Annotated in this window: 52 protein-coding genes and 1 pseudogene (1 of these 53 running past the window's edge); 47 read left to right on the top strand and 6 right to left on the bottom strand. The window is 47.3% G+C overall.

Annotated features, from left to right (window positions below; all coding sequences use genetic code 11):
* Together BQ9856_RS15345 and BQ9856_RS15340 are read right to left on the bottom strand one after the other, a co-directional pair.
* The coding region annotated (locus BQ9856_RS15345; RefSeq protein WP_139348791.1) for a pyridoxal-phosphate dependent enzyme crosses the window boundary (this coding region is incomplete at its 3' end): on the bottom strand, nucleotides 1-156 show 156 of its 407 nt. 251 nt of the annotated region lie to the left of the window's left edge.
* A 72-nt stretch (nucleotides 157-228) separates the two neighbouring features.
* Complete coding sequence (locus BQ9856_RS15340) at nucleotides 229-876, bottom strand: helix-turn-helix transcriptional regulator (protein WP_077611812.1); 648 nt, start codon at nucleotides 874-876, stop codon at nucleotides 229-231.
* A 328-nt stretch (nucleotides 877-1204) separates the two neighbouring features.
* Here BQ9856_RS15340 and ssnA (BQ9856_RS15335) point away from each other — a divergent pair, with 328 nt between their 5' ends.
* The gene (gene ssnA, locus BQ9856_RS15335; RefSeq protein ID WP_077611811.1) at nucleotides 1205-2539 is read left to right on the top strand and encodes a putative aminohydrolase SsnA; all 1335 of its coding nucleotides are present in this window, start codon (nucleotides 1205-1207) and stop codon (nucleotides 2537-2539) included.
* Nucleotides 2540-2877: 338 nt separating this feature from the next.
* Here ssnA (BQ9856_RS15335) and BQ9856_RS15325 read toward each other — a convergent pair.
* Both BQ9856_RS15325 and BQ9856_RS15320 read right to left on the bottom strand, forming a co-directional pair.
* Nucleotides 2878-3261 (bottom strand): annotated as a pseudogene (locus tag BQ9856_RS15325) (diaminopropionate ammonia-lyase); the annotation flags it as partial.
* Between the two features lie 72 nt (nucleotides 3262-3333).
* Nucleotides 3334-3981, bottom strand: coding sequence for a helix-turn-helix transcriptional regulator (locus BQ9856_RS15320; protein ID WP_077611812.1), 648 nt, complete (start codon nucleotides 3979-3981; stop codon nucleotides 3334-3336).
* A 328-nt stretch (nucleotides 3982-4309) separates the two neighbouring features.
* Between BQ9856_RS15320 and ssnA (BQ9856_RS15315) the strand changes: the two genes are divergently transcribed.
* From ssnA (BQ9856_RS15315) to nhaC, 17 genes are all read left to right on the top strand, one after another.
* Nucleotides 4310-5644 (top strand): putative aminohydrolase SsnA, encoded by a 1335-nt coding sequence (gene ssnA / locus BQ9856_RS15315; protein ID WP_077611811.1) that lies wholly within the window; start codon nucleotides 4310-4312, stop codon nucleotides 5642-5644.
* Nucleotides 5645-5746: 102 nt separating this feature from the next.
* The gene (ygfK, locus tag BQ9856_RS15310) at nucleotides 5747-8737 is read left to right on the top strand and encodes a putative selenate reductase subunit YgfK (protein WP_077611810.1); all 2991 of its coding nucleotides are present in this window, start codon (nucleotides 5747-5749) and stop codon (nucleotides 8735-8737) included.
* Nucleotides 8738-8753: 16 nt separating this feature from the next.
* Entirely contained in the window at nucleotides 8754-11321 is a 2568-nt protein-coding gene (xdh, locus tag BQ9856_RS15305; protein WP_077611809.1) for a selenium-dependent xanthine dehydrogenase, read from the top strand.
* 144 nt (nucleotides 11322-11465) lie between these two features.
* On the top strand, nucleotides 11466-12845 hold the full coding sequence (gene hydA, locus BQ9856_RS15300) for a dihydropyrimidinase (protein WP_077611808.1): 1380 nt from the start codon (nucleotides 11466-11468) through the stop codon (nucleotides 12843-12845).
* Nucleotides 12842-13639, top strand: coding sequence for a selenium cofactor biosynthesis protein YqeC (gene yqeC, locus BQ9856_RS15295; protein ID WP_235839221.1), 798 nt, complete (start codon nucleotides 12842-12844; stop codon nucleotides 13637-13639). Before hydA ends, yqeC begins: the two co-directional genes overlap by 4 nt.
* Before the next feature lie 25 nt (nucleotides 13640-13664).
* A complete protein-coding gene (locus BQ9856_RS15290) occupies nucleotides 13665-14012 on the top strand; it encodes a winged helix-turn-helix domain-containing protein (RefSeq protein ID WP_077611807.1) in 348 nt (115 codons plus the stop codon).
* A 103-nt stretch (nucleotides 14013-14115) separates the two neighbouring features.
* Nucleotides 14116-15150 (top strand): molybdopterin-binding protein, encoded by a 1035-nt coding sequence (locus tag BQ9856_RS15285; RefSeq protein WP_077611806.1) that lies wholly within the window; start codon nucleotides 14116-14118, stop codon nucleotides 15148-15150.
* A 6-nt stretch (nucleotides 15151-15156) separates the two neighbouring features.
* On the top strand, nucleotides 15157-15657 hold the full coding sequence (moaC, locus tag BQ9856_RS15280; RefSeq protein ID WP_077611805.1) for a cyclic pyranopterin monophosphate synthase MoaC: 501 nt from the start codon (nucleotides 15157-15159) through the stop codon (nucleotides 15655-15657).
* Nucleotides 15654-16622, top strand: coding sequence for a GTP 3',8-cyclase MoaA (gene moaA, locus BQ9856_RS15275; protein ID WP_077611804.1), 969 nt, complete (start codon nucleotides 15654-15656; stop codon nucleotides 16620-16622). The genes moaC and moaA overlap by 4 nt, the downstream gene beginning before the upstream one ends.
* A gap of 4 nt (nucleotides 16623-16626) precedes the next feature.
* Entirely contained in the window at nucleotides 16627-17070 is a 444-nt protein-coding gene (locus BQ9856_RS15270; RefSeq protein ID WP_077611803.1) for an MOSC domain-containing protein, read from the top strand.
* A complete protein-coding gene (locus BQ9856_RS15265; RefSeq protein WP_077611802.1) occupies nucleotides 17049-17540 on the top strand; it encodes a MogA/MoaB family molybdenum cofactor biosynthesis protein in 492 nt (163 codons plus the stop codon). The genes BQ9856_RS15270 and BQ9856_RS15265 overlap by 22 nt, the downstream gene beginning before the upstream one ends.
* Before the next feature lie 22 nt (nucleotides 17541-17562).
* Nucleotides 17563-18363, top strand: a complete 801-nt coding sequence (gene yqeB, locus BQ9856_RS15260) for a selenium-dependent molybdenum cofactor biosynthesis protein YqeB (protein ID WP_077613391.1) — start codon at nucleotides 17563-17565, stop codon at nucleotides 18361-18363.
* Nucleotides 18360-19226, top strand: coding sequence for a molybdate ABC transporter substrate-binding protein (gene modA, locus BQ9856_RS15255; RefSeq protein ID WP_077611801.1), 867 nt, complete (start codon nucleotides 18360-18362; stop codon nucleotides 19224-19226). The genes yqeB and modA overlap by 4 nt, the downstream gene beginning before the upstream one ends.
* A gap of 22 nt (nucleotides 19227-19248) precedes the next feature.
* A complete protein-coding gene (gene modB / locus BQ9856_RS15250; RefSeq protein ID WP_077611800.1) occupies nucleotides 19249-19917 on the top strand; it encodes a molybdate ABC transporter permease subunit in 669 nt (222 codons plus the stop codon).
* The gene (locus tag BQ9856_RS15245; RefSeq protein ID WP_077611799.1) at nucleotides 19914-20960 is read left to right on the top strand and encodes a sulfate/molybdate ABC transporter ATP-binding protein; all 1047 of its coding nucleotides are present in this window, start codon (nucleotides 19914-19916) and stop codon (nucleotides 20958-20960) included. The genes modB and BQ9856_RS15245 overlap by 4 nt, the downstream gene beginning before the upstream one ends.
* Nucleotides 20961-20986: 26 nt before the next feature.
* A complete protein-coding gene (locus BQ9856_RS15240) occupies nucleotides 20987-21562 on the top strand; it encodes a nucleotidyltransferase family protein (protein ID WP_077611798.1) in 576 nt (191 codons plus the stop codon).
* A gap of 87 nt (nucleotides 21563-21649) precedes the next feature.
* On the top strand, nucleotides 21650-23044 hold the full coding sequence (gene nhaC, locus BQ9856_RS15235) for a Na+/H+ antiporter NhaC (protein ID WP_077611797.1): 1395 nt from the start codon (nucleotides 21650-21652) through the stop codon (nucleotides 23042-23044).
* Between the two features lie 57 nt (nucleotides 23045-23101).
* Here the strand turns inward: nhaC and BQ9856_RS15230 are convergent, their stop codons facing one another.
* Complete coding sequence (locus BQ9856_RS15230; protein WP_077611796.1) at nucleotides 23102-23755, bottom strand: Crp/Fnr family transcriptional regulator; 654 nt, start codon at nucleotides 23753-23755, stop codon at nucleotides 23102-23104.
* A gap of 177 nt (nucleotides 23756-23932) precedes the next feature.
* Here BQ9856_RS15230 and BQ9856_RS15225 point away from each other — a divergent pair, with 177 nt between their 5' ends.
* From BQ9856_RS15225 to BQ9856_RS15170, 12 genes are all read left to right on the top strand, one after another.
* Nucleotides 23933-25816: an aryl-sulfate sulfotransferase gene (locus BQ9856_RS15225; RefSeq protein WP_442855592.1), complete on the top strand. Its 1884-nt coding sequence runs from the start codon at nucleotides 23933-23935 to the stop codon at nucleotides 25814-25816.
* A gap of 56 nt (nucleotides 25817-25872) precedes the next feature.
* Nucleotides 25873-26724, top strand: a complete 852-nt coding sequence (locus tag BQ9856_RS15220) for a YitT family protein (protein WP_077611794.1) — start codon at nucleotides 25873-25875, stop codon at nucleotides 26722-26724.
* 142 nt (nucleotides 26725-26866) lie between these two features.
* Entirely contained in the window at nucleotides 26867-27565 is a 699-nt protein-coding gene (locus BQ9856_RS15215; protein WP_077611793.1) for a GntR family transcriptional regulator, read from the top strand.
* A 485-nt stretch (nucleotides 27566-28050) separates the two neighbouring features.
* Nucleotides 28051-28821: an acyl-CoA dehydratase activase gene (locus BQ9856_RS15210; protein WP_077611792.1), complete on the top strand. Its 771-nt coding sequence runs from the start codon at nucleotides 28051-28053 to the stop codon at nucleotides 28819-28821.
* 16 nt (nucleotides 28822-28837) lie between these two features.
* Nucleotides 28838-30076: a 2-hydroxyacyl-CoA dehydratase subunit D gene (locus tag BQ9856_RS15205; RefSeq protein WP_077611791.1), complete on the top strand. Its 1239-nt coding sequence runs from the start codon at nucleotides 28838-28840 to the stop codon at nucleotides 30074-30076.
* Nucleotides 30073-31194, top strand: a complete 1122-nt coding sequence (locus BQ9856_RS15200; RefSeq protein ID WP_442855535.1) for a 2-hydroxyacyl-CoA dehydratase subunit D — start codon at nucleotides 30073-30075, stop codon at nucleotides 31192-31194. The genes BQ9856_RS15205 and BQ9856_RS15200 overlap by 4 nt, the downstream gene beginning before the upstream one ends.
* A gap of 15 nt (nucleotides 31195-31209) precedes the next feature.
* Nucleotides 31210-32343 carry a YkvI family membrane protein gene (locus BQ9856_RS15195; protein WP_077611790.1) on the top strand — a complete coding sequence of 378 codons (1134 nt, stop codon included), beginning with the start codon at nucleotides 31210-31212 and terminating at the stop codon, nucleotides 32341-32343.
* 33 nt (nucleotides 32344-32376) lie between these two features.
* Nucleotides 32377-33960 (top strand): AMP-binding protein, encoded by a 1584-nt coding sequence (locus BQ9856_RS15190; RefSeq protein ID WP_159442011.1) that lies wholly within the window; start codon nucleotides 32377-32379, stop codon nucleotides 33958-33960.
* Between the two features lie 12 nt (nucleotides 33961-33972).
* Nucleotides 33973-35115 carry an acyl-CoA dehydrogenase family protein gene (locus BQ9856_RS15185; protein WP_077611788.1) on the top strand — a complete coding sequence of 381 codons (1143 nt, stop codon included), beginning with the start codon at nucleotides 33973-33975 and terminating at the stop codon, nucleotides 35113-35115.
* 28 nt (nucleotides 35116-35143) lie between these two features.
* On the top strand, nucleotides 35144-35929 hold the full coding sequence (gene etfB, locus BQ9856_RS15180; protein WP_077611787.1) for an electron transfer flavoprotein subunit beta: 786 nt from the start codon (nucleotides 35144-35146) through the stop codon (nucleotides 35927-35929).
* Between the two features lie 26 nt (nucleotides 35930-35955).
* Nucleotides 35956-37137, top strand: a complete 1182-nt coding sequence (locus BQ9856_RS15175; protein ID WP_077611786.1) for an electron transfer flavoprotein subunit alpha/FixB family protein — start codon at nucleotides 35956-35958, stop codon at nucleotides 37135-37137.
* 14 nt (nucleotides 37138-37151) lie between these two features.
* Nucleotides 37152-38396, top strand: a complete 1245-nt coding sequence (locus BQ9856_RS15170) for a CaiB/BaiF CoA transferase family protein (RefSeq protein ID WP_077611785.1) — start codon at nucleotides 37152-37154, stop codon at nucleotides 38394-38396.
* A gap of 69 nt (nucleotides 38397-38465) precedes the next feature.
* Here BQ9856_RS15170 and BQ9856_RS15165 read toward each other — a convergent pair whose 3' ends face one another.
* Nucleotides 38466-39671 carry a helix-turn-helix domain-containing protein gene (locus BQ9856_RS15165; protein WP_159442010.1) on the bottom strand — a complete coding sequence of 402 codons (1206 nt, stop codon included), beginning with the start codon at nucleotides 39669-39671 and terminating at the stop codon, nucleotides 38466-38468.
* 108 nt (nucleotides 39672-39779) lie between these two features.
* On the opposite strand from BQ9856_RS15165, the gene BQ9856_RS15160 reads away from it, so the two are divergent.
* From BQ9856_RS15160 to BQ9856_RS15075, 17 genes are all read left to right on the top strand, one after another.
* Entirely contained in the window at nucleotides 39780-40949 is a 1170-nt protein-coding gene (locus tag BQ9856_RS15160; RefSeq protein ID WP_077611783.1) for a glycoside hydrolase family 5 protein, read from the top strand.
* A gap of 31 nt (nucleotides 40950-40980) precedes the next feature.
* On the top strand, nucleotides 40981-42372 hold the full coding sequence (locus tag BQ9856_RS15155) for an MFS transporter (protein ID WP_159442009.1): 1392 nt from the start codon (nucleotides 40981-40983) through the stop codon (nucleotides 42370-42372).
* Between the two features lie 21 nt (nucleotides 42373-42393).
* Nucleotides 42394-44400 carry a beta-galactosidase gene (locus tag BQ9856_RS15150; protein WP_077611781.1) on the top strand — a complete coding sequence of 669 codons (2007 nt, stop codon included), beginning with the start codon at nucleotides 42394-42396 and terminating at the stop codon, nucleotides 44398-44400.
* Nucleotides 44401-44416: 16 nt separating this feature from the next.
* On the top strand, nucleotides 44417-46060 hold the full coding sequence (locus BQ9856_RS15145; RefSeq protein WP_077611780.1) for a glycoside hydrolase family 43 protein: 1644 nt from the start codon (nucleotides 44417-44419) through the stop codon (nucleotides 46058-46060).
* A 420-nt stretch (nucleotides 46061-46480) separates the two neighbouring features.
* Nucleotides 46481-46810, top strand: a complete 330-nt coding sequence (locus tag BQ9856_RS15140) for a DUF4280 domain-containing protein (protein WP_077611779.1) — start codon at nucleotides 46481-46483, stop codon at nucleotides 46808-46810.
* Between the two features lie 20 nt (nucleotides 46811-46830).
* Nucleotides 46831-48231, top strand: a complete 1401-nt coding sequence (locus BQ9856_RS15135; RefSeq protein WP_077611778.1) for a contractile injection system protein, VgrG/Pvc8 family — start codon at nucleotides 46831-46833, stop codon at nucleotides 48229-48231.
* Between the two features lie 15 nt (nucleotides 48232-48246).
* Complete coding sequence (locus BQ9856_RS15130; protein WP_077611777.1) at nucleotides 48247-48774, top strand: hypothetical protein; 528 nt, start codon at nucleotides 48247-48249, stop codon at nucleotides 48772-48774.
* The gene (locus BQ9856_RS15125; RefSeq protein ID WP_139348714.1) at nucleotides 48755-50110 is read left to right on the top strand and encodes a hypothetical protein; all 1356 of its coding nucleotides are present in this window, start codon (nucleotides 48755-48757) and stop codon (nucleotides 50108-50110) included. Before BQ9856_RS15130 ends, BQ9856_RS15125 begins: the two co-directional genes overlap by 20 nt.
* Before the next feature lie 8 nt (nucleotides 50111-50118).
* Nucleotides 50119-50733, top strand: a complete 615-nt coding sequence (locus BQ9856_RS15120) for a hypothetical protein (RefSeq protein WP_139348713.1) — start codon at nucleotides 50119-50121, stop codon at nucleotides 50731-50733.
* A gap of 26 nt (nucleotides 50734-50759) precedes the next feature.
* Complete coding sequence (locus tag BQ9856_RS15115; protein WP_077611774.1) at nucleotides 50760-51023, top strand: zinc-ribbon domain-containing protein; 264 nt, start codon at nucleotides 50760-50762, stop codon at nucleotides 51021-51023.
* Between the two features lie 12 nt (nucleotides 51024-51035).
* Complete coding sequence (locus tag BQ9856_RS15110; protein ID WP_077611773.1) at nucleotides 51036-52154, top strand: pentapeptide repeat-containing protein; 1119 nt, start codon at nucleotides 51036-51038, stop codon at nucleotides 52152-52154.
* 18 nt (nucleotides 52155-52172) lie between these two features.
* The gene (locus BQ9856_RS15105; protein WP_077611772.1) at nucleotides 52173-53801 is read left to right on the top strand and encodes a hypothetical protein; all 1629 of its coding nucleotides are present in this window, start codon (nucleotides 52173-52175) and stop codon (nucleotides 53799-53801) included.
* Between the two features lie 10 nt (nucleotides 53802-53811).
* On the top strand, nucleotides 53812-54321 hold the full coding sequence (locus tag BQ9856_RS15100; protein ID WP_077611771.1) for a DUF2247 family protein: 510 nt from the start codon (nucleotides 53812-53814) through the stop codon (nucleotides 54319-54321).
* Nucleotides 54322-54634: 313 nt separating this feature from the next.
* Nucleotides 54635-54982, top strand: a complete 348-nt coding sequence (locus BQ9856_RS15095) for a hypothetical protein (protein WP_077611770.1) — start codon at nucleotides 54635-54637, stop codon at nucleotides 54980-54982.
* A gap of 290 nt (nucleotides 54983-55272) precedes the next feature.
* Nucleotides 55273-56499: an IS110 family transposase gene (locus BQ9856_RS15085; protein ID WP_077611768.1), complete on the top strand. Its 1227-nt coding sequence runs from the start codon at nucleotides 55273-55275 to the stop codon at nucleotides 56497-56499.
* A 30-nt stretch (nucleotides 56500-56529) separates the two neighbouring features.
* Nucleotides 56530-56922: a TreTu family toxin gene (locus tag BQ9856_RS15080; protein ID WP_442855591.1), complete on the top strand. Its 393-nt coding sequence runs from the start codon at nucleotides 56530-56532 to the stop codon at nucleotides 56920-56922.
* Nucleotides 56923-56925: 3 nt separating this feature from the next.
* Nucleotides 56926-57495, top strand: coding sequence for a hypothetical protein (locus tag BQ9856_RS15075; RefSeq protein ID WP_077611766.1), 570 nt, complete (start codon nucleotides 56926-56928; stop codon nucleotides 57493-57495).
* Nucleotides 57496-57671 lie beyond the last annotated feature (176 nt).

The following is a 57671-nucleotide window of genomic DNA, read 5'->3' as shown; positions in this document are numbered from 1 at the left end:
TGCCATGTGATCCAGTTTTGCAAGGGGAGTCCTGCTGTACTGCGGGAAGCTTTCGTGAAAGCTTCTCGCTTTCCTGATTTCATCCAGGGCCATGACCGGCAAGTTCTTATCATCGGTCTTTGGCATGGTGTTTACAACCCATTCAATTGGTTTCATAATTACGCATTCTCCTTTTTTAATTTTAATTAGGAAGTCCGATTAGACCTCCGCCTGCCTTCATGAAGGAAATCATGCCTTTTCTTTATTCGCATCCATATAGCTGTACAGAGTGAATTTGGATATGCCGAAATAATTGGATACCTTGTCGCCTGATTTGGTGATCAGGAACGCTCCGGCATCGTTTAAATACTGGATCGCAGTGACTTTGTCGTCTTTGCTCATGAGAGCAACCGGCTTTCCGACCAAAGCCACAGACTGTTCGATCAGCGTATCAAGCAGATCGTTAACATTATGGGTGATTTTCTTTGGCTGTTTATCCCCGCCCGCTGTTTCTGCGGTAGTGAGAAGGGACTTTAATGCGTTATCAATGGTAAGCAGTCCTGTGATGTCGTAGTTAAGTGCCAGAATGTAGTCAACGGTATTATCCTTTCCTCTTATATACATGGTGCTGGATTTTAAAATCCTTCCGTCATCGGTCCTTGTCAGATAGGAAAGACGGTCTTTTAAAAGGTCCGGGTTCTTCTTTAATGTTTCCAGAACGATTTCAGAGGGGCCGTCCCCCAGCTTCCGGTTGCTTACCTGGCCATTTTCGATAAAGACGATGGAACTCTCGATATCTTCTTTTCTCAAATCATGGATCACTACCTCACAATTGTTTCCGAAATGAGCAGCGACTCCTTGCGCAATCTGTATCAGTAATTCAAGCTTTGAATCCATGTGGTACTTTCCCCCTTGTCTGAACTTCTTATATTCCCATCATAGCATAAAAAATTTAAATTTCAAGAGTTTTTCTAAAAATTTTTTAGGCTCACTAATTTTTTTTGTATTTTTTGCTTGCATTTCTTTATATGAAATGATACACTGTACCTATCAAGAGATTTATGGTGTAATCTGTATAAAAAAACGTGGAATAAGAGAGTAAGTATAAGCAGATTGCAAAAATAAAGTGCAGGCATGGGGGAAGGGTTTCTGTGCGGTTTGTATACTGAAAAATTTTAAGAATTTACTTAATAATATTAGAAAATCAAAAAAAGGAGATAAAAACATGCTGATTATCGGGAATGGAAGAATGATTACAAGAGACCCTCAGAATCCGTTTTTTGAGAACGGAGCAGTTGCAATAGAAGAGGGGACGATCCGTAAGGCAGGGACCACAGAAGAGATAAAAAAGGCATATCCGGATGCAGAATATATTGATGCCAGAGGCGGGGTCATCATGCCGGCCTTTATCAATGCCCATGAACACATTTACAGCGCTTTTGCCAGAGGTTTAAGCATCAATGGTTATGACCCTCACGGTTTTCTGGAAATCTTAGACGGTATGTGGTGGACCATAGACCGGAACCTCACACTGGAGGAGACCCGGTTGAGCGCCATGGCAACGTTCATTGATTCCATTAAAAACGGCGTGACAACGGCCTTTGACCACCATGCCAGTTTCGGGCATATTACCGGTTCCCTGTTTCAGATCGAAGAGGCTGCCAGAGAGACCGGCGTCCGTTCCTGTTTGTGTTATGAAGTTTCCGACCGGGACGGAAAGGATAAGGCCAGAGAGGCGGTTCTGGAGAACGAGGCATTTATTAAGCACGCGCTGGCCGATGACAGCGGTATGACCGCGGGAATGATGGGAATGCATGCCCAGTTCACGATTTCCGATGAGACCATGGAGCTTGCGGCCTCCCATAAGCCGGACGGTGTGGGATACCACATTCATGTGGCGGAGGGGATCGAAGATCTCCATGACTGCCTGAAAAAATACGGCAAACGGATCGTGGACCGCCTGATGGACTGCGGCATATTAGGTGAGAAGACCCTGCTCGGCCACTGTATCTATATCAATCCCCATGAAATGCAGCTTATTAAGGATACCGATACCATGGTGGTCCATAATCCGGAGTCCAACATGGGCAATGCCTGCGGCTGTCCGCCGACCATGGAGCTGGTTCACAGAGGGGTATTGACCGGCCTTGGAACCGATGGTTATACTCATGATATGACGGAATCCTACAAAGCAGCCAACATTCTTCACAAGCACCATCTGTGCGATCCCAATGCGGCATGGGGCGAGGTTCCTGAAATGCTGTTTGAAGGAAACGCAAGGATTGCCGGCCGTTATTTTAATAAGCCTCTGGGGATCTTAAAAGAGGGGGCGGCGGCAGATGTCATTGTTACCGATTATATTCCGTTAACGCCTATGAATGCCGGTAACTGCAACAGCCACATCCTTTTCGGAATGACAGGGCGCAGTGTGGTGACCACGGTATGCAACGGGAAGGTTTTGATGAAAGACCGTATCCTCACCTGCATTGACGAAGAAAAGGTGATGGCAGACTGCAGGCAGGCAGCCGGCGCGCTGGCAAAACGGATCAATTCCAGATAGTATTAATAAAAATAGTCAAAACGCAGAACCTACAAATATAGAATATTCACTGCGGGCTGCCTGGGGTTTTAAGAAGCGGACAGCCCGCTGCAGGAGGTAAAAATGGGAGATAGAATGACACCAATGCCATTTGAGCAGTTAATGGACTGGATTATAAGGGAGTATGAGAAAAGGGAGACTGTTTTTGGGGTTTACAGACCATATAAAGCTGACGGGAGAAATAACCGTAAAATATTCGGGCGTACCTTGGAAACGCCCATCGGACCGGCAGCCGGTCCTCACACCCAGCTGGCTCAGAACATTGTGGCTGCTTACTATGCGGGAAGCCGTTTCTTNACGCCGCGTCCGTGGTTGCCGTCGGTAGCCGTAAAGAAGGTGGCCTGGCCGAATTCTTCTCTTAAAGCGTCAGAAGTGAGGACGCTGTAAGGAAGCTCTGATACATCCCTGCCGATCTGTTTTGCGATATACTTTGCGATCGCAAAGGAACCGCCCAGCACCTTAAAGGCATTTAAGCCGAACCGGTAAGATTCGTCTTTCACATAAACCTGGCCAAGGCCCAGATGATCTGCCATGTGATCCAGTTTTGCAAGGGGAGTCCTGCTGTACTGCGGGAAGCTTTCGTGAAAGCTTCTCGCTTTCCTGATTTCATCCAGGGCCATGACCGGCAAGTTCTTATCATCGGTCTTTGGCATGGTGTTTACAACCCATTCAATTGGTTTCATAATTACGCATTCTCCTTTTTTAATTTTAATTAGGAAGTCCGATTAGACCTCCGCCTGCCTTCATGAAGGAAATCATGCCTTTTCTTTATTCGCATCCATATAGCTGTACAGAGTGAATTTGGATATGCCGAAATAATTGGATACCTTGTCGCCTGATTTGGTGATCAGGAACGCTCCGGCATCGTTTAAATACTGGATCGCAGTGACTTTGTCGTCTTTGCTCATGAGAGCAACCGGCTTTCCGACCAAAGCCACAGACTGTTCGATCAGCGTATCAAGCAGATCGTTAACATTATGGGTGATTTTCTTTGGCTGTTTATCCCCGCCCGCTGTTTCTGCGGTAGTGAGAAGGGACTTTAATGCGTTATCAATGGTAAGCAGTCCTGTGATGTCGTAGTTAAGTGCCAGAATGTAGTCAACGGTATTATCCTTTCCTCTTATATACATGGTGCTGGATTTTAAAATCCTTCCGTCATCGGTCCTTGTCAGATAGGAAAGACGGTCTTTTAAAAGGTCCGGGTTCTTCTTTAATGTTTCCAGAACGATTTCAGAGGGGCCGTCCCCCAGCTTCCGGTTGCTTACCTGGCCATTTTCGATAAAGACGATGGAACTCTCGATATCTTCTTTTCTCAAATCATGGATCACTACCTCACAATTGTTTCCGAAATGAGCAGCGACTCCTTGCGCAATCTGTATCAGTAATTCAAGCTTTGAATCCATGTGGTACTTTCCCCCTTGTCTGAACTTCTTATATTCCCATCATAGCATAAAAAATTTAAATTTCAAGAGTTTTTCTAAAAATTTTTTAGGCTCACTAATTTTTTTTGTATTTTTTGCTTGCATTTCTTTATATGAAATGATACACTGTACCTATCAAGAGATTTATGGTGTAATCTGTATAAAAAAACGTGGAATAAGAGAGTAAGTATAAGCAGATTGCAAAAATAAAGTGCAGGCATGGGGGAAGGGTTTCTGTGCGGTTTGTATACTGAAAAATTTTAAGAATTTACTTAATAATATTAGAAAATCAAAAAAAGGAGATAAAAACATGCTGATTATCGGGAATGGAAGAATGATTACAAGAGACCCTCAGAATCCGTTTTTTGAGAACGGAGCAGTTGCAATAGAAGAGGGGACGATCCGTAAGGCAGGGACCACAGAAGAGATAAAAAAGGCATATCCGGATGCAGAATATATTGATGCCAGAGGCGGGGTCATCATGCCGGCCTTTATCAATGCCCATGAACACATTTACAGCGCTTTTGCCAGAGGTTTAAGCATCAATGGTTATGACCCTCACGGTTTTCTGGAAATCTTAGACGGTATGTGGTGGACCATAGACCGGAACCTCACACTGGAGGAGACCCGGTTGAGCGCCATGGCAACGTTCATTGATTCCATTAAAAACGGCGTGACAACGGCCTTTGACCACCATGCCAGTTTCGGGCATATTACCGGTTCCCTGTTTCAGATCGAAGAGGCTGCCAGAGAGACCGGCGTCCGTTCCTGTTTGTGTTATGAAGTTTCCGACCGGGACGGAAAGGATAAGGCCAGAGAGGCGGTTCTGGAGAACGAGGCATTTATTAAGCACGCGCTGGCCGATGACAGCGGTATGACCGCGGGAATGATGGGAATGCATGCCCAGTTCACGATTTCCGATGAGACCATGGAGCTTGCGGCCTCCCATAAGCCGGACGGTGTGGGATACCACATTCATGTGGCGGAGGGGATCGAAGATCTCCATGACTGCCTGAAAAAATACGGCAAACGGATCGTGGACCGCCTGATGGACTGCGGCATATTAGGTGAGAAGACCCTGCTCGGCCACTGTATCTATATCAATCCCCATGAAATGCAGCTTATTAAGGATACCGATACCATGGTGGTCCATAATCCGGAGTCCAACATGGGCAATGCCTGCGGCTGTCCGCCGACCATGGAGCTGGTTCACAGAGGGGTATTGACCGGCCTTGGAACCGATGGTTATACTCATGATATGACGGAATCCTACAAAGCAGCCAACATTCTTCACAAGCACCATCTGTGCGATCCCAATGCGGCATGGGGCGAGGTTCCTGAAATGCTGTTTGAAGGAAACGCAAGGATTGCCGGCCGTTATTTTAATAAGCCTCTGGGGATCTTAAAAGAGGGGGCGGCGGCAGATGTCATTGTTACCGATTATATTCCGTTAACGCCTATGAATGCCGGTAACTGCAACAGCCACATCCTTTTCGGAATGACAGGGCGCAGTGTGGTGACCACGGTATGCAACGGGAAGGTTTTGATGAAAGACCGTATCCTCACCTGCATTGACGAAGAAAAGGTGATGGCAGACTGCAGGCAGGCAGCCGGCGCGCTGGCAAAACGGATCAATTCCAGATAGTATTAATAAAAATAGTCAAAACGCAGAACCTACAAATATAGAATATTCACTGCGGGCTGCCTGGGGTTTTAAGAAGCGGACAGCCCGCTGCAGGAGGTAAAAATGGGAGATAGAATGACACCAATGCCATTTGAGCAGTTAATGGACTGGATTATAAGGGAGTATGAGAAAAGGGAGACTGTTTTTGGGGTTTACAGACCATATAAAGCTGACGGGAGAAATAACCGTAAAATATTCGGGCGTACCTTGGAAACGCCCATCGGACCGGCAGCCGGTCCTCACACCCAGCTGGCTCAGAACATTGTGGCTGCTTACTATGCGGGAAGCCGTTTCTTTGAACTGAAGACCGTCCAGATTTTAGACGGTGAGGACCTGCCCGTGAGCAAGCCGTGCATCAGGGCAGATGACGAATGCTATAATTGTGAATGGTCCACGGAGCTCTATGTTTTGCAGGCGCAGGAAGAATATATCAAGGCATGGTTCCTGCTTCACATCATTGCCAGGGAATACGGCCTTGGGGCTATGGATGGCTTTCAGTTCAATATGAGTGTGGGATATGACCTGGAAGGAATCAAGTCCCCGAAGGTGAATTCATTTATTAACTCCATGAAGGATGCTAAAAATACGGAAGTCTTTAAGGCCTGCAGGAAATATCTTTTGGACCACAGGGACCGGTTCCGGAACATGACAAGAGAGGACATTGAGAATATCCCTTCCGGAATCTGCAATTCCGTGACCCTTTCCACCCTGCATGGCTGCCCGCCTCAGGAGATCCGGAGAATCGCTGCTTATTTAATAGAAGAGAAAGGCCTGAATACTTTCGTTAAATGCAACCCGACTCTCCTGGGATATGAATTTGCAAGAAAGACCATGGATGAAATGGGATACGATTACGTGGCATTCGGGGATTTCCATTTCCTCGATGACCTGCAATATAAGGATGCAGTCCCCATGTTAGAGAGCCTCATGGCTCTGGCTGAGGAAAAGCATCTGGAATTTGGCGTAAAGATCACGAATACCTTCCCGGTGGATGTAAAGAACAATGAGCTTCCCAGCGAAGAAATGTATATGTCCGGAAAATCCTTATATCCCCTTTCCATCACGCTGGCTGCCAGGCTTGCCGGGGAGTTTGCCGGAAAGCTGCGGATATCTTTCTCCGGCGGTGCGGATTATCACAACATCAAGGCCATTGTGGACGCAGGAGTCTGGCCGGTTACCGTGGCGACCACACTGTTAAAGCCGGGCGGCTATCAGAGGCTTCTGCAGATGGCAGAGAAGCTGGAGGAAGGCCCTGTGGAATTTACAGGAGTCGATCCGGAAAAGACAGCGAAGCTGGCAGAGGATTCCGTTTACGACCCGCGCCACAGAAAGGCGGTAAAGCCGCTTCCTTCCAGAAAGATGGCGAAGTCCGTTCCGCTGATCGACTGCTATGTGGCTCCCTGTAAGGAAGGCTGTCCGATCCATCAGGATATTACCACCTATCTGCAGCTGTCCGGTGCAGGCAGATACGAAGAGGCCATGAAGGTGATCGCAGAGAAGAATCCGCTTCCTTTCATTACCGGAACCATCTGCGCCCATAACTGCATGAGCAAGTGCAACCGGAATTATTATGAAGATCCGGTCAATATCCGGGGAGTCAAGCTGGTGTGCGCGGAGGGCGGATACGATGCACTCATGAAGGAAATCAAAGCAGGTAAACTGACCGGCAAAAAGACCGCAATCGTGGGCGGAGGACCGGCTGGGCTTGCAGCGGCATATTTCCTGACAAAGAACGGGATGCCTGCAACCATTTTTGAAAAGAGCGGCAGTCTCGGAGGCGTGGTAAAACACGTGATTCCGGCTTTTCGTATCCCGGATGAGGCCATTGATAAGGATGTGGCCCTGTCCTTAGCCTATGGGGCAGAGGTCAGGTTAAACACCGAGGTAACAAGCCTTGAAGAATTAAAAAAGGAAGGCTTTGACTATATCATCCTTGCCGCAGGCGCATCAAAGCCCGGCGTTCTGGAGCTTAAGGCCGGGAATGCCATGAATGCACTGGATTTCCTGGCTCAATTTAAGGAAAAGGCTGGAAAAGTTAATATCGGAAAAAACGTAGCCGTGATCGGCGGCGGCAATACGGCCATGGATACGGCAAGAGCGGTGAAGAGAACGGAAGGCGTGGAACATTCCTATCTGGTTTACCGGAGAACCAAACGCTATATGCCGGCGGATGAGGAAGAACTGGTCATGGCCCTGGAAGACGGTGTGGAATTTATGGAACTGCTGTCCCCGGTGGAGTTTAAAGAAGGGAAGCTTCTCTGTAAATTGATGAAGCTTTCCGATACCGATGCTGCCGGAAGACGCGGAATTGTTGAAACCGGGGAAACCGTGGAGATTCCGGCCGATACGGTCATCGCTGCGGTAGGCGAACAGGTTCCTGCGGAATTTTACGAAGCAAACGGCATTCCTGTAAACAGCCGCGGCAGAGTCCTTGTAAATGAGGAAACCCTGGAAACCGGCGTGACCGGTGTGTACGCCATAGGTGACGGACTCTATGGGCCGGGGACTGTGGTTGAGGCCATGAGGGATGCCCGCATGGCGGCGGAAGCCATCCTGGGAAAGAAAGCTGCCGTTGATTTTGACGATACCGCAGAGGATTTATGCGGGCTTTATGACAGGCGCGGAATATTAGAGGGAACCAGAGAATATAAGGAAGAGGGCTCCAGATGCCTGGGCTGCTCCAACATCTGCGAAAACTGTGCGGAGGTCTGCCCCAACCGTGCCAATCTGGCGCTCCGCATTCCGGGCTTATCCATGCATCAGATTGTCCATGTGGATTCTATGTGCAATGAGTGCGGAAACTGTAAGAGCTTCTGTCCGTATGACAGCGCTCCCTATCTGGATAAGCTTACTTTATTTGCCAATGAGGCTGATATGGAAAACAGCAAAAACCAGGGATTTGTTGTATTGGATAAGGAAACAGCTGCCTGCAAGGTGCGTTACCTGGGAAATCTATATACATGGAAAGCCGGAGAACCGGGCAGTGTGATCCCGAAAGATCTTGGCAAGATCATGGAAACCGTCTGCAGAGACTACGATTACCTCTTAGGATAGGAAAGCAGGTGAAACAATGGTTAGCTTTATAGTAAACGGAAAAACGGTGACTGTCCCGGAGGACAGGAAGCTTATGGATATTCTGAGAATGGATCTGGGACTGAAGTCCGTGAAAGACGGATGCAGCGAAGGTGCCTGCGGAACCTGTACGGTACTGATTGACGGAAAGGCCGTCAAAGCCTGCGTCCAGAAGGCCGCAAAGCTGGAAGGAAAAACCATACTGACCGTAGAGGGCCTTTCAGACCGGGAAAAAGAAGTGTATGTTTATGCTTTTGGCGAGGCAGGAGCCGTTCAGTGCGGCTTCTGTATCCCGGGCATGGTGATGTGTGCCAAGGCGCTTATTGATGAGAATCCGGATCCAGCCAGGGATGAAGCAGCCTTTGCGATCCGTAACAATATCTGCCGCTGCACCGGATATAAAAAGATCATTGATGCGATATTACTGGCGGCAAAGCTGTTCCGCGAGGATATAAGAGATTTAAAAGCCCCGAAGGTAAAACATGTGGGGCAGCGTGCCCACCGGCTGGACGTTCCGGAAAAGGTTCTGGGATATGGAGAATACGCGGACGATATGGAAATAGACGGAATGATCTGCGGAAGTGCCATCCGCACCCGGTATCCAAGGGCAAGGGTTTTATCCATCGATACAGCGGAAGCAAAGGCCCTGCCGGGAGTCCGCGCTGTCTTAACGGCCGATGATGTTCCGGGAAAGAATAAAGTAGGCCATTTGAAGAAGGACTGGGACACCATGATCCCGATAGGAGAGATCACCCGCTACGTGGGAGATGCGGTTTGTCTTGTGGCGGCGGATACGCCGGAAATTCTGGAAGAGGCCAAAAAATTGGTTCGGATTGAATATAAGGAGCTGCCGGGCGTATTTTCCCCTCAGGAAGCCCTAAAGCCGGATGCTCCTCTGGTTCACGAGACCGGCAATATTCTGGCTCACGAACACCTCATCAGGGGAGATGCGAAAAAGGCCATTGAAAGTTCTGCCCATGTGGTGACAAAGCAGTATTTCACCCCATTTACGGAACACGCTTTTCTGGAACCGGAGTGCGCCATTGCCATTGTGGACAGAGAAAAGGAAGAGGCGGTCATCTATTCCTCTGACCAGGGAACCTACGATACCCAGAAGGAATGCTCCGGCATGCTGGGCTGGGAGCTGAGCAAGGTCCATGTCATCAACAAGCTGGTAGGCGGCGGTTTCGGAGGCAAGGAGGACATGTCCGTACAGCATCATGCGCTTTTGCTGGCATATCATACCGGAAAGCCTGTAAAGGTAAAGCTGACCCGGAAGGAAAGCATTATGGTCCATCCGAAGCGGCACCCGGCCTATATGGAATTTACAACAGCCTGTGATGAAAACGGATATTTGACCGGAATGACGGCGAAGGTCATTACGGATACGGGGGCTTATGCGTCCCTTGGAGGCCCGGTGCTTCAACGGCTCTGCACCCATGCGGCGGGCCCTTATAATTATCAGAATATCGACATTGAGGGAACCGCAGTGTATACCAATAACCCTCCGGCAGGCGCTTTCCGCGGCTTTGGAGTGACCCAGAGCTGCTTTGCCACCGAGTGCAATATCAATCTCCTGGCGGAGAAAGTGGGGATCAGTCCATGGGAAATCCGATACCGCAATGCCATCCGGCCGGGTCAGGAACTGCCGAACGGCCAGATCGCCGCGCCTGGAACAGCCCTGGTGGAGACCCTTGAGGCGGTGAAAGAAATCTATAAAACCCATCCATATGCAGGAATCGCCTGTGCCATGAAAAATGCTGGAGTAGGCGTAGGGCTCCCGGACTGGGGACGCTGCAGGCTTACCGTAGAAGGCGGAAAGATCCATATCCGGTCCGGCGCCTCCTGCATCGGCCAGGGATTGGGAACGGTTCTGGAGCAGGTGGTATGCGAGGCTCTTGGAATCACAGGAGATCAAGTGGTTTACGTTCCGGCTGAGACCAATCTGGCACCGGATTCCGGCACCACATCCGGTTCCCGCCAGACCCTGGTAACAGGCGAAGCGGCAAGAAGGGCATGTCAGGGCATTTTAGAAGACTTAAAGGGCGGAAAGTCCCTTTCCGGTTTGAACGGAAAAGAATATTACGGAGAATATCTGGCAGCCACCGATCCCATGGGAAGCGAAAAGAAGAATCCCGTATCCCATGTGGCTTATGGATTTGCGACCCAGGTGGTATGCTTAAACGAAGACGGTACCGTGGAAAAGATCGTGGCGGCCCATGACGTGGGAAAGGCCATCAATCCCTTATCCGTGGAAGGCCAGATCGAGGGAGGCGTTATCATGTCCTTGGGATATGCACTGACAGAGGATTTCCCCTTAGACCATGGAAACCCTCTCGCCAGGTTCGGGACCCTTGGGCTGTTCCGCGCGGATAAGACGCCTGATGTGGAAAGCATCATTGTGGAACAGAATCAGGACCCGCTGGCTTTCGGAGCGGTGGGAATCGGTGAGATTACCTCGATCCCGACGGCTCCGGCCGTTCAGGGAGCCTACTACAAGCTGGATGGGCAGTTCCGCACATCCCTGCCTATGGAAGATACGGCTTATAGAAAAAAGAAAAAATAGCTGTTTTAAAAATGGATCGGCGCAGGCGGAGAAAAGGATTTCTCCCTGCGCCTTTCGGGGTTGACAGCAGCAAATAGCCGGGAAAGATAAAACGGGCCGGACAGACCGGCCCGGAACCTGTATAAGAAAGGAAGTAGATATTCTATGAAGACGCTATTAAAAGGCGGAACCGTGGTGTCGGGAAGCGGCGTAACCGCGGCAGATGTCCTTATGGAGAATGGAAAGATCAAAGCCGTGGAAGCCGGGATCCGGGATAGGGAAGCGGAGGTTATCGATGTGTCAGGCAAGCTTCTGTTCCCCGGTTTCATTGATGCACATACTCATTTTGACCTTCATGTGGCAGGGACCGTGACCGCGGATAATTTTGAGACGGGGACAAGGGCTGCGCTGGCAGGCGGAACTACCATGATCATTGATTTTGCCACCCAGTATCAGGGAGAGAGCTTAGGCAAAGCCCTGGAGAACTGGCATAAAAAGGCAGATGGCAACGCATCCTGTGACTATGGCTTTCATTTGGCAATATCGGACTGGAATCCTTCCGTCAGCGAAGAACTTAAAAAAATCGTGGATGGCGGTGTTACCTCCTTTAAGCTTTACATGACCTACGATGAGATGTATTTAAATGATAAGAAAATATACCAGGTGCTAAAGCGCTTAAAGGAAGTGGGCGGAATTGCAGGCGTCCATTGTGAAAATATGGGGATCATCGAGGCTCTGGTGGAAGAAGAAAAGGCAAAAGAGAATCTGGGTGTAAACGCCCATAAAAAGACCAGGCCTGCCGCAGTGGAGGCGGAGGCCGTCAGCAGGCTCTTAAAAATCGCGGACCTTGCGGACGCTCCGGTGATCGTAGTCCATTTAAGCTCCGGAGCGGGATATCAGGAAGTGAAATATGCCAGAGAACGGGGCCAGGAGGTTTATGTGGAAACCTGCCCTCAGTACCTGATTCTCGATGAAAGCGTCTATGACCTGCCTGGCTTTGAGGGAAGTAAATATGTAATTTCACCGACCATCAAGAAAGAAACGGACAGCAACAGGCTGTGGCATGCCCTCCGCAAGGGCAATATCCAGACTGTATCCACCGATCACTGCAGCTTTACCACCGGTCAGAAGGCAGCGGGGAAAGAGGACTTCACGAAGATTCCCAACGGCATGCCGGGAGTGGAAGCGCGCCCGGCTCTGATGTACAGCTTTGGGACAGCGGACCATGATTTAAAGCTGGAACAGATTTGTAAGCTGCTTTCTGAGAATCCGGCAAAGCTTTACGGTGTTTATCCTCAGAAAGGGGCCATTGCTCCGGGAAGCGATGGGGATATCGTGGTGTGGAATCCGGATATCCGGTGGACCATGTCCGCAGAAAATCAGGTGGCAAATGTGGACTATTGCCCCTTTGAAGGAACAGAGGTAAAGGGAAAAGCGGAACTTGTGTTCTTAAAGGGCCGTCTGGCGGCAGAGGATGGCCGGGTGGTTCTGGAAAAAACAGGTTCTTATGTTCCGAGAAAAAGGCATATGGAGCTGAACGGATGAGGGCAAAGAACATTTATACCTGGGAAGACCGCAAGGCCGGACAGGTGATGGCAGGGAGGGACTCCCTGTGGGATGCTCTTGGTCTTTCCTGGCGGGAGCACATGGTGATCTCCTTTACCGGAGGCGGCGGAAAGACGAGCGCCATGTTTTCCCTGGCCGATGAACTGGCGGATCGGGGAAAACATGTGATCGTCACCACCAGTACGCATATCTTCTTCCCGCAAAACAGAAGAGTCGTGCCTGCAGACCGGGCTGAAACAGTAAAAAAATTTATAAAAGACCATGCAGAATGGTTTTCCTCCGGCACAGGCCGGGTCCTGGTAACAGGCTGCCCCGGGCCGGAAGGCAAGTTAAAGGGCATGCCCCTTTCGGAAATGGAAAAGCTTGCAGGCTGCGGGGATATACTTCTCGTGGAGGCGGATGGAGCGAAGCGGCTGCCGATCAAGATTCCCAGGGAAGGGGAACCGGTTCTTTTAAAAAATACCCATGCGGTGATCGGATGTGCCGGTCTGGACTCCATCGGCCGGCCCTGGGAAGAGAAATGTTTCCGGTGGGAGCTTGCAGAAAAGGTATTTGGCTGGCAGACGGAAAAAAAGCTTATCACACCTGCCCAGGTAGCGCAGCTCCTGGTAAGCGGCCAGGGAACCAGAAAGGGAGCAGAATCCATGGAGTACCGGATTCTCTTAAATAAGGCGGACGATGAATCCAGGCTGTCCGATGCGGCCAAAGTGCTGGAATCAATGGAAGCAGAATGGAAACGGCGCTGTGTAGTAACCAGCTTTTTTACAATATAAGTAAGGACGGTATATAGAAGAAACGATGAAAGACGAAAGAAAGCTTAATTATCATATAAGAATCCGTGTTTTTTACGAGGAAAGGAATTTCGGACCCGGGGTTGCGGGGTTAATGAAGCTTGTGAGGGAGCGGGGTTCCCTTGCCGCTGCCTGCCAGGAAATGCACATGGCATATTCCAAGGCCTGGAAGATCATCAATAAGGCGGAGGCGGATCTGGGCTTTTCCCTGATGGAAGGAAGAAGGGGAGGGGAAAACGGTGGAACCACCGTTCTGACTGCGGAAGGGGAAGATTTTCTGGACCGGTATCTGGCCTTTACAGAACAAATGGAAGCATTTGCAGAAAAAATATTTCACAAATATTTCCCAAAATGATAAGAACGTGATAAGATAAGAAGGAATAGGAGCCCTCCTTGTTAAGAGGGATATTCTCACTTGAGAATAACGGTACCCATAGGGAACGAAAGGACAGGCAAAAATGAAGGAAATCAGAACAGTCGATTCGGCAGGGCAGGTTCTCTGCCATGATATGACTCAGATCATACCGGGGGTAATGAAAGACGCGAAATTCAGAAAGGGACATGTGGTGACGGACGAGGACATACCGGTGCTGCTGTCCATGGGCAAGGAGCACATTTATGTATGGGAAAAAAATGAATCCCTGTATCATGAAAATGAGGCCGCCGAGATCCTGTGTGAGCTGTGCTTCAATGACCATATGGAACGCAGTGAAGTAAAAGAAGGAAAAATTGAATTGCGGTCAACGGTTCGCGGGCTTTTAAAAATAGATACCGGACTTATGGATAAAATAAACGGCATGGGCCATATGATGATCGCTTCCAGGCATCCCAACACTCCGGTGGAGCCGGGAGACAAGCTGTGCGGAACGAGGATCATTCCCCTTGTCATTGAAAAGGAAAAAATGGAAGAGGTCAGAAATATCTGCGGCGGAAAGAAAATATTTACCATATTGCCCTTTCAGGAGAAAAAGGTGGGAATTGTAACCACGGGAAGCGAGGTATTCCATGGAAGAATAAAGGATGCCTTTGGACCTGCTTTGACGGAAAAGCTAAAAGAGTATGACGCCAGAATCCTGGGGCAGACCATTACCGATGACCGGCCGGAACACACCACAAAAGCGATTCTGGATTTTATAGAACAGGGTGCTGACATGGTGCTCGTCAGCGGCGGCATGAGCGTGGATCCGGATGATAAAACCCCGCTCGCGATCCGCAGCACAGGGGCTTCGGTGGTATCCTACGGTGCTCCGGTCCTTCCGGGAGCCATGTTCTTACTTTCCTATTACCAAAAAGACGGTAAGAATATTCCCATAGCCGGTCTTCCTGGATGCGTCATGTATGCCAAAAGGACAGTGTTCGACCTGGTCCTTCCAAAGCTCATGGCAGATGATCCGGTGACAAAGGAAGAGCTTGATAAGCTGGGAAGAGGAGGGCTCTGCCTCTCCTGTGAGGTATGCCATTATCCAAACTGCGGATTCGGAAAGGGATGGTAGGGAAATATGAACGGACTGACACATTTTGATGAACAGGGGAATGCCCGCATGGTGGATGTGGGAGGTAAGGCGGAAACGGAACGGACCGCCACAGCCCACGGCTTTATCCATGTCAATGAGACGGTTTTCCATACCATTGCAGGCGGGACTGCGAAAAAAGGGGATGTGCTGGGAGTTGCCAGGGTGGCCGGGATCATGGGAGCGAAAAAGACATCTGAACTGATCCCATTGTGCCACGTGCTGATGCTGACAAAATGCGAGGTAGATTTTGTGCTTCATGAAGAGAAACAGGCAATGGAAGCCATATGCACCGTGAAAACCCATGGAAAGACCGGAGTGGAAATGGAGGCTTTGACCGGGGTGAATGTGGCATTATTAACCATATATGATATGTGCAAGGCCATGGACCGCGGGATGACCATTCATGATATCTGTCTTTTGAAAAAAGATGGCGGAAAAAGCGGGCTATATGAAAAAGGCACGGACAGCCGGGGGAGCGGCCTATGATGGACCGTTTTAACAGAACCATTGATTATATCAGGATATCTGTCACGGACCGCTGCAATCTCCGGTGCCGCTACTGCATGCCCGAGGAAGGGGTCGAACCCATGCGCCATGAGGACATCCTTACCTATCAGGAAATAATAAGGATCTGCCGGGCAGGTGCCCGCCTTGGAATCCGCAAGGCAAAGGTAACAGGCGGGGAGCCCCTGGTAAGAAAGGACGTTGAGGTCCTGATCCGGGGGCTTCTGGATATTCCGGAAATTGAGGATGTGACCATGACAACCAACGGATGCCTGTTAAAGGAAAAGGCAGCCGCTCTTAAGGCAGCGGGCTTATCCTCGGTAAATGTGAGCCTGGATACCCTGGATCCGAAGCGGTTTGCCGGGATTACAAGAAGAGACTGCTTTGAATCTGTGATGGAAGGGATCGAAAGCGCCGTATCAGCCGGGCTGAACGTAAAAGTGAACTGTGCGGTCATGGAGGAATTAAAAAAGGAAGAGATTCTGGCATTTGCCCGGTTTTCCATGGACCGCCGGATACCGGTCCGCTTTATCGAGATGATGCCCATTGGCCAGGGAAAAAATTACAAAGCCATGAAAAATGATGAGCTGGCAGGGATTTTATCGGAAGCTTACGGGGACCTTCGGGAAACCGGACAGGGAAAAGGCAATGGCCCTGCCGTCTATTATACGTGGGGAGATGGCAGCGGCTGCATTGGATTCATCAGTGCCGTCAACCACAAATTCTGCCGCGCCTGCAACCGGGTAAGGCTGACCTCAGACGGTTTTTTGAAGCTTTGCCTGGACAGCCCTGCCGGTGTGGATTTGAAGGGGCCTTTACGCGCAGGGATTTCTGACGACGGTCTTTTCGATTTGATGAGGCAGAGCATCCGGAGCAAACCGGAGAGCCACCATTTTGAAGGAAGCCATGAGAAAGCGGGCTTAAATATGAACCAGATAGGAGGATGAGCAGATGGGAAAGATTATGGCTGTCTGTATCAGCGAAAGAAAAGGAACCCAGAAGGCCAGAATAGACGAAGGATATTTTATAGAAGAATACGGAATCCAGGGGGATGCCCATGCAGGCAAATGGCACCGGCAGGTAAGCCTTTTGTCCTTTGATACCATAGAGGCCTTTAAGGCCAGGGGCGCAGAAATCGGAGACGGTGCCTTTGGGGAAAATGTCATTGTCCGGGGCGTTGATTTGACCCATCTTCCCATCGGCACCAGGTTAAAGTGCAGGGACATCCTTCTGGAAGTGACACAGATCGGGAAGGAATGTCACAGCCACTGCGAAATATACAAAAAAATGGGAGAATGCATTATGCCATCCAATGGAATCTTTACGAGGGTCCTGCATGGAGGGATCATGAAGGAAGGGGATGAAATTACAGTATGTACCGGGCTGGAATCGTAACTTTAAGTGACAGGGGAGCAGCCGGAAAGCGGGAAGATATAAGCGGACCGGTCATAAGGGAGATATTGGAAAATGCGGGCTTTTTCGTGGTCAGCTATAAGCTTTTGGCCGATGAAGGGGAAGCGCTTAAGGCAGAGCTCATGCGCTTAAGCGATGAAGTAAAATGCGATCTGGTGCTGACGACCGGGGGAACCGGTTTTTCTCCCAGGGATGTGACTCCGGAGGCCACCCTTTCGGTAGCAGACCGGAATGCCCCGGGAATTGCCGAAGCCATACGGGCTTACAGCATGACATTGACCAAACGGGCCATGTTAAGCAGGGGAGCCAGTGTTATCCGCAAATCCACGCTCATCATCAACCTGCCTGGAAGTCCAAAGGCAGTGAGAGAGAGCCTGGAATACATTCTGGATACTCTTTTCCATGGCCTGGAGATCCTGTCGGGCCAGGGGGGAGAATGTGCCGGAAAATAAAACAGGAGGTCTGGAATGCAGGATGAAAGTATTGATAAAAGGGGCCGGTGATCTGGCTACGGGCATCGCATGCCGGCTGCACCGCTGCGGTTTTGACGTGGCCATGACAGATATCGCTGTCCCGACCACGGTGCGGCGGACGGTGGCCTTTTCCAGAGCAGTCTATGAAGAGCAGGCGCTGGTGGAGGATATCACCGGAGTTTTATGCCACAGCCTGAAAGAAATCAATGAGGCGGCAGCAAGGGACCAGGTCGCAGTAATGGTAGATGAGGAATGCAGGATCCGGGAAGCCTGGAAGCCGGATGTTGTGGTAGATGCCATAATCGCAAAAAAGAATCTGGGAACGAAAATAACCGATGCGGAAATAGTTGTGGGTGTGGGCCCGGGCTTTACCGCAGGGATTGACTGCCATGCAGTGGTAGAAACTAAAAGAGGCCATGATCTGGGCCGCTGCATCTGGGATGGAAGCGCGTATCCCAACACAGGGGTACCTGGCATGATCGGCGGCTATGATAAAGAAAGGATCATCCGTGCTGCGGCTGATGGAGCATTTAAGGGGGCGGTCACGATCGGTGACCTGGTTGAAAAAGGGGATCTGGTCGGCTATTCAGGCGGAACTCCCATATATGCGCAGGTGGGGGGCGTAGTGAGAGGGCTGCTTCAGGACGGTGTGGCGGTGGGGAAGGGAATGAAGGCAGGGGATATTGACCCGAGAGGAGTCATTGATAACTGTTTCACAATCTCAGATAAGGCCGCTTCCATAGGCGGAGGCGTTTTAGAGGCGATCTTAAGTATGAAAAAGAAAAAGGAGAGAATGATATGAAAAAAACAGCGATTACGATGGGAATGATTGGACTTGTCATGATGGCATTAACAGCGTGCGGAGGCGGCAAGTCCGCTGAAACGGCCGGGACAAAGGCGGTAGGTGCTGCTTCTGCGGAAACAACAGCGGCAGTGACCGGAACGAAAGCGGAAGAAACAGCAACAGATTCCCGGACAGTCACCATTGCAGCGGCAGCCAGCCTGGAGAAATGCCTGGAGGAAGAACTGATTCCCATGTTCCGGGAAAAATACCCGAACATTAATATTGAAGGTACCTATGACAGCTCGGGAAAGCTGCAGACCCAGATCGAAGAGGGAGCCCCGGTGGACTTATTTTTCTCTGCCGCCACAAAACAGATGGATGCGCTGAAGGAGAAAGGCATGATTGCAGATGAAAGTGTCGTGAATCTCCTGGAAAATAAGATTGTATTCATTGTACCAAAAGGCGAAGAGGGCAATTACACATCCTTTGAGGATATAAAAAAGGCAGAGAGCGTGGCGCTTGGCGACCCGGAAAGCGTACCTGTGGGACAGTATTCCAAGGAAGCTCTGACCAACTTAAAGCTCTGGGATGAGGTGTCCGCCAAGACCAGCTTCGGAACCAATGTAACTGAGGTGTTGAACTGGGTGGCGGAAGGCAGCGCCAAAGCAGGTATCGTTTATGCTACGGATGCGGCCCAGAAGCCGGACCAGGTGGCGGTCGTGGCAGAGGCACCGGAAGGCAGCGTGAAAAAGGCCATTTACCCGGTCGGGATCGTGAAGGACTGCAAAAACCCGGAAGGCGCCGGGGAATTCTCAAAATTCCTTCAGTCCGATGAAGCCATGGAGATTTTTATAAAGAATGGCTTTGCAGCAGCAAAATAATGGGTAAAAGGAGGTGGAGCCAGTGGATATGTCTCCGGTACTGATATCACTTAAAACATCGGCAGTATCCATTATTTTTACATTTTTTCTCGGTATCTGGGCAGCCAGGGGAGTCATCGGAGTGAAATCGGAACGGTTAAAAAATCTGCTCGATGGGATCCTGACCCTTCCTCTGGTCCTGCCTCCTACGGTCGCGGGATTCTTCCTGCTCTATCTGTTTGGTGCAAAAAGGCCTGTCGGAAAGCTGTTAAGCGCATTGTTTGATTATAAGATCGTGTTTACCTGGCAGGCGACCGTTCTGGCGGCGGTGTTTATTTCCTTCCCCCTTATGTACCGCTCCGCCAGGGGGGCTTTTGAGCAGGTGGATGAAAACGTGCTGAATGCGGCCAGGACTCTGGGGATACCGGAAGGGAAAATATTCTGGAAGGTCCTGCTTCCCATGGCCAGGCCCGGTGTTCTTTCCGGCGGAGTGCTGGCTTTTGCCAGGGGGCTCGGGGAATTCGGGGCAACGGCCATGATCGCCGGCAATATCGCAGGGAAAACCAGAACCCTTCCCCTGGCCATTTATTCCGGAGTGGCGGCCGGCGATATGGGCGGAGCCGGGCAATATGTGGCAGTTATCGTTGCAGTCTCCCTGCTCATGGTAGCAGGTATGAATGCAGTTGCCGGAAAGGGGAGGAAGCTGTCATGAGCTTAAGCGTAAAGATTGTTAAGAAATTAAAGGATATGACGCTGGACATTGACTTTCATACCGCCGGAGACGGAGGCATAACCGGGATACTGGGCTCTTCCGGCTGCGGGAAGAGCATGACCTTAAAGTCCATTGCAGGGATCGTGACCCCTGACAGCGGAAGGATCGTTTTAAATGACCGGGTGCTGTTTGACTCGGAAAAGGGTGTGAACGTAAAGATCCAGGACCGGGGGGTGGGGTACTTATTTCAGAATTATGCCCTTTTTCCCCATATGACGGTCATGGAAAATGTAGAGATGGCTGTAGAAGGCACGAAAGCCAGAAAGAAAGAGCTGGCGGAATTTTATCTTCACATGTTCCACATCAGGGAGCTTTCGGGCCATTATCCGGGAAGGCTTTCCGGCGGGCAGCAGCAGAGGGCGGCCCTGGCCCGCGTCATGGCCTCCAGGCCTTCTGTCCTCATGCTTGACGAACCTTTTTCTGCCCTGGATTACAGCTTAAAGGAAATGCTCCAGCTGGAGCTTTTGGAGGAACTCAAAACGTTTGAAGGAGAAGTGCTTCTGGTTACCCACAGCCGGGACGAGATCTACCGGTTCTGTGAATCCATCCATGTTATCAACCGGGGAAGCATCGTTGCTTCCGGCGGTGTAAAAGAGGTATTTAAAAACCCCGGAACCGTATCTGCCGCAAGGCTTACAGGCTGTAAGAACATTGCAGGCATCCGGTACATCGGTCCTCATAAGATTTTTGTGCCGGACTGGGGGCTTACTGTTATCATAAAGGAACGGGAAGTGCCGGAAGAGGCGGATCATATCGGGATCCGGGCTCATGATCTCAAAAAAGCCATGGAAGGGGAGACAGAAAATACAATGGACTGCAGGCTTGGGCGCCTTCTCGAAGACCCTTTTGAGGTGACCCTTGTTATGGAGAATGGCATCTGGTGGAAGATCCCCAAAAACCGCTGGAAAGCGGAAATGAAAGAAAACGTGCCTTTCCGCCTGGTGATTCCGGAGGAGAGCATTTTCTTTCTTAAGGACTTGTAAACGCTTAAAAAGGGAGGTTCAAAGGCATGAAGCTGGCACTAATCCTTCTGGCAGCAGGTGACAGCCGCAGATTTAACGGCAATAAGCTGCTCCATGAATTTTATGGGAAACCCATGTACCGCTATATGATAGAGGAGGTTGATAAGCTTCCAGAGGCTCTCTTTGACCGGAAACTGGTAGTCACCCAGTACCAGGAAATTATGGACTTCTTAAAGGACCGTGGCTATGAAATTGTGGTAAACAGGGAAAGCAGCCTTGGAATCTCCCATTCCATCCATTTGGCATTAAAAGCTCTTGAAAATGAGGAAACGGATTTCTGCTTTGCGGTCTGCGACCAGCCCTATTTAAAGGCAGCCACCATAAAAGACCTGGTGAAAGGCTGGCGGGACAGCGGGAAAGGAATCGGCTGTTTGTGCAACATGGGGGAACTGGGGAATCCTGCCATATTTTCCGGTCCGTACCGGGAGGAGCTTTTAGCGCTGGAAGGAGATGTGGGAGGAAAACGGGTCATCCGGAAACATATTGAGGATCTATACCTTCATGAAGTATTGGATGGTTTGGAATTAGTGGATATTGATGTTCGTAAAAATTCTGAATCTTAGCGTGTGATATTTACTTTTACTGGAAATTAATGGTATAATGTTGATATTATACAGCATTAAAATACAACTATTGGAGGAGTAAGATTTATGGATACAAAAGAAAAGCAGTGTAAGACACTGAATGGGCTGCAATCGGCGCTTTTGATGGTATTGATCATTGCTTCCGTAGCGGTCTGCATCCGGTTAAAGGTCGGGGGACCTATGATGGGCCTGTTTTTTTCCTGGTTGATTATTTATGCATTCTGCCTGGTACTTAAGATCGATTACAAGCAGATTCAGCAGGGAGCTTTTGATGCATTAAAGGTCGTATTGCCCACCATGACCATATTGATGGCGATCGGTGTACTCATCGGAACCTGGATGATATCCGGGACCATTCCCACAATCATTGTTTACGGGCTGAAATCCATTAATCCGGCATTTCTGCTGGCATTCACCCTGATATTTACCGCTGTGTTAAGTTTGGTTACCGGAACCTCCTACGGGTCCGCCGGCAGTGCGGGAGTGGCTATGATGGCCATAGGGCATGCAATGGGATTAAATCCCGGAATGGTGGCGGGAGCCGTTATCTGCGGTGCGATGTTCGGGGATAAATTAAGCCCGTTTTCCGATACCACGAATCTTGCTCCGGCAGTGGCGGGAGCAAAGCTGGGGGATCATGTTAAGAGCATGCTGTGGACCACGGTCCCTCCAATGATCATCAGCATCATCATTTTTACCGTACTTGGCATAACCCAGACAAGCGGCGGCTATGATACGGGAGATTTAAGTTCTTATACCGGCTATCTGGAGGGAAACTTCCATATCGGCTTTGTGACTCTGCTGCCGGCTATCCTGATCATTGTACTTTTAATGTTCCGGGTCGGTGCTTTTGAAGCCCTTGGAATCGGCGCAGTTGCAGGAGCTCTCGTGGCAATTTTTATACAGGGTGCCAGTCTGCAGACCGTTTTAAAAGTATGCTACAGCGGATTTACCAGCGATACGGATATAACGGTATTAAAGTCCATATTAAACCGCGGCGGAATGAGCAGTATGCTTCAGTATGTGGCGATTATCACCTTTGCGGTCGGAATGGGCGGTATGCTGGACCGTTTGGGAGTATTAAATAAGATTCTTTCCATCTTTACAAAGAAGATCAACAGCGACGGTTCTCTGATCCTTGCCACAATCATCGTAGGATATGTGACCAGCATCATCAGCTGCTCCAGCCCCATGTCCCATGTTCTGACCGGACGTCTGATGCAGCCTCTTTTTAAAGAGAGAAAGGTGGAGCCCAGAATTTTGTCCAGATGCTTAGAGGACAGCGGAACTCTGGCCGGCCCCATGATTCCGTGGCATGGGTATGGAATTTATATGGCAGGAACCCTAGGGGTGGCATGGTCCCAGTATATCCTGTTCGTCCCCCTCTTATGGCTGACGCCGTTATTCTCCATTCTTTATGGCTTCACCGGAATTTCCATTAAACACACAGAAAATAAATAAAATAGACCCGCTGTTTTCAGGGAATTCCTGAAAAACAGCGGGTTTTGAAGTGTTTCCTTATTTTTCCCCCCGGGCCAGCCGGGTGAGCCTGTCCATGTCCAGGATGACGGTAACATGCCCTTCCTTGGTTATGACGCCCATTTCCTTTAAACGTCCGATCAGGCGGGTGACCGTAATGGTATGTATGCCGAGATAGCTGGCAATTTCATTATAAGAAAAATCCCTGTGGATGACATATCTGGAATTCTCCAGGATGGCCAGCTCGCTCAGTGCCTGGCAGAGGCTGATAAAATTGTCTCCATCCTGAAGGGTGTAGCAGTGCCTTAAAGCGTTGTCATAATGGGTTATGGTGGTTTCAAAAAGCCACCGGTAAAACTCCGGATGCTTTGCCATAAAATCCAGAAATGTGCTGTAGGGAATCTGGTACAGGGAGCATGCCGACTTTGCTGTAATGGAAAAGGCATAAAAGGTATCATCCGGATAACTGCGCCGGTAGGCGGGAGTGAAGCTGATTAAGTCCCCGGGAAGAAAATACTGGTAGATCCGTTCCTTTCCGCTGGCAGATACGCTGTGGAGCGCACATAAGCCTTTTTCCAGGCAGTATACATATTTATCGATATGGGTGCGGTTGTACAGGCAATCGTGCTTTTTTACGTGAATCAGGGTTCCGAGGGCCCGAATGGCCGGAAGATACATTTCATTTTTTTTCATAAGTTCTTTACTCCAATGACAATGATGTTAGAAAAATTATAGCATAAATGACAGAGTATAGGAAGGGTAATGTGGAAAATGTCGATTTATTGTGCGAAAATAATATCAATGGATATTTTTTTATCCCTCTCACCGGGTTATAATTTTAACAAAATTACAGGAGGGGTATCAATGGAAATGAATAGAATTGATTATGAACGGGTAAATCATCTGGTGGTTCGCCAATATGAGAGAGAGCAGGCCATGGTGCAGGAACTGCGGAACGGGAACTATACGGCTGAAAACCCATATGTGGTGCTGAATCCTTACTTTGTCAACCCGCTGGCCGCCATGATATTGTTTACCACGGCAGAAGAACAGGCTGTCACGCTTACGGTGAAGGGGAAGGAAGAGGCAGGGGATATCACCCATACCTTTCCTGCGGCAAAGGAACAGATTCTCCCGGTTCTGGGGCTCTATCCGGAATATGAAAATACTGTTGTGATTACGCTGGGGAATGGGAAAAACAGCGAGGTGAAGATACAGACGGATAAAATTAAGGACATGCCTTACCGGGCGGATTATGTGAAGACCACCAGGGAATATATGGGGGACCAGCTCATCTTCGTGACGCCGTCAGGAGATTCCCTGGCAGGAGCTTATGATTACCGCGGTGACTGCCGCTGGCATCTGGTGGAACCGTTTATATTTGATATGAAGCAGGCGAAGAACGGCCATATCCTCATCGGATCCAACCGTTTACTGAATATGCCTTATTATACGGCAGGAGTCTGCGAGATGGATTTAGTGGGAAAGATCTATACAGAATACCGCATTCCCGGAGGATATCATCACGACCAGATTGAGATGGAAGATGGAAACCTGCTGATTCTGACTCAGGAGAAGAATGCGGCTACAACAGAAGACGTGTGTGTTTTGGTGGACCGGAATACGGGAGAAATCATAAAGTCCTGGGACTATAAAAAGGTTCTGCCTCAGGATGCAGCCAAATCCGGAAGCTGGTCGGAGCATGACTGGTTTCACAACAATGCGTTATGGTACGATAAAAAGACCAACTCCCTGACTCTTTCCGGCAGGCACCAGGATGCCGTCATTAACATTGACTTTGAAACCGGAGCTTTAAACTGGATCATCGGAGATCCGGAGGGCTGGCCCGACGATATGGTAAAGAAGTATTTTTTCACTCCGGTCGGAGACGGGGATTTTGACTGGCAGTATGAACAGCATGCCTGCATGGTCCTCCCTGACGGTGACATCATGATGTTTGACAACGGTCACTGGCGCGCGAAGGATAAAGAGAATTACCGCTTAAACCGTGAAAATTTCTCCAGAGGCGTCCGCTATCACATTGATACGGAGCACAGGACCATTGAACAGGTATGGCAGTTTGGAAAGGAACGGAAAAACGATTTCTTTTCATCCTACATTTCCAATGTGGAGTATTACGGGGACGGCCATTATCTGGTGCATTCCGGAGGCATGGGCTGCAATCACGGCGTGACTTGCGAGGAGCTTCCGGTTTACATGAATTTAGAGGATCCGGAATGTGTTTTAAAGAGCATTACCGTTGAGGTTAAGGACGGAGAGGTCGTTTATGAAATGCATCTGCCCTCCAATTATTACCGCGCTGAAAAGATGAGGCTGTATCACGAGGGGGAGAATGTAACCCTGGGTATGGGGCGTGTCCTGGGAAGCCTTGGGGTTACCGGAGAGTTTGATACAGAGGTTCCGGCAGAAGCATCAGGAGAACTGCTTCCTTCCTCTTGTAAGGCAAAGCTTACGGAAGAGGATGACCGCATGGTATTTAAGGCTATGTTTCGAAGAGGGCAGCTTGTTATGTTCCAGCTGGAAAAGGCGGATGACCCGGAGGAGGTACACCGCTATTTCATATCAACAAGTGCACAAAAATTCTTAGCCATGTGCTCCGGAACTTTCCTTCCAAAGGATGACCGGGAAGTAACCTTAAACGTGGACAAGGAAGGGCTCCACGGAGTATTTGATGTGAGGGTGATCGTTGACGATGTAAAATATGAGACCGGAATCAGGCTGAATCTGGATTAACCGGGTAAAAGGAACGGGCTGCGGTTTTAAGGCAGCCCTAAACGGAGGAAATGAAAATGAACAAAAATTTCGTTCGGATCCTGGGAGTGGCAGCCGGAAATGCTGTTTTTGCCTTCGGTTTAACGGCATTTTCCATTCCAAATCATTTTCTGGTAGGAGGTACGACAGGGATTGCGCGAAGCATGGATTATTTTTTCCATTTGGATATGTCCCTGACCGTTGGATTCATCAATGTGTTCATGTTTTTTCTGGGATTCTTTCTTTTGGGAAAGCAGTTTGCGTTTACAACCATTGTCAGCACCCTGGTATTTCCTGTTTTCTTAAATCAGTTTTTGAAGATTGAAGCGCTGAAACATCTGACCGGCGACCGGCTGCTGGCTGCGCTGTTCGGCGGGATGTTAATTGGGCTGGGGCTGGGAATTGTCATGCGCCTTGGGGGCTCGACGGGCGGTATGGATATACCGCCCCTGATTCTCAACAAAAAATTCCGCATTCCCGTGGCATTCGCCATGTACTGTTTTGACATAGTAATTCTTCTGGTGCAGATGTTATATTCCGGCACAGAGGAGATACTCTACGGCATCCTTTCGGTCATGCTGACCTCGATCGTATTGAACCAGGTGCTTCTTTTTGGTGCGGGCAATGTCCAGGTTTTAATCATCAGCGGGGAATACAGGAAAATCAACGATTTCATTCAGAAGGATATGGACAGGGGGTCCACCTTTTTGCCGATCCGGACCGGGTTTGAGAATATCAGCCAAAAGGCGGTCCTGTGTATCCTGCCCAACAGGGAAATGAGTCAGTTAAACCATTATGTCCAGGAAATTGATCCAAAGGCGTTTATCATCATAAACGGAGTCCGGGAGGTCCGGGGAAGGGGGTTTACTCTGGATAAGCATTTAAAATAAGGGATACGCGGCAGCCGGGAAAGGGCGGTCATGCTTATTCCTGCTGGTTACCTGTATAAGAAACGAATTGACAGAAGTCTGTAATCAAGAGTATAATCGGCTTATAACAAGAAGTCAGCAATAAGAATTGAAGGAATGAAGCATGAACTATATGAAAAGCAATAGCCAGCCGGTTTCAGCAGATTTTGTTTTTCTCAATATCAGAAAACGCATTTTGAAGCTGGAACTGGAGCCTGGAAGCAGGATCAGTGAAAATCAGATGGCGGAAGAATACGGGGTGTCAAGAACCGTTATCCGTAATGCCTTTGCAAGGCTGAATCAGCTGGGGCTTCTTTCGGTATACCCCCAGAGAGGGACCTATGTAAGCCTGATTGATTTAAAACTGATCGGAGATCTGTTGATCTTAAGGACTGCCGTGGAAAAAGAAGAGCTTTATGAGCTGTTATCCCAAAAGGACGATGAGAAAATTCAAAAACTGGTAAAAGAACTGGAAGATAATCTAGAAAAGCAGGAAGCCTACCGGAACGTGGAAGGATATGACCTGGAATTTCAAAAGCTGGATTCGGCATTTCACCGGGCCATTGCGGAAAGTGTGGAACGGTATAATCTTATTAAGCTGCTGGAGGATTTAATGCTCCACATATCAAGATGGCGGAACTTTGACGTAGCCCTTGGTAATCGGATGTCCTGCCTGATCGATGAGCACCGGAGGATTGTAGATGAGATCAGGGGCGGAGATTTTATCAGGGCCCAGCAAGCCATGGCGGACCATCTGGAGACCATATCCGAAATCAGGGATCAGGCAAAAGAAAAATACCCTCAGTATTTCATAAACATTTAATCTGGCTGGATGAGAGGGAACGGTCAGAAATCCGTAATTTTATGGATTTCTAACCGTCCACCGTAAAAACGAAACTGGTATTGGAAATCATTTATAATGAAAATGGATCGATGCATCCGGTTGCATTTTATTTTTTGACAGAAACATGTATACAAGGATACATGTTTCTGCGATATGTTACACCCCTATTTTTTTAGAAGAGATTGTCACAAAATAGACATTATACAAGGAAAGAGGTTTATGAGTTATAATAAATAACACCATATAATATATAAAACTTTATCACATTTTTTAAAAAGTATTGACAAATTAGACAAATTTTGATAATCTATGCATGAAAAAATGTATCTTGTTACATTTAATTTTTTGATTCGATATGTATACAAGGATACATTATTTTTCAGAGGGTACTTGTATACATGTACACATCTATATTTTTTTAAGAAAGATTGTTACAAAATAAACAATGAGAAAGGAAAACGACCATGTTCACATTAGGAGTTGACATAGGCTCTACCACTTCCAAAGCAGTCATTCTGAAAGATGGACAGGAAATTCTGGCCACATCCCTGATTGCGGCAGGGACAGGAACCGACGGGCCGGGGCGGGCAATTGAGGCAGTTCTTGCGGCGGGGAGCCTTAAGCCGGAGGAGATAGCCTCTGTTTTCGCAACCGGATATGGAAGGAAGCTGTTAAAAGATGCTGATGGCGAGATGAGTGAACTGAGCTGCCATGCAAGGGGGGTCCATCATCTGCTCCCAAAAGTGCGGACCGTCATCGACATTGGGGGCCAGGATGCAAAAGTACTTTCCCTGGGTGCTGACGGGCGTCTGGCAGAATTTTTGATGAATGACAAATGTGCGGCGGGTACCGGACGGTTTCTGGATGTCATGGCAGGAATCCTTCAGCTGAAGATCGAGGATTTGGAAAAGCAGGCGGCCCTGTCAAAGGGGACAGTCAAGATATCCAGTACCTGTACGGTTTTTGCCGAATCCGAGGTCATATCCCAATTGGCAAATGGAGTTGAGATCCCGGACCTGGTAGCCGGTATCTGCCAGTCAGTAGCAAGCAGGGTGGCGGCCCTGGCGAAACGGACCGGAGTGAAAGAAATGGTGTGTATGAGCGGAGGCGTTGCGAAAAATGGCGGAGTACGAAAAGCCATGGAACAGGAGCTGGGCCTTGAAATTACCTATTCCCCGTTGGCCCAGCTGATGGGAGCTTTAGGGGCGGCGCTTTACGCTTACGATAAATCATAAAAAGGAGGAATTTTTCATGGGTGAAGGAGAAACAAAACCGAAATTTACCATTGATCCCAATTCGGCCAGGTTTAAGCTGAACGAGATCGTGGCAAAACATTACAAGGAGGTCCAGGAGGCAAAGGACAGAGGAGAAAAAATCGGCTGGTGCGCCAGCAACTTCCCTCAGGAAATTTTTCAGACACTGGGCATTAAGGTGTGCTATCCCGAGAATCAGGCAGCTGCCATTGCGGCAAGAGGTGCCGGGCAGCGGCTGTGTGAAATTTCAGAGGCGGAAGGTTATTCCAATGATATCTGTGCCTATGCAAGAATCAGCCTGGCACACATGAAGACGGGAGAGACTCCGGAACAGAACATGCCTCTGCCGGATTTCGTGCTTTGCTGCAATAACATCTGCAACTGTATGATCAAATGGTATGAAAACATCGCAAAAGAGCTTGGCATTCCGCTCATTCTCATTGACATTCCCTTTAATCCTGATTACGAGGTTTCTGAGGCCCAGGCCGCTTATGTTAAGAGCCAGTTTCTGGCGGCCATCAGGCAGCTGGAGGAGATTACGGGGAAAAAATGGAGCGATGAAAGGTTTAAGGAGGTCATGGAAATCTCAAACAGGACCTCCAGAGCATGGCTGGAGGCTACGTCTTACACCAGGTATACCCCTTCCCCGCTCAACGGCTTTGACCTGCTCAATCATATGGCAGTGGCCGTTTGCGCCAGAGGGACTGTCGAAGCAGCCCAAGCCTTTGAAACGCTGCTGGAAGAATACAAAAAAGCGGTAAAAGAGGGAACCAGTACCTTCCGTGCAGAGGAAAAATACCGGATCATGTTTGAGGGGATCGCCTGCTGGCCCCATTTAAGAGCCACGGCTGCCGGCCTGAAATCCAGGGGGATCAACATGGTGGCAACTATTTATGCCGATGCTTTTGGATTCATTTACGATGACTTCGACGGCCTGATCCGCGCTTACTGCAATGTGCCCAATGCCATGAACTTAGAGCATGCCAGAGATAAGAGGGAGAGCATTGTGAACAAGACTCATGCGGAAGGGCTCCTGGTTCATACCAACCGTTCCTGTAAGCTTTGGAGCGGCTTCATGTATGAGATGAGCCGACAGATCGGGGAGGACTGCCGGATACCGGTCACCTCATTTGACGGTGATCAGGCCGATCCGCGTAATTTCTCAGAAGCGCAATATGAAACAAGAGTCCAGGGGCTGACGGAAATCATGGAATCCAACAAGAGGGGGAATGAATGATGGCAACATTGAATGAATTATTAGCAAATTTTCATGAGATTGCGTGTTCACCAAAAAAACAGTTAGATGCATATCTGGCACAGGGAAAGAAGGTCGTGGCCTGTGTTCCTGTCTATACGCCGGAAGAGCTGGTCCATTCCATGGGACTTGTCCCCATGGGAGCGTGGGGGGCTGATATTGAACTGAAAGAGTCAAAAAAGTATTTCCCCGCATTTATCTGCTCCATCATGCAGAGCATTCTGGAACTGGGGATCAGGGGAGAATATGAAGGTATTTCAGCCATTGTGATCCCCTCCCTCTGCGATTCTTTAAAGTGTCTGGGGCAGAACTGGAAATATGCGGTGAAGGACATTCCTTTTATTCCAATGACCTATCCCCAGAACCGGAAGCCGGAGGCGGGAAAAGAATTTACCAAAGCTTCCTATGAGCGTGTCATAAGAGATCTGGAGGCAGCGGCCGGTGTAACATTCAGCGGGGCTTCCCTTGCCCGGTCAAATGAAATCTACAATAAACATAATGTGGCAATGAGAAAGCTGACAGAGGCTCTGGAACAGCATCCTTCCATCACGGCAGTCCAGAGAAGGGATATTTTTAAAAGTGCTTATTTCATGAAAAAGGAAGAGCATACGGCACTTGTCTGTCAGTTCATGGAGGCTTTGTCACAGGTAGAGGAGAAGGAAAGCAAAATCAAGGTGATCACCACCGGAATCCTGGCTGACAGCGACGGACTGCTGAAAATTTTTGATGAGCACGGGCTGCAGATTGTGGCAGATGATGTGGCCCATGAATCCAGACAGTACCGTACTGATGTGAATCTGGAACTGGAACCTTTGGAAGGACTTGCGGATAAGTTTTCCCGGATGGACCGTTGCTCCGTTCTGTATGATCCGGAAAAGAAGAGAGCCGGCTATATTGTTGATCTGGCCAAGAAATACAAAGCCAGGGGCGTGGTGGTTCTCCTGACAAAGTTCTGCGATCCGGAAGAATTTGATTATGTAATGGTGAAAAGAGCCTGTGATGGGGCAGGAATTCCTATTATCCAGATAGAAGCAGACAGGCAAATGGTAAATTACGAACAGGCAGGAACCATGATAGAAGCATTCAAAGATATGCTTTAACAGGAGGAGAAGGACATGATCGATAAAAATAAAATGCCGGTAGCGGTGGGTGTCGCATTCGTATGGTTTACAACACAGTTTGGCGGAGGATTTGCTTCCGGCGCACAGTTAGTGCAGTATTTCGTTGCTTTTGGTATCTGGGCACTCATCACCCCGATTCTGGCTCAGGCCATCGGAGCGGTGTTCCAATGGTATGGGCTTCGGTTTGCAAAAATACACGATGCCTATGATTACAGAACCTTTAACAATAAATTTTACGGAAAATTTGCTCCCATTTTTTCCAACCTTTATGAGCTGGTATACATATTATTGCTGTGCCTGGCGCCATCCGTTGCCTTTGCGACAGGCGGCTCCACCATGCAGTCTCTGACCGGAATTCCATATATGGCCTGTACCTTGATTATCGGCTTATTTATCTTTGTGGTGACTATTTTCGGAACGAATTTCGTAAGAAAAGCGGCTTCCACTTTGTCTGTTATCATCATAGCAGGTCTTTTGATCGTGTACATACCGAACATTGTCGTTAGCTGGGGCGAGATCATAGGAAACATAAAGACTTTGGGGGCTGATCCTGCACCTGCCGGTCCTGCTTTCTGGAGCTGCTTTATTTATGGTTCTTTCCAGCTGGCTTCCATCGGATTGTTATACCAGCATGCGGAGTCCTTTCAATCGGAAAAGGAAGCCGGGAAAAGCATGATTTACGGTTTTATCGTAAACTCCGTACTGATTATGCTTTCCACACTGGGTCTCATGGCGGTTGCAACCAATCCGGATTTATCCAAGGATCCCCTTCCGGTCATCACTCTGATCAAAGGCGGCGTGGGAGCCGGCTTCATGAACCCGATGATTTCCATTCTCATTATTTTGGGAGCGGTATCAACGGCGGTCAACATGATTGCCGGAGCAGTCCAGAGAGTTGTGGTCGCACTTGAGAAGCCGGAGGAAAGAAGAAATGACGGAAAGCCTACGGCAAAAACGTTGATCTGTGCGCTCTTATGCACCATTCTTGCATTTGCCATCGCCCAGTTCGGACTCCTTCCGCTGGTAAAGGTAGGGTATGGATATCTGGGTTATATAACCATTGTAGTGGTACTGGTTCCGTTCCTGATCCGGATGATCGGAGAAGCGATGGGGAAAATCGAAAAATAAATGACGGTAACACGCCCCAGCAGGAGAATGAATATGACAGGCCTTTTATCAGAAACAATCGGAGAACTGCTTCATAAAAGAGCTGTTCTAACGCCGGATGCAGTGGGAATCTGCTACCAGGACAGAAGTTACTCCTGGAAAGAGGCGGATGAAATTTCGGATTTTTGGGCAGCTGACTTTATAAGAAAAGGAATTTCACGCGGAAAGCATGTCGCGTTGTGGGGGACCAACAGTCCGGAATGGATCATGGCGTATTTTGCGTTTATGAAGTCAGGGGCAGTCGTGCTCCCGATCAATACATGCTATAAGGAACAGGAATTGGACCGGGTTTTAAAAGAAGCGGATGCAGACTATCTGTTCTACGGGAAGGACTGCAGCAATGCGGACTACGGGCCAATCATTTCAAAAGCAGGTCTTCTTGCTCCGGACAGCTTCTTAAAAGGGACCGTTTCCCTGGAACATCTGCCTGGCTGTGAAATGAACGAAAACAGGGAGGAAGATGAGCGGCTTTTAAGAGAAACGGAACGGGACATCTCTTCAAAGGATACCGCCAACATACTGTTCACCTCCGGTACCTCCGGCGTTCCGAAAGGAGTGATGTTAAGCCATGAGAACCTGGTCAACAACTCTTTTGAGATGGTACGTTCCATGCACTGGAATGAGAGTGACCGCATGTGCTTATCCGTTCCCTTATTCCACTGCTTTGGCATCACAGCGGGCATTCTGTCCGCTGTCCATGCCGGGGCAGCGATCTATGTGAACCAGTATTATAAGTCTGTTGGAGTCATGGAAAACATACAAAAGAATTCCTGCACCATTCTAAACGGTGTTCCCAGTATGTTCTTGGCTATGGTAAAGAACTTAAGGAGAAAAGAATACGATCTAAGCTCCCTAAAGAGCGGAATTATCGCGGGTTCTGCCATTCACCCTTCGGATTATATCAGTATCTGTGAAGAATTAAAGATGGAACATCTGCAGCCTTCCTATGGGCAGACAGAGTCTTCCCCTGCGATCACCATGACCGGGTATTTTGACCCGGTCTCCCGAAAGGCGCTTACGGTAGGAAAAAAGATCCCTTATACGGAATTAAGGATCTGGGATGAAGAAAGAAAGAGCACTGCAAAAACCGGAAGCGTTGGGGAAATCCAGTCCCGGGGCTATCACATCATGAAGGGCTACTATAACAGGAAGAAGGAAACCGGAGAAGTGCTTGATGAGGAGGGCTGGCTTCATACCGGAGATTGCGGTTATCTGGATGAAGATGGTGATCTTCATATAACAGGGCGGAAAAAAGAAATGATTATCCGGGGCGGTGAAAACATTGCACCGGTGGAAATTGAAAACTGCATTCTGGAACTTCCGGAAATCAAGGATGTGAAGGTGGTAGGAGTTGATGCCGAGGTTCTTCAGGAGGAAATCGCCGCCTGTATCATCACGGAGCCGGGCACAGAGCTTTCCGAAGAAAGGGTCAGAGAATACGTCCGGCAGAATCTGGCGGATTACAAGGTTCCGAAATATGTTTACCGGTTTGATTCATTTCCTTTTGGTAATAGCGGCAAGGTTATGGTCCATGCGTTACGGCAGGAAGTCGGGAAGCGGTTAGCGAAAAGAGGTTAAGGAGGAAACAACATGTATTTTACAAAACAGCATGAGCTTGTCCGGAAACTGGCGAAAGAGTTTGCGGAAAAAGAACTGACCAATGAAATCCTTGATGAGGTCGAGGAGAGCGGGACATTTCCGGAGGAGATCCTTTATAAAATGGGGAAAGCCGGATTCTTCGGCATTAAGACGCCAAAGGAATACGGCGGTTCAGGCGGTGATGCCCGCTGTTATGTACTGGTGATGGAGGAAATAGCGCGGGTCAGCGGGGTTGCAAGCATTTATGTATCTTCCCCCAATTCCCTTTCCGGAGGCCCCCTTTTATTATCAGGCACGGAGGAACAGAAAAGAAAGTACCTTCCCCCATTGATAAGCGGTGAGAAAAAGCTCTGCTTTGCCCTGACGGAACCGGGTGCCGGTTCTGATGCAGGCGGTATGCAGTCCACTGCGCGAAGGGAAGGGGATTCCTACATATTAAATGGAAGAAAGACCTTCATCACCATGGCGCCTTTGGCGGACTATGCGGTGGTTTATGCAAAAACGGATGTAACAAAAGGGACAAAAGGCATCAGCGCTTTTATCGTGGATATGAAACATACTCCTGGAATATCCTGCGGAAAGCCGGAACATAAAATGGGGGTTATCGGCTGTGCCACCAGCGATATCATCATGGATAACGCAAGGATTCCGGCAGAGAACCTTTTAGGAGAGGAAGGCATGGGCTTCATAAACGCCATGAAGACCCTGGATACCGGCCGCATGGGAGTGGCTGCCCAGTCAATCGGAGTTGCCCAGGGAGCCTTAGACGAGGCGGTCAAATATGCAAAGGAAAGGAAACAGTTCGGAAAACGGATCGGGGATTTCCAGGCGATCGCCTTTATGATCGCAGATATGGCCACAAAGCTGGAGGCGGCTAAGCAGCTGGTTTATAAGACCGCCTATTTAATGGACACCCATCAGCCTGCAAGTATGGAGGCTTCTATGGCAAAATACTACGCTTCCGAGGTCTGCAATGAAATCGCTTCAAAGGCCCTCCAGATTCATGGCGGCTACGGCTTCATCAAGGATTATAAGATCGAGCGCATGTACCGGGACTGCCGTGTGTTCACCATCTACGAAGGCACCTCACAGATCCAGCAGCTGGTGATTTCCGGAAAACTGCTTAAGAAATAATGACTACACGGAAGGAGTAATGAAGACGATGAAGATTTTGGTTTGTGTGAAACAGGTGCCGGATACCAATGAGGTCAAAATTGATCCGGTAAAGGGCACATTGATCCGCGACGGAGTTCCCAGCATTTTAAATCCGGATGATGCAAATGCCCTGGAAGAGGCATTGAAAATAAAAGACGAAACGCCGGGAACCACGGTTTCCGTCATCACCATGGGACCGCCTCAGGCCGACGATATGTTAAGAGAATGCCTGGCTATGGGAGCGGATGAGGCTTATCTGCTCAGTGACCGCGCTTTTGGCGGGGCCGACACCTGTGCCACCTCCACCACCATTGCCGCCGGTATTAAGAAAATCGGGGATTATGATGTTATTTTTGCAGGACGCCAGGCCATTGACGGGGATACGGCCCAGGTCGGCCCCCAGGCAGCTTTAAGACTTGGGATCCCGGTTGTGACCTATGTGCAGGATGTGAAGCTTTGTGAGGGAAAGGCCATTGTACAAAGGCAGCTGGAAAACGGGTATGAAATTCTGGAAGTCCAGATGCCCTGTCTTCTTACTGCGGTAAAAGAATTAAATGAGCCGCGCTACATGAGCATAGGCGGCATCATTGACGCATATGCAAAAAAGGTTACCATATGGAACCATGAGGATGTCGGACTGGATCCGAAAGACTGCGGTTTAAATGCTTCCCCGACCCAGGTTTTCCGTTCCTTTACTCCTGCTCCCAAGGGAAAAGGGGAAATGCTCGCCGGAACAGCGGCCGAAATGGCAGAGCTTTTGACAGAAAAACTGAGAGAGAAGCATTATCTTTAAGACCCGGAAAAAGGAGGAAGGTTCACATGGCAGTAAATGTAATAAAAGAAAAATGCAGGGGCTGTTCTGTCTGCGTGAAGAACTGCCCATTCGAAGCAATTACAATGGAAAATAAGCTGGCCGTCATTGGTACCGCCTGTACCGGCTGCGGTGTCTGCGTGGAAAAGTGTCCGTTTCATGCAATAGAAAAGGAAGAAGAGCGAAAGGAAACTGCTGATTTATCAGAGTACCGGGATGTATGGGTATTTGCGGAGCAAAGAGAAGGAGCGCTCATGCCGGTGGTGAGGGAGCTTCTGGGAGAAGGACGGAAGCTGGCGGATCAGATCGGATGCAGCCTTTGTACCGTTTTATGCGGAAGCCAGGTGGAAGGTCTTGTGGATGAGCTGTTTGAATATGGAGCGGATAAAGTCTATCTCGCAGATCAGAAAGAACTGGAGTCCTACCGCACCGGTGCTTATACGGCGGTCATTCACGATGCGGTCAAATCGTATAAGCCTGAAATCGTCCTTCTGGGAGCTACCCACATCGGCAGGGATTTAGGTCCCTGCCTGGCAGTCCGCTGCAATACCGGGCTGACTGCCGACTGCACCAGGCTGGAGATCGATCCGGAGGATAAGAAAATCAAGCAGACCCGCCCGGCCTTTGGCGGAAATTTAATGGCAACCATCGTCTGTCCGAACCACAGGCCCCAGATGTCCACAGTACGCCCGGGAGTTATGGAAAAAGCCGAAAGGCAGGAGGGCCGGAAGGGCCAGGTCATTCCTCTTTCCGTGAATTTAAAAAAAGAGGACTTAAGGACCCGCATCCTTGAGGTGGTGAAGCAGGCAGGAGAGGCGGTATCCTTAACCGACGCGGAGATCATCGTATCCGGCGGTATGGGGCTTGGCGGCGCCGAAGGCTTTGAACTGTTAAAGAAGCTGGCCGATAAGCTGGGCGGTGTTGTCGCAGCAAGCCGTGCTGCGGTTGACGCAGGCTGGATCGACCATTCGTATCAGGTGGGACAGACCGGAACCACGGTGCGGCCCAAGCTGTATTTTGCCTGCGGCATTTCCGGTGCCATTCAGCATGTGGCAGGTATGCAGAATTCGGAGCAGATCATTGCGATCAATAAAAATCCGGGGGCTCCGATTTTTGAAGTGGCCGATTACGGCATCGTAGGGGATCTTTATCAGGTGATCCCCGCGCTAATAGAAGCGCTGGACAAATAAAGGAGGGATTTAAAATGGAAAAGAAACTGCTTAATGGAATCAAGGTAGTAGAGCTGGCAACCTTTATTGCGGCTGCAGGCGCGGGACGTTTCCTTGCGGACTGCGGAGCGGATGTCATTAAAATCGAATCTGCCAAGGGAGATCCGTTAAGACATACGGCCCCATCCGAAGGAAGGCCTCTTGACATGTATGAAAATACGACCTGGGACTTAGAAAACGGAAACAAGCGGTGCATCTCTCTCAACATGAAGGCGCCCGAAGGAAAAGAGGCATTTTTTAAGCTTTTGGAGGATGCGGATGTACTGATTACAAACTGGAGGGTCCAGGCCCTTGAACGGGCGGGGCTTGACTATGAAACATTAAAGGTGAAATATCCGAAGCTGGTTTACGCCATGGTAACCGGATACGGAGAATACGGCCCGGATAAGGATCTCCCGGGATTTGATTTCACGGCATTCTTTGCAAGAGGGGGCTATCTCCATTCCCTCCGCCAGAGAGGAACGGTTCCGATGAACGTGGTTCCAGGGGTGGGCGATCATAACGTGGCTATGAACCTTGCGGCAGGAATCCTTGCGGCATTATACCATGCAAAAGAAACCGGACAGGGAGAAAAGGTGGAGACCAGTCTGTTTGAGACTGCTGTCTATAACATGGGCATGATGATCCAGGCAGCCAATTACGACGGTCCGGCAAGGGAATATCCCATTAACATCAGGGAGAGTGCCAACCCCTTTAATGCGGCCTGGCGGACAAAAGACGACAGATTCATTCAGACCTGTATGCCGGATTATAACACCTACTATAAGCAGTTCATGAAGGCGCTGGGAAGAGAAGATTTAATTGAAAATGAGAATTACTTCCCGATCCGGAATCTTCAGGCCAAAGGTCTTGGCACAGAGGTTTACGACATCTGTATGGAAGCAATGGAAAAGAAAACGGCCAGAGAATGGATTCCGGTTTTAAAGGAACACGACATCGCATTCAGCGTTGCCCAGTCCTGGGAAGAAATTCTTAAGGATGAGCAGGCGTGGGCCAATGACTGCTTCTATAAAATGCAGTACAGCAATGGGAATGTCCGCACTCTGGTAAGGCCGCCGGTCAAGTTCCAGGAAATGGGCGTTCCGGAGTACAAAGGAGGCCCTCTGATCGGAGAGCAGGGGCCGGAGATCTTAAAAGATCTGGGTTACAGCAAAGAACAGATAAAGGAGTTTCAAGAGAAGGGGATCCTTTATGTGTGGGAGGATGAGAGGAAAAACTAGATAAGTCTTCGGATAAACAGAGATAGAAGAGGAAGGAGCCGCAGAAAATGTTCTGCGGCTGTTTTTCGCTTAAATAAATTCCTTCACTCCGTATCTGGTACGATACTGCTTCAGAGTCATGCCAGTAACTTTTTTAAACTGCTTTCCCAGATGGCTTTGAGAGGAAAAGCCAAGATAAGCCGCTATTTCAATATAATGGTATCTGGAATAAACCAGAAGGTTTTTTGCCAGTTTTATTTTTTCATTCAGGATATAATCGGTAATGGATATCCCCTCCCATTGTTTAAAAAGATCTGATAAGTATTTCGGGTTCATATCTAATTTTTCTGCGATCTCTGCAACCTGGATTTTTCCATGGAGATGAGCAAAAATATAATCCTTGCATAGATCGATCCTCGGATTTTTCTCCCTTTCCTGTTTTCCTTTCCTGCGCTCCTTTATTTCCTGCACCATCATCGCATATTCGTATTCCGCACTGTTTTTCAAATGGGTCAATGTTGCGATATCGCTGGCTTCCTCAATTTTCATGATATAAATATCGCTCAGGGAAAAAGAAATTTCCGGGCTGACTCCGCCCCGGATGGCTGCACGGCTCGCAAGTGTGATGACAACGATGCAGATATTTTTAAAGCTCCTCATCTTATCTTTTGCCAATGTACCGAGCTTTCCGGTGTAGTCTTCCGCCCAGCTCTGCTCAAGCTGCCTGATATCCCCATTTTCAATACTGGTGAATTCCCGGATCTCCTGGTCAAAAGGATTGTGTTTTTTTCCGGATTCCCGATTTTCAAATACCAGCTCCGAAAAATTCTTGTGAACGTATTCACTGGTCATAGGATCCACGCAGTTTAACGAGATCAAATCATCCATATCAAGCGCATTGTCCTGAAACAGATTGTGTATCAGAAGTACATCCCTGGCGAAATCATCGAAATCACAGCAGAAAATATTCTGCTTCCAGGAGGAATCCACTGCAGCGCCGGATATCCGGTGATTGATCTGTACGGGAGTGTTAAAGCATACGGGACCGATCAGGAAAAGCCGGTCCGGTGCGGCAACCGCTGCGTAAACGATTTCACCGTTAACAGAAGTAAGCAAAGGTAGCTTAGCCGGCGGGATATCCAGGATAAACTCCCGGGTCCCGGGCAATGCCAGCGGCATGTCATCAAAATTCATGCGGGCACAGAAAGAGCTTAGCAGTTGTTTGTTAAGAGAATAGGACCGGACAAACGTATGAAGATGATAGGAAATATGCTGAATCAGATAATTCGTGTTCATGGAACCTCCCTTGTATGGAAAACGTGATATAAAACGGAACATCGTGATATATGATCATTATATCTTATCCTACAATCAAATCAAAGAAAAAAAGAAAAGGAGATTTACATGAATGTAAGAGGTGTTAATCTTGGAAACTGGCTGGTATTGGAAAAATGGATGAATCCGGCTTTGTTTGAAGGGACAACAGCAGAGGATGAATATTGGCTGCCGCGCCAATTATCCAGAGAGGTATATGAGGCCAGGATCAAAATACATCGGAGCGAATATATTTCCGAGCGTGATTTTGTGACCATAAAATCCTGGAATATGGATGCGGTCCGTATCCCGGTGCCATATTTTATTTTTGGAGACAGGGAACCGTTTCCCGGCTGCATCGGAGAACTGGATAAAGCATTTAACTGGGCCGAAAAATATGGCTTAAAGATTTTAATTGATCTGCATACGGCGCCGGAGGGGCAAAATGGCTTTGATAACGGTGGCATCAGCGGTGTATGCAAATGGGCCCAGAATCCTGCGGAAGTAGAATTTGAGCTGACAGTTTTAGAAAGGCTGGCCGAACGGTACGGAACAAGAGAAGGCTTATGGGGGATTGAAGTGCTGAACGAACCTGCAACAGAAAGCATTTGGGAACTCATGGCTGTACAAAAACGTTATCCGCCTTCGGATAAGGAAATGGCAAAAGGAAGCAGGGGGATCCGTCTTGAATTTATCCGGCAGTTTTATAAAGATGCTTATGAACGGATCCGAACGCATATGCCGGAAGAGAAGTACGTGGTTTTTCACGATGCCTTTGAGCTGAAAGCCTGGAAGGATTTCCTGCAGGAGGGCCCATATAAAAATGTGGTTCTGGATACCCATCAATATCTGATGATGGCTGAAATGAAGGGCTGTGAACAGAGCGTGGAAGGTTATCTGGAGTACATAAGCGGACATTACGCCAAAGAAATAGAAGAAATGCAGCGGTATGTACCGGTAATATGCGGAGAATGGTGTCTGTTCAATTCTCTGGCATGCGGCTGGGATACAAAAGGCGGACAGACGGTACTGAACGGCTTAAATGGTACATCAAAGAAATCCATTTCCGCAGAGCAGAAAAAAGAAATCTACCGGGCGGTGGCAAAGGCGCAGATCCATGCTTGGACCAAGGGCTCAGGCTATTTCTACTGGAGCTATAAGCTGTTAACGGATACGGTTAATACAAAAGGCTGGACCGGATGGGACAGCTGGGATCTTGGAAGGTGTATTGATTTGGGCTGGTTTCCACTAGATGATTAACAAAATACGAAACAGGAATCGAGGAGAAGATATGAAGCAGACAGACAGGGATCCGAATGCAAAGCTTTCCTTTATGGAACGACTGGGATATGGCATGGGGGATTATGCAGGAAATCTGGTATACTCGGCAATCAGTGCTTTTTTGCTGGTGTATTATACGAATGTAATTGGTGCAAGTGCGGCAGCGGCGGCGGGAATTATTGCCGTTTCAAAAATATTTGACGGGATCTCAGATCTGGTCATGGGATATATTGTGGACCATACCCGCAGCAAGTGGGGGAAAGCCCGTCCATGGATCGCAAGGCTGTGTGTTCCACTGGCGGTATGTACTGTATTGATGTTCAGCGTACCGGCAGGTCTGGAAGGAAAAGCCCGGCTGGTCTACATGTTTTTGACCTATAATTTAGTATCAACTATTTTTTATACCGGTATCAACATACCTTATGCAACCATGCACGGCCTCATGACAACCAACCAGTATGAAAGGGGCCTTCTGGGAAATTTCCGCAATCTGCTTGCGACCGCAGGTACCATGACCATTAATACAGCAGTATTAAAGATGACAGCTTATTTTGGCGGAGGGGATAAATATAACCGGAAAGGCTGGACTGTAACCGTTCTTATTTTGATGCTGGTTTTTATCATAATCAATATGTTTACATTTGCGGTATGCACAGAACGTGTTGCGGAAAACAAATCCATTCACAATCAGGAAGAGAAGGTATCCTTTCTCAAAGGAATGAAGGGACTGCTTGTCAATAAGTACTGGATATTGCTGGTTATCGCAATTTTTTCCCTGTATTTCATGATGTCCTGTTTCTTTGGTTCCGCCGTTTATTTTGCACAATACCGGTTGGGGGATGCCAATTATTTTACACCGGTTTCCAATTTCTTATCAATGTCCCAGATTATTACATTGCTCATTACACCGTTTTTAATGAAAAAGTTTACGAAAAGACAATTAATGCTGACCGGTATGTCAATTGCATCCCTGGGGTTTGCGCTGACCGGAGTTTCTTACAATCTGACCTTTATCACTGCCATGTCGGTCATAAAAGGAATTGGATTCGGTTTTTCCGGTGCCTGTATGTTCGGTCTTCTTCAGGACGCGATCACCTATGGGGAATGGTACAGCGGCTATGGAACCGCCGGAATGGGAAATGCGGCCTCATCCTTCTGCATGAAGGTTGGTTCCGGTATTGGAACGGCCGCTCTTGGCTGGATTTTGGCAGCAGGCGGCTTTCATGCGGAGGATATGATCCAAAGTGCCGCCTCTCTGGCAGCCATTGACTGGGCTTTTATCTGGATCCCTGCAATTACCATGGGGATCGGAGTGGTAAGCATTGCGCTGTTTGACTTAGATAAGAAGTACGACAGGGTCATTGCTGATTTATCAGCAGGCAGGCACAGAACGGATGGCTGATGGAAGGGAAGACAGGGAAAGATGAGACAGGAATTATTATTTGGAACCGCTTATTATCCGGAATATATGCCATATGACAGGGTAGAAAAAGATATTTCCATGATGCAGGCAGCCGGGATGAATGTCATTCGGATCGCGGAATCCACATGGAGTACACTGGAGCCGAAAGACGGTAAATTTGATTTTTTCCATATTGACCGCGTGTTGGACGCAGCGGAAAGGGCAGGAATGAAAGTCATAATCGGGACTCCGACTTATGCGGTCCCAAGCTGGCTGGAAAAAAAGGACAGGGATGTTATGGTGACGGCCAAAGAGGGGCAGGCCAGATATGGACGCAGGCAGATTATGGACATCATGAATCCGACGTTCCGTTTCCATGCGGAGCGGGTAATCCGGAAGCTTCTGCTTCATACGGCAGATCATCCCTGTGTCATAGGATTTCAGATCGATAACGAAACAAAACATTATGGGACAGCCGGGAAAGCGGTACAGGCATTATTTAAAGAATACTTGAAAGAAACATTTGTAACAACGGACCGGTTAAATGAGACCTTTGGACTGGCTTATTGGAGCAATTCCATTAACGGCTGGGATGATTTCCCGGATATCAGAGGGTGTATCAATGGAGGACTTTCCTGTGAATTTGAACGGTTCCAAAGAAAGCTGGCGGCAGAATATCTGTGCTGGCAGTCGGAAATTGTGGGAGAATATAAAAGAGAAGACCAGTTTATCACCCATAACTTCGATTTCCAGTGGAAAAAGTTCGGTGCTGAAATCGCCCAGGATGGATATTCTTATGGAGTTCAGCCGGATATGGATCATTATGAAGCATCAAAGGCAGTGACCATTGCAGGAGCCGATATCTATCATCCCACCCAGGATCAGCTGACCGGGGCCGAGACCGCGTTCTGCGGTGACGCCATCCGCTCCTTAAAGGACCGGAATTATCTGGTGCTGGAATGCCAGGCCCAGGCATTTAAATACTGGACACCGTACCCGGGACAGCTGAAGCTCCATGCATACAGTCATCTTGCAAGCGGAGCGGATGGAATCCTGTACTGGAACTGGCATTCCATTCATAACGGATATGAGACATATTGGAAGGGCCTGTTAAGCCATGATCTGGAAGCCAATCCGGCTTATGAAGAAGCGTGCAGGATTGGTGCGGAATGGAAAGAAGCAGGGCAGAAGCTTCTGCATTTACAAAAGGATAACAAAATAGCCCTTGTGGTTGATATTCAGTCCCTGCACGCCCTTGAGTGGTTCCCCATAGACCGGGATTTAAGCTATAACGATGTGGTGCGCTGGATGTATGACTGTCTTTATGAAATGAATATGGAATGCGATGTGGTGGAGGCAAGCGCCCTTGACCCCGGTAATTACAAGATGATCGTAACTCCGGCATTGTACAGTGCATCGGAAGATACATTAAAGAAATTAAAGAGGTTCGTTTCAGACGGAGGTGTCCTGATAAGCTCTTTTAAATCCTTTGTGTCCAATGAATTTTTAAGCGTCTATCACGATACACAGCCTCACATACTTCATGAATGTTTTGGAATCCGCTACAATCAGTTTACGGAGCCGGGAAAGATGACAATAAAGGGAAGGCCGGTCACTTATTTTGCCGAGCTTGTGGAAGCCGGGGAAGCGGAGGTTCTCGCTTCCTATGAGCATAAATACTGGGGGAAGTATGCCGGCATCACACGGGCAGATTATAAAAAAGGAAGTGCATATTACATTGCCTGCTACACCCATAAGGATATCGTAAAAGAAGTCTGCCGGCGGGCTGTAAGGGATGCCGGGCTGGAGGATGAGATACCGGAGGCCTGCTGGCCTGTTATTATTCGAAGCGGCGAAAATGAGGAGAAGAAAAAAATGCATTATGTGCTGCACTACAGGGATGAAGATTCTGCATTGGCCTGCCCTTATCATAAAGTGAAAAGTGTGCTGGACGGCATGTCCTATAAAAAAGGTGACCGGATCCCGCTGAAGGACTGGGATGTGGTCATATTGGAGGAAGAGGTTTAATAGGGGAGAGTGCAAAATGATAAAAAATCCGATTATACCGGGATTTAACCCGGATCCGTGTATCTGCCGGAAAGGAGAGGACTATTATCTGGCAGTATCGTCTTTTGAATGGTTTCCGGGAATCCCTGTTTATCATTCAAAGGATTTGAAAAACTGGGAATTGTATACCCATGTGCTGACCGATGATAAGAAGGTCGACTTAAAGAAGCTTCCGTCAGCAAAGGGGATCTGGGCACCGTGCCTGACCTATTGCGGGGAAGAAGATTTATTTTATGTTATTTACGGCATCATGAATTCCATGAATGCCCGTTACTTTGATGTTGATAATTATCTGATTACTGCAAAGGACATAAAAGGTCCGTGGAGTGAGCCGGTGTATCTGCATTCTTCCGGTTTTGACGCCTCCATTCTGCATGACAATGGCAGAAAATATGTGGTATCCCTGGAATGGGAAACAAGGGAAGGCTATGAGAAACCGGGAGCCATCTGCATGGTTGAGTACGATCCGGCAAAAAAAGAAATCACCGGATATCCCAAACGCATCTGGAATGGCGGAACAGACCGGGGCTGTATGGAAGCTCCTCATTTATATAAGAGAGGGGAATATTATTATATCCTGTGTGCGGAAGGCGGTACGGGCTACAACCATTGTGTGACCGTGGGACGCTCGAAACAGGTGTGGGGGCCGTATGAAGGCGATCCTGCAAACCCGATTGTTACATCGGTACCGGGAATCTCCTTCGAACGCCACGATCCGGACCATTTAAAGCCGAAATATTATAATCCCCAATCCATACTGCAGAAATCCGGTCATGGGAGCCTGGTGGAAACACATGCCGGAGAGACCTATCTGGTACATTTGTGTGCCCGCCCCTTTGTACCGGAGCTGCGCTGTACCCTTGGAAGGGAGACTGCCATCCAGAAGATGAAGTGGACAGAAGATCACTGGCTTCGTATGACCGGCGGAACCAATCTGGCGGAGCTTCTGGTTGAGGAAAGCAGCCTGCCGGAAGCGCCGGTGCCTAAGATCCCTGATTTTGATGATTTTAATGGGGAAGAGCTGGGGCTGCAGTATTATTCCCCAAGGATCATGCCCCAGCGTTTTGCAGATTTAAAGGCCCGCCCCGGCTATGTAAGGATCCGCGGACAGGAATCCAGAACCTCTTTAAATCAGGTAAGCATACTGGCGAGAAAGCTGACCTCCGTGTATGCGGCGGTGACGGCCAAAATGGAATTTAAACCGGAGGTGCATCAGCATAGTGCCGGTTTGATCCTGTATTATGATAACATGAATTATATCAACTTGAGAAAATACTATAGCGAGACCCTGGGACAAAGCGCACTCTCCATCATTCATTTGGAAAATGGAGAGAAGACGGAATTTCTGAACACCAGAATACCGGTTAAGGACTGTCCGGTTTACTTAAAATTAAGCATAGAAGGACGCCGGTCTTATTTTTCCTGGTGCTATGATGGAGAAAATTATGAAAGAATTGGAAAAATCTTCGATACAACGAAATTTTCCGATGAATACTGTAAATTTGGAGAATTCACAGGTACCATGGTAGGAATCACCTGCGCAGACAGGGTAAGGCACCGGCATTATGCTGACTTTGACTTCTTTGAATATGTGGCGGATGAGAGCAGAGGGGTAGATTAAAGAGCAGGGGGACAGAAAGATATAAGGAAAAAACAGGCGTGAACGTTGGCTTACAGAGATTGTAAGGCAATACCACGCCTGTTTTAATGTGCATTTTTATTCTGCTGAGCAGCCATTCCGCCCAATTGTGGGAAAGGCAGGAACTTACAAGGTATTGTGGTTTTACCTTCCAGTTTCAAATGGACTAAAAATAACAAAATATTACCTAAAGTTACATATAAACGGTTATTTTTTACATGTTAGGTTTTTTCGTCGGATTTTGATGTATATTGTTCTTGAAGCTGAGTACGCACGTTTGCCATGGATCTGACATTATCCGCCCTATTAAGGGGCTTTTTTCAGTTGTGGAAAAAGTGTTTTATTTGTACTTTATAGAACCTTTTAGGTTTAAAAAATAATTTTATAGAGAGGTGTTGGAAAATGAGTGAAAAAGTACAGGTTGTTGAAGGGTGTCCGCTTACATGCTCCATGGGCAGCAGTGAGTGCAGCCTTAAGGTGCCCGCCTGCCACGGGGCTTGTATCGGGGGAAAGAATCAGGCTACTGTTATGGACTATAAACCGGGGATTAATATAACTTCCTTTGGGATATGCAAGAGGATGACGCCGCCCCAGCCATGTGTTCCGGTGGTTCTCATCCCATGGCTGATTGAGGATAAGAACTATAAGATCAATGGGGAACCGGTATTGTTTAACACCAGCGTTCTGTCTTGTGTGTGCGGAGGAATCATCCGTATCAGCCGGCCGCGTTAAGGCCAGAAGGGAGGAAGAGGATGGGGAAAGAAGGAAGCAGGCAGATTAAAACAAGTTTGGAAATGATCTCTGAAATCACAGACTTTTCTCTGACAGAAGAATTAAATGAACATGGACGATGTGTTATAAAAGGAATTATCGCCGATGGAAGTGAAGACAAGCTGGTTCTGGAAAAGCGGAATGGAAGCCGGGTCAGGGTCTTTCTGGATGATGGAACCGCTATATTTGCAGGTATGATGGATGAAATATCGGTATTCCTTGACGGAGATTTGTATAAAGCGGAGATCAAGCTGGTGTCTGCCTCTTATTTGATGGATATTGAAAGAAAATCCGGGTCATTCCAGAATGCGCAGCAGACTTATCAGGAAATTTTAAATAAGCTTGCGGCGGAATATGACGGCGGGGATATTCTGGATTATTGTTCAAGAGAGAAAACCACCGGCAGCCTGATCGTACAGTATGAAGAAACAGACTGGGAGTTTTTGAAACGCCTTGCTTCTCATTTTCATGCAGGTATCATGCCGGATACCCAGTTTGAAAATCCGAAAATCTATTTTGGACTGAGAGCAGGCACTGCTGCCGATGAAATCAGCAGTTATGCTTATACTGCAGAAAAGAATCTATCCAGTTACAAACAATATACTGCTGAAGGACATGCCGGTTTTACGGAGACGGATGCTGTCAGCTTCCAGGTAACATCCGGACAATATTACAAGCCTGGTTCCATTGTTGCATTTCGCGGAATGCAGCTGTATATCGGAAAGCTGGAGGCAAAGAAGGAGCACGGGGAGGTTGTGTTCCGGTACAGGCTTTATACGGAAAAAGGATTGGAGCGGCCGCGCCTTTATGCAGAAAGGCTGACAGGTGTGTCCATCGGAGCAAAGGTCGTGGAAGCGGTAAAGGATAAAGTGAGGGTCAGGCTGGACATTGACAGCCGGAAACCAGAGAGCGAATGCGCCTGGGAGTTCCCATATCAGACCATGTATACGGCAGGAGATGAGGGAGGCTGGTACTGTATGCCTGAGCCGGAGGATACCGTATCCATTTATTTCCCGGGTAAAAAAGAAGAGGACGCAGTAGCAGAAAATTCTTCAAGAACCGGAAAAAACAGGGATGAAGCGGTAGACGACCCTGCCATCAAATATTTCCGGACCATTGACGGGAAGGAGATCCGTTTTACCAGGGAGGCGGTGATCATCACCTGTAATGACGGAACCATCATTTCTTTGGATGAGAATGACGGCATCTCCATTGAAAGTGAGAAAGGGATCACATTAAGCAGCAGAACAGGAATCAATATCGATGCAGAAGAGTCCATTGAATTTTATGCTTCAGACCGGATCCGGCTGCACTGCAAAAAAAGCCAGATTCAGATGGACACCATGATAGACATCTCAGGACCGGATGTGAGGATCAATTAAACAGGAGGAGCTGGAATGGAATATTTTATCATGCTGCCGGATGAAAGGATTTCCCTTTACAAAAGTCTGGATTATTCCATACCGGGCTTTCAGGAAAAGGAACCTTTTGTAGTCTTTGGGGATTTTGACGAAGATGACCGGTATCCCGATTTTTTTTATGGAAAATCCCTTTTTAATTATTATTTTTGCGTAACGGACCAGTTAAAGGATATTTTAGATGTTTATTCATCTAATATTCAGACCATTCCGTTCTTTCTGACGGATAAGGCTTACCGGTCGCAAATCGTCTGCTGGCGGATCGACTGCCCGGTGGAAGACTGCCTTTTGACGGAAGCCTGGGAGAAGGAACACGACCTGACTCTACGGTCTCTTCCGGAACAAAATCCTTACCTGTTCCGTGTTGTCAGAGAAAAGGCGCAGTATATCATCGTTTCATTGGAACTGGCGGAAAATATATTGAGAAGGCAATTATACGGGATTCGTTTTATACCGGTGAAGAAAGGATGGGAGGAAGCCGATGTCAGTGAGTACGATAATCCATAGCACTATACGTCTGGAAATGCCGTTTGCCATGAAAAGCATTACAAAGCTGGAAATCGTTCAGAGACTGAATGAACATTCCTGGGCGCAGCTTGAGGGAACCATACGGGATGAAGATGTGAATACCTGCAGCTATTTAAGCTGGAAGGAGAATTTTACCATAAAGCACAGAGATAGCCAGGCGGATCAGATCCTTTTTTCCGGCATACCGGTAAACATAAAGGTTACCTGCGGAGAACAGGCCCATGTTTCCATCCGGCTCTGCAGCTATTCCATGATCATGGAATATGAAAAAAAGACCAGAAGCTTTCAACGGAAGGACAGGACTTATGCTGCACTGCTAAAAGAACTGGTACAGGGAAACGGAGGGGATATCATTGATTATGCTTCTGCCTCTGCTGCCTATGATGCCCCGCTTATCCAATATGAGGAAACCGACTGGGAGTTTTTAAAGCGGGTTTCCTCTTACATAGGGGCTTCTGTTTATCCAGCCGCGACAGGAAGTTCATTACAGATATATATTGGCTTTGGAAGCAATAAAAACAGGATCTCCCGGACATCTGACCGGGAGATGAAAAAAAGCATCCGGGAATACAGAAATTTCAGAAACATCAGTTCTGCTCCATCAGAGTCAGATTTTATATCCTGTTATACAGCGGGGGGCTGGGACTGCAGGCTTGGAGATCAGATATCGTGTGATGGGCAGGAATATCGGGTAACAGAAATTCATGATTCCTTAAAGAACGGACTGCTGTCCAGACGGTGCCTGCTGCAGATAGAATCAGGCATCTGCAGGAAGAAAGAGTATCAGGAGAAAATAAAGGGTGCATCCCTTTCCGGGGTGATACGGGAGGTAAAAGCGGACCGCATCCGGCTTCGGCTGGATGTGGATGGGAAAGTCCAGGGAGAAAAGCTTCACTGGTACCCTTGGCACAGAAATGACTGGTTTTGTATGCCTGAGACCGGAAGCAAGGCAATGCTGTATATCCCGGAAGGAGATGAGGGTCAGGCTTATGTCACGGATATCATTCGTACCGACGGGGAAAAGAATCCTCTAAGCCAGAACCCGGAGAGGAAATGCTTTGTTACAGAAAGCAGAAAGGGAATGGAGGTATCGCCTCAGTCAATTTCCTTCCGGGCGGCTGGGAAGAAACTGTCCGTTCAGTTATCAGACAGTTCCGGCGTAAAAATAAGAAGCTCCTGCGGGATTCACATTTATGCGGGCGAAATGTTTCTGTGCAGAAGCAGGAATCTGAAAATAGAGAGCGGGGAACGGATTGTACTGTCTACAGGAAAGACCAGCATCGTAATCGATGATCTGGTGCAGATAAAAGGATAATTACAGGTATGGAGAAAACAATGGGTGAAATTTATGCAGAAGAGATCATGAAAAAAATAAGGAACGAGGAGAAGACGGTCCGGAAAGAGGACTGGTTTCATATAGAAAATGACGTAAACCGGGGATATGTGGTGGTGAAATATGAAAAGCTGGAGTTGGAGGAAAAAGCTCTTCTTGGTGGGCGTTTGACCATGCTTCTCCCTAAGTGTTTTAAAGAGATGGATGAGGGCCTGATCATGGCCAAATACCCTGATCCGGACCGGCCTGAATGGATCTACAGCAATGAAACAGGAGATGTGGCCATAACCTTTCATTTGGAAGAGGGGGAGGTTCTGCCGGAGGATGTGGATAAGATTCGGGATATCATGGCAGGAGAGATGAAACGTCTTTATCCGGCTGCTGACATTGAGGGAAAGGAAACCGATGGGGAAGGGGAGGAAGCGGTCAGCCGGTTCTCTTTGGATATTCCCCTGATCGATGAAACCTGCTGTCATACCATGTTTTTCCGGTGCATGCGTGAAGGTTTATTAATGGGTACTTTTGACTACAGCAGGCACGAGAAGAAACAGTGGCAGCAGATTCTGGTCCAGCTTTTGGGTACCTTGAAGGAACAGGAAGTCTGATTCTATGAGAAACAGGAGCAATTAAAATGATCATTTGGAGATATGGAGAAGTTTCAAAAAATAAAAAGGGAGGAGTATTGCAGAAACGGTGCGAACATTGCAATACAATTTCTGAATGGCAGCTAAGTAAAAATACCACCTGGCTGACCTTATGCTTCATACCGGTAATCCCCTGCCGTGTGACCTATCGTGTTGTATGTTCCAATTGCGGCAGTTACATAGAGATACCAAAAGAAAAGTTTCAGGTAATAAATAAACTGTTCAGAGAAGACAAAGTACCGGGGACATGACGGGAGGCGGCAATGGGGAAGAAAGAGTTTCTGCTTTTTCAGGATAAGGATATAAAACCATGCGTAAAAGAAATCCTGGAGGAGGCGGAAGGGATTTTTCAGGATACAAAGGATGAGTTCCGAATGCGGTTTGTCCGGGAATTTTCCAGCATGTGTGAAAAAATGAAAAAGAACGGGGATGAAATGAAACCGGGTTATTTTATGTACCATCTTCTCCGAACCGATCTGGTTCGCGGTATTTACCGCTGCCCTGTGATAGTTTATGACCGGAACTGGTACTTTCACAAGGGTATCAGAGCCGGGGAATTGGAAACCGGAAAATTATTTTGTCTTTATGGAAAGCTTTGGAACAATCTGTCACAGAGAGCAAAGCGGTACGTTGGACATGTAAAGATGCCGGAAGTGGATAGGGTGATGCAGGAAATGGTTACGGTCTTTTACCGGTATTTAAAGGAAATGATTCTCTATTCTGTATCGGAAGCAACGGAAACGGAATCTTACCGGACCATGAAGAAGGAAGAGGATTTTCAGATAAGGCTGGGAGAATATCTGGAACCGGGTGATCTGGTATATCAGGAGCAGCCGGTGAAGGATATAGAGGAAGTGAAAAAATGGCTGGCTAAGAATGAGAAGGAAGCCTATTGTTTTGAAGATTTTAAGGGATTGGATTTAAGCAGTCTTATGCTGCAAAATCATGATTTCCGTTATACGGATTTCAGAGGAGCTGCACTGGAAAAAACAAATTTCAGTTTAAGCCTTCTCATAGGAGCCAGTTTCCGAAACTGCCATATGAAGGAAGTGAATCTGGCAGGAAGCCTGTTCCATAACGCAGACTTTACGGGAGCGGACTTAGAGGGGGCAGACCTTTCCTATGGATTGACTTATCAGGGGAAGGGGCCTGCGGATACGTGGAGAAACGAAGGTTATACGGGAAGCAGCTTCCGAAACAGTAATTTACAAGGGGCGTGTTTTAAAAGGGGAGTATACGACGGTGCAGATTTTCGTGGAGCCAGACTGGTTGGAAGTGATTTTACGGAAGCGGCTTTGTATGGAAGCCGGTTTACACGAAAACAGGCAGAGGAAGCGAAACTTGGCAGAGAACAGCTTGAACAGATTCATATGACGGTGTAGAATGGAGGTGGTGGAGGCATGCTGGAAAAACTGAAGAAAAAGGCAGCGGCAGCGTTGCCGAAAGTGGTAAAGGCAGCAGAAACGGTTGGAAAAGAAATCGGAAATAAGACAATAGAACTTACCAGACGGGCGGTGGGAAAGCTGACAGAAAGCCCGGCGCAGAAACTGCTTGGAAAAGCAGCGGCAGCAGTTCCCTCTTATGTCAAGAAAGCCGGTAATTTCGCGTTAAAGACAGTGGCAGCGGTTCCGAAGGTGGTAGAGGCAGCAAAGAAAGAGACAGTCAGAGAAATTCAGGATTCAAAAACTCAGTTGGCAGAATTTACAAAGCTTGTAAGCAGTGGAGCAAAAACAGTCATTTTTCCGGGTTCACCGGAAAATAAGACGGAGCTAAGTGAAAAGAATCAAAGGATTCGGGAAAAGTATTTGTTGGAAACCCAAAGATATCATGAGGAGGTGGAGCGGGGGAAAACGCAAAACGGAGCATTGCGTTATTATACATGTACAAGTGAACCGGTTTTTAACGGATTGTATTATCTTTTGCAATTGAGGAAAGCGGTGGTGGAGGAATATCCAATTCTTGCATTGAGGGCTAATAAATATAGAAAAGACAAGGAATTATTAAAATTGAATATGGATCAGGTAGGGAATGAAATTTATGACTTAAATATACCGCTTGTTTCAGACTACGTAGGGGCCTTCACAATGTCCAGTCATTACAAGGAGAACGGAAACCTGACGCCCGTGGATGGAACTTTGAATCAAGTACTTAAATTTATGGATACTGTGGGCGTTAATATGATAAGCTTAAATAAGCCGGCATTGATCCCTATAAGTGCTTTAATGAAGCTCACTAATCACAAGGAGAATGAAAACGAGGCGTCCAAGTGGGGCGCCTTGCATCGTGGATTTATAATCGACGGAGCGGCGAAAGATGTAGATGGTATAATCAGTATGCGGTATGATCCGTTTGGAACAGCTGAAGGCTTTATAAATATTTTGAAAGAGCCGGTGAAAAGTCTGTCAGCTATGTATAATGGTGTAACTGGTTATGTGAATGACAAGATAATCCATGGAAGCCCCGAAGATCGAGCTGAATTTAAGGGAGCGCTGCTGTATGAAATAGCCTCATACATAGCAATTATGGAGTTAAGTAAGTCTGCCGAAGTCTCCAAAGTGGCGAAAGATACAACAATGTCTGAGGGAGTAACAAGTAAAACCGGGGTGTCTATTAATAATAATGAAGTGGTGATTGATAATATTGATGATGCTGGGAAGGCGGCAATGAGTGGCTCTGGGGCTGAAAAAGGTTTATTCTCTGAGGGGGCGGGGCAAGTTGCTAAGGGTGGTTCAAATACTATTGAAATTAATAATCCTGTACTTGATAATATTAGAAGTGGTAGTGCTTTAAAGGAAGATTCACTACATGCGTTTAATGATATTATAGATAATTATGCAGGTCAAGCAACAGAATTTCCGCTAGTTGGTGGAGACGGTGTAGAACGTTCTCTTTATCAAATTGAAGGATCTCTAAATGGAAAAAATGGAATATTTGAATGGATTGTAGATCCAGATCCTGTAAAAGGAGTAACACACCGCAGGTTCATAGAAGGTGTACGAATAACTGGAAAGCCTAATGCTAGACCATAGGAGGTAAGAATTGTATAATATAGAGATATTTGAGGATGCTAATATTTTATTAGACTGGTATACTATCTATTATGGTATAAAGAATAATTATTTAAAAAATGAAATAGCTAATCAGTTTGTGATTAGAAAACTAGAGGAGGGTAAAGAAGTTTCTCAAGAAGAACTTGAATTATCATGGAGGCTGGACAATAAATATGAAATATTAACTAAAATAGAAAAGTTGCCCAATATTAATATGAATGAAAAAATGTCACTAGAGATTGTCAGAAATAAAATTTGTGTAGCAATTCTTATCTATTTAAGGAAAAATGAAAATGTTTTTGAAAACTTAATGCAAAAGATAGAAATGATTTATGCAGATTTTGATTATCCAAGCGACATGGAAAATTTTATTTCTTATATGCCTATTACAGATAATTATATACCTGTAGAACATACAAAGGAAGAAAATGAAAATAGATTGTTAGCTAATTTAGATTCCTTTATAAATGAGAAATTAAAAGAAATAAAGAAGAGTTGAAATTGATATTAAGTTAAAAGAATATATGTTAATAAATATTGTGACCGAGGGCGATCTATTACAGTTTGATAGAGGTTTGATCCCTAAATTCTTATGTATGGGAGTTCTCAGTAAGTGCGACCCCGGTTAAGACACTAATGCTAGGAAGTTGCCCTAATGAAAAAAACTCTCAGCCCGCATTGCGGGCTGATGTTATCAGAGCCGGGGGAGTTTTTGCCCTTGGCTCTTTAACCTGCATCATTTTTGACCCCATGGTTCATCCCTATTTTTGGAACAAAATAAGGCGAGAATTTTCCAGTTCAGGAATTTATAAATGGTTGCGATTGTGCGACTTGAGGGATATGAAAAACTGGTCTATATGCGACATTTTTCTGAAAAAGCAACCGGAAGACGAACAGGAGGCAATAGCAATCCAAACAGTTATCAGGTGCAATGGGAAAGACCTATGTTTTTCAAATTTGCCCAACAAGGCTTTTTATCGCTTGAATGGCATACATGTTCTACCATCGGTTTTAAAGGTCACACAGGGGTAATATCTTGCGACACAGAGCTAAATGAGAACGGGACATCAATTCTTAACTGCCATTGGCTAAAAGATAACTGCCTACCCCCATGGTTCATGGTGAACTATGGGATTTACAGAAAATTGGTTCTATGGTAAAATGGGGCTGCCGGGGGTTACAGGGGGTAAAAATACCTTTTCTGTAGCTCCCTTTTCTGTTCTTTTTTCTGTCGTTCCGTCTCCCGATAATAAATTCAGAAATGACTTGCAATCTATTTGATACAGAGTTAACATCAACAACCAATAAAAGAAATAACTTGTCCTTCCGCCCATTGGTTTGTTGTAGATTGGCTGTCGCCCCCTTGCGGACTCTTGAAGAGTTAACGCTGTCATCTGAGGTTGCCGGTACAGGAACTGATCGGTTGGAAACAAGATCTGGAGGGAGAGAATTGCAAAAAAGAGAAAATCTGCTTTATGTAGGGATTGACCTGCATAAGGAAACACATACCGCAGTGATGGTAAATTGCTGGAATGAGAAGTTAGAGGTAGTAGTGATAGAAAACAAGCCCAGTGATTTTAAAAAACTGGCAGAAAAGGTAAATAGAAAATCCAATCATCTTGGTCTTGAACCTATTTACGGATTGGAGAATGCATACGGCTATGGCAGAAGCTTAGCTGTCTGGCTGATTGAAAATGGTTACATCGTGAAAGATATCAATCCTGCTCTGGCTTATGACCAGAGAAAAAGCGCACCCATGCTCCGTAAAAACGATGAGTATGATGCGTATTGTGTGGCAACGGTTCTGATTAACCAACTGCACACTTTGCCAGATGCAAAGCCCAAAGATAACGAATGGACACTGGTTCAATTAGTAAATCGGAGAGATTTACTGGTCAAAGACGGAATTCGATTTAAGAACGGACTCCATGAGCAGATATCCATGGCATATCCCAGTTACAGTAAATTTTTTAGTGAGATAGATGGGAAATGTGCCATGTACTTTTGGAAAATCTACCCATCCCCTGTCCATTTACAGGAAAAGACGGCAGAAGAACTAACAATTGAATTCAAAGAGATATCTCCAATTATCAGAAAAGATAAAGCGGTAATGATTCTGGACTGTATCCAGCACGATGGAAATACCTTTCGTGAATATCAGGAATCCAGAGATTTTATTACAACAAGTCTGGTACGTGACTTGGAACATCAGAAAGAAGAATTAGCAGGGCTTGATCAAGAAATCGAAAAAATCCTACTTAGTTTTGATTATAAACTGACCAGTATGCCGGGAATTGGAACTTCCATAGCCAGTAAACTGATTGCAGAAATCGGAGATATCCGAAGATTTCCCAGTGCAGATAAGCTGGCAAGATTTGCAGGAGTTGCTCCTGTAAAGTTCAGTTCCGCCGGGAAAGGTAAGGAACAAAGTTCCAGGCAGGGAAACCGCCAGTTGCATGGACTGTTTTATTTCCTGGCGGTAACAATGGTTTCCAAACCAAAGAACGGAATACCCAATCATCCGTTATTTTATGACTATTACATGCGAAAAATCGGCGAAGGGAAGACAGAGTCTCAGGCACTGGTCTGCATTATGCGTCGTTTGGTAAACATAGTTTACGGAATGATGAAAAATAAGACAGAATATCGGGAACCGATTCGAGAAGAAGAACAGTAATTTTTCTATTTAAAAGCACAAAGACGTGCTATAATTTTTTTAATCCAATATGAATATTTACCGTTCGTCGCATACCTCAGTACTCCACCTGAGGGGGCGGGTGACACAAGAGTTGGAAGGTGGATGTCACAAGCGGAATATGATAAAATGGTTGAAACTGGTCGTATACAGATGTCGGGAGATAATAAAGTTCATGTTGCAAATCCTGCGGATATAGAGGCATTTGGAAAACAAGCGCCAAAAGGATCGCTATATGTTGAATTTGATGTATCTAGCAATACGATATCTCCCGGTGGAACAGATGGGTGGGGAATTATTAATGGTCCAGGCTCTTTATTAGATAGACTAAATGCTAAAAAAGGTTTGCCACGAATAACAGAAATGCCCCAAGTCACAAATATAGAGATTAAAGGGAGTAAATAAAATATGAGCAACTATACTTATGAACAAATTAAAAAAACTGTATTGGAATGGAGTCAAAATGATATATCAAAGGAACTAGCTAGAGATGATTTAATTGAAATAACCAAAAATGAAGATGAAGTACTATTAATTGATTTAACATTTGATTATTGTTTGGCTCAGATTGTGGTATCAAAACCAATTTTTGCACCCTATCAATATGTATCATTTGAGGCTATGACATTAGAATCTAAAAAAGCACAGGAAACCGGGAAGCCGGAAATGGTTTACTTTTTCTACGATTCAGCTGAAATGTTGGAAAATAAGGTTTTAGATGAATTGAGTTTTGGTGTCAAACTTTGCTCTGAATACTTACCAGACCAGTTAAGCCAAATATATCTTAATAAAAACGGTCTATTGACCATAATAAATGAAGATTTATGTCATGTAATGCATCCGGATGATATCAAAAAATATGACGAAAAATTGTTAGCTGGCAATTTTGTTTGTACTGATATAGAATCTCAATATTTGGTTGTTAAAAGCAATTTGATTACGCTAAGAGTTTTACCACAAGTCTTTAATATTAAATAAGACTTAGAATTATGAGGCTGAAACTAGAGTTAATTGTTTGTAATTTAAATGTGCACAGTAGTTTTAGATATTCCTGAACTACTGTGCTTTTGTACTATAGGCTATTTAAAATCTCATCATTTTGATTCAAGCCATAAATAAGTATGGTTTTTATGGGGTCGTTATTGACTCTGTAA

Origin of the sequence: Clostridium sp. Marseille-P2415 (assembly GCF_900155545.1) — a bacterium.
Classification (GTDB): Bacteria; Bacillota; Clostridia; order Lachnospirales; family Lachnospiraceae; genus Lacrimispora.
The sequence above is the reverse complement of the archived record's forward strand: the minus strand, read 5'-3'. Positions and strand labels throughout refer to the sequence as shown.

What these genes read in the sequence shown, in the direction of transcription:
- BQ9856_RS15340 (WP_077611812.1), bottom strand. Translation starts at nt 876, where the DNA reads ATGGATTCAAAGCTTGAATTACTGATACAGATTGCGCAAGGAGTCGCT.
- ssnA (WP_077611811.1), top strand. Translation starts at nt 1,205, where the DNA reads ATGCTGATTATCGGGAATGGAAGAATGATTACAAGAGACCCTCAGAAT.
- BQ9856_RS15320 (WP_077611812.1), bottom strand. Translation starts at nt 3,981, where the DNA reads ATGGATTCAAAGCTTGAATTACTGATACAGATTGCGCAAGGAGTCGCT.
- ssnA (WP_077611811.1), top strand. Translation starts at nt 4,310, where the DNA reads ATGCTGATTATCGGGAATGGAAGAATGATTACAAGAGACCCTCAGAAT.
- ygfK (WP_077611810.1), top strand. Translation starts at nt 5,747, where the DNA reads ATGGGAGATAGAATGACACCAATGCCATTTGAGCAGTTAATGGACTGG.
- xdh (WP_077611809.1), top strand. Translation starts at nt 8,754, where the DNA reads ATGGTTAGCTTTATAGTAAACGGAAAAACGGTGACTGTCCCGGAGGAC.
- hydA (WP_077611808.1), top strand. Translation starts at nt 11,466, where the DNA reads ATGAAGACGCTATTAAAAGGCGGAACCGTGGTGTCGGGAAGCGGCGTA.
- yqeC (WP_235839221.1), top strand. Translation starts at nt 12,842, where the DNA reads ATGAGGGCAAAGAACATTTATACCTGGGAAGACCGCAAGGCCGGACAG.
- BQ9856_RS15290 (WP_077611807.1), top strand. Translation starts at nt 13,665, where the DNA reads ATGAAAGACGAAAGAAAGCTTAATTATCATATAAGAATCCGTGTTTTT.
- BQ9856_RS15285 (WP_077611806.1), top strand. Translation starts at nt 14,116, where the DNA reads ATGAAGGAAATCAGAACAGTCGATTCGGCAGGGCAGGTTCTCTGCCAT.
- moaC (WP_077611805.1), top strand. Translation starts at nt 15,157, where the DNA reads ATGAACGGACTGACACATTTTGATGAACAGGGGAATGCCCGCATGGTG.
- moaA (WP_077611804.1), top strand. Translation starts at nt 15,654, where the DNA reads ATGATGGACCGTTTTAACAGAACCATTGATTATATCAGGATATCTGTC.
- BQ9856_RS15270 (WP_077611803.1), top strand. Translation starts at nt 16,627, where the DNA reads ATGGGAAAGATTATGGCTGTCTGTATCAGCGAAAGAAAAGGAACCCAG.
- BQ9856_RS15265 (WP_077611802.1), top strand. Translation starts at nt 17,049, where the DNA reads ATGTACCGGGCTGGAATCGTAACTTTAAGTGACAGGGGAGCAGCCGGA.
- yqeB (WP_077613391.1), top strand. Translation starts at nt 17,563, where the DNA reads ATGAAAGTATTGATAAAAGGGGCCGGTGATCTGGCTACGGGCATCGCA.
- modA (WP_077611801.1), top strand. Translation starts at nt 18,360, where the DNA reads ATGAAAAAAACAGCGATTACGATGGGAATGATTGGACTTGTCATGATG.
- BQ9856_RS15245 (WP_077611799.1), top strand. Translation starts at nt 19,914, where the DNA reads ATGAGCTTAAGCGTAAAGATTGTTAAGAAATTAAAGGATATGACGCTG.
- BQ9856_RS15240 (WP_077611798.1), top strand. Translation starts at nt 20,987, where the DNA reads ATGAAGCTGGCACTAATCCTTCTGGCAGCAGGTGACAGCCGCAGATTT.
- nhaC (WP_077611797.1), top strand. Translation starts at nt 21,650, where the DNA reads ATGGATACAAAAGAAAAGCAGTGTAAGACACTGAATGGGCTGCAATCG.
- BQ9856_RS15230 (WP_077611796.1), bottom strand. Translation starts at nt 23,755, where the DNA reads ATGAAAAAAAATGAAATGTATCTTCCGGCCATTCGGGCCCTCGGAACC.
- BQ9856_RS15225 (WP_442855592.1), top strand. Translation starts at nt 23,933, where the DNA reads ATGAATAGAATTGATTATGAACGGGTAAATCATCTGGTGGTTCGCCAA.
- BQ9856_RS15220 (WP_077611794.1), top strand. Translation starts at nt 25,873, where the DNA reads ATGAACAAAAATTTCGTTCGGATCCTGGGAGTGGCAGCCGGAAATGCT.
- BQ9856_RS15215 (WP_077611793.1), top strand. Translation starts at nt 26,867, where the DNA reads ATGAACTATATGAAAAGCAATAGCCAGCCGGTTTCAGCAGATTTTGTT.
- BQ9856_RS15210 (WP_077611792.1), top strand. Translation starts at nt 28,051, where the DNA reads ATGTTCACATTAGGAGTTGACATAGGCTCTACCACTTCCAAAGCAGTC.
- BQ9856_RS15205 (WP_077611791.1), top strand. Translation starts at nt 28,838, where the DNA reads ATGGGTGAAGGAGAAACAAAACCGAAATTTACCATTGATCCCAATTCG.
- BQ9856_RS15200 (WP_442855535.1), top strand. Translation starts at nt 30,073, where the DNA reads ATGATGGCAACATTGAATGAATTATTAGCAAATTTTCATGAGATTGCG.
- BQ9856_RS15195 (WP_077611790.1), top strand. Translation starts at nt 31,210, where the DNA reads ATGATCGATAAAAATAAAATGCCGGTAGCGGTGGGTGTCGCATTCGTA.
- BQ9856_RS15190 (WP_159442011.1), top strand. Translation starts at nt 32,377, where the DNA reads ATGACAGGCCTTTTATCAGAAACAATCGGAGAACTGCTTCATAAAAGA.
- BQ9856_RS15185 (WP_077611788.1), top strand. Translation starts at nt 33,973, where the DNA reads ATGTATTTTACAAAACAGCATGAGCTTGTCCGGAAACTGGCGAAAGAG.
- etfB (WP_077611787.1), top strand. Translation starts at nt 35,144, where the DNA reads ATGAAGATTTTGGTTTGTGTGAAACAGGTGCCGGATACCAATGAGGTC.
- BQ9856_RS15175 (WP_077611786.1), top strand. Translation starts at nt 35,956, where the DNA reads ATGGCAGTAAATGTAATAAAAGAAAAATGCAGGGGCTGTTCTGTCTGC.
- BQ9856_RS15170 (WP_077611785.1), top strand. Translation starts at nt 37,152, where the DNA reads ATGGAAAAGAAACTGCTTAATGGAATCAAGGTAGTAGAGCTGGCAACC.
- BQ9856_RS15165 (WP_159442010.1), bottom strand. Translation starts at nt 39,671, where the DNA reads ATGAACACGAATTATCTGATTCAGCATATTTCCTATCATCTTCATACG.
- BQ9856_RS15160 (WP_077611783.1), top strand. Translation starts at nt 39,780, where the DNA reads ATGAATGTAAGAGGTGTTAATCTTGGAAACTGGCTGGTATTGGAAAAA.
- BQ9856_RS15155 (WP_159442009.1), top strand. Translation starts at nt 40,981, where the DNA reads ATGAAGCAGACAGACAGGGATCCGAATGCAAAGCTTTCCTTTATGGAA.
- BQ9856_RS15150 (WP_077611781.1), top strand. Translation starts at nt 42,394, where the DNA reads ATGAGACAGGAATTATTATTTGGAACCGCTTATTATCCGGAATATATG.
- BQ9856_RS15145 (WP_077611780.1), top strand. Translation starts at nt 44,417, where the DNA reads ATGATAAAAAATCCGATTATACCGGGATTTAACCCGGATCCGTGTATC.
- BQ9856_RS15140 (WP_077611779.1), top strand. Translation starts at nt 46,481, where the DNA reads ATGAGTGAAAAAGTACAGGTTGTTGAAGGGTGTCCGCTTACATGCTCC.
- BQ9856_RS15135 (WP_077611778.1), top strand. Translation starts at nt 46,831, where the DNA reads ATGGGGAAAGAAGGAAGCAGGCAGATTAAAACAAGTTTGGAAATGATC.
- BQ9856_RS15130 (WP_077611777.1), top strand. Translation starts at nt 48,247, where the DNA reads ATGGAATATTTTATCATGCTGCCGGATGAAAGGATTTCCCTTTACAAA.
- BQ9856_RS15120 (WP_139348713.1), top strand. Translation starts at nt 50,119, where the DNA reads ATGGAGAAAACAATGGGTGAAATTTATGCAGAAGAGATCATGAAAAAA.
- BQ9856_RS15115 (WP_077611774.1), top strand. Translation starts at nt 50,760, where the DNA reads ATGATCATTTGGAGATATGGAGAAGTTTCAAAAAATAAAAAGGGAGGA.
- BQ9856_RS15110 (WP_077611773.1), top strand. Translation starts at nt 51,036, where the DNA reads ATGGGGAAGAAAGAGTTTCTGCTTTTTCAGGATAAGGATATAAAACCA.
- BQ9856_RS15105 (WP_077611772.1), top strand. Translation starts at nt 52,173, where the DNA reads ATGCTGGAAAAACTGAAGAAAAAGGCAGCGGCAGCGTTGCCGAAAGTG.
- BQ9856_RS15095 (WP_077611770.1), top strand. Translation starts at nt 54,635, where the DNA reads ATGGTTGCGATTGTGCGACTTGAGGGATATGAAAAACTGGTCTATATG.
- BQ9856_RS15075 (WP_077611766.1), top strand. Translation starts at nt 56,926, where the DNA reads ATGAGCAACTATACTTATGAACAAATTAAAAAAACTGTATTGGAATGG.